Origin of the sequence: Pseudomonas arsenicoxydans (assembly GCF_900103875.1) — a bacterium.
Classification (GTDB): Bacteria; Pseudomonadota; Gammaproteobacteria; order Pseudomonadales; family Pseudomonadaceae; genus Aquipseudomonas; species Aquipseudomonas arsenicoxydans.
Genome location: NZ_LT629705.1, coordinates 2659685 through 2716982, shown reverse-complemented (window position 1 = coordinate 2716982; position 57298 = coordinate 2659685). Strand labels below are relative to the sequence as shown.

General features: G+C 57.6%; 57 protein-coding genes (2 of these 57 cut by a window edge). 18 read left to right on the top strand and 39 right to left on the bottom strand.

The window, feature by feature from the left end:
* Together BLQ41_RS12650 and BLQ41_RS12645 are read left to right on the top strand one after the other, a co-directional pair.
* On the top strand, positions 1–227 hold the end of the coding sequence (locus BLQ41_RS12650; RefSeq protein ID WP_090181314.1) for a S9 family peptidase. Its footprint begins 1828 nt before the window's first position; only the last 227 of its 2055 coding nucleotides appear in the window; its start codon lies beyond the left edge, outside the window; the stop codon is at positions 225–227.
* A 134-nt stretch (positions 228–361) separates the two neighbouring features.
* On the top strand, positions 362–835 hold the full coding sequence (locus BLQ41_RS12645; RefSeq protein WP_090181311.1) for a cyclic nucleotide-binding domain-containing protein: 474 nt from the start codon (positions 362–364) through the stop codon (positions 833–835).
* Here the strand turns inward: BLQ41_RS12645 and BLQ41_RS12640 are convergent.
* On the bottom strand, positions 832–1122 hold the full coding sequence (locus tag BLQ41_RS12640; protein ID WP_090181310.1) for a hypothetical protein: 291 nt from the start codon (positions 1120–1122) through the stop codon (positions 832–834). The two genes, BLQ41_RS12645 and BLQ41_RS12640, sit on opposite strands and share 4 nt — an antisense overlap.
* Positions 1123–1202: 80 nt before the next feature.
* On the opposite strand from BLQ41_RS12640, the gene BLQ41_RS12635 reads away from it, so the two are divergent.
* The 4 genes from BLQ41_RS12635 to BLQ41_RS12620 all read left to right on the top strand — a co-directional run bounded on the left by BLQ41_RS12635 (position 1203) and on the right by BLQ41_RS12620 (position 3459).
* Complete coding sequence (locus BLQ41_RS12635; protein WP_090188515.1) at positions 1203–1889, top strand: spermidine synthase; 687 nt, start codon at positions 1203–1205, stop codon at positions 1887–1889.
* A gap of 47 nt (positions 1890–1936) precedes the next feature.
* The gene (locus BLQ41_RS12630) at positions 1937–2311 is read left to right on the top strand and encodes a YajD family HNH nuclease (RefSeq protein ID WP_090181308.1); all 375 of its coding nucleotides are present in this window, start codon (positions 1937–1939) and stop codon (positions 2309–2311) included.
* 208 nt (positions 2312–2519) lie between these two features.
* Positions 2520–2990, top strand: coding sequence for an RNA methyltransferase (locus tag BLQ41_RS12625; RefSeq protein ID WP_090181306.1), 471 nt, complete (start codon positions 2520–2522; stop codon positions 2988–2990).
* A 91-nt stretch (positions 2991–3081) separates the two neighbouring features.
* Entirely contained in the window at positions 3082–3459 is a 378-nt protein-coding gene (locus BLQ41_RS12620; RefSeq protein WP_090181304.1) for a YgaP family membrane protein, read from the top strand.
* 114 nt (positions 3460–3573) lie between these two features.
* Here the strand turns inward: BLQ41_RS12620 and BLQ41_RS12615 are convergent, their stop codons facing one another.
* Together BLQ41_RS12615 and BLQ41_RS12610 are read right to left on the bottom strand one after the other, a co-directional pair.
* Positions 3574–4803, bottom strand: coding sequence for a hypothetical protein (locus BLQ41_RS12615; protein WP_090181303.1), 1230 nt, complete (start codon positions 4801–4803; stop codon positions 3574–3576).
* A 36-nt stretch (positions 4804–4839) separates the two neighbouring features.
* Entirely contained in the window at positions 4840–5289 is a 450-nt protein-coding gene (locus BLQ41_RS12610; protein WP_007898698.1) for a YcgN family cysteine cluster protein, read from the bottom strand.
* 278 nt (positions 5290–5567) lie between these two features.
* On the opposite strand from BLQ41_RS12610, the gene BLQ41_RS12605 reads away from it, so the two are divergent.
* On the top strand, positions 5568–6161 hold the full coding sequence (locus BLQ41_RS12605) for a nitroreductase family protein (RefSeq protein ID WP_090181301.1): 594 nt from the start codon (positions 5568–5570) through the stop codon (positions 6159–6161).
* Between the two features lie 125 nt (positions 6162–6286).
* Here the strand turns inward: BLQ41_RS12605 and BLQ41_RS12600 are convergent, their stop codons facing one another.
* The 6 genes from BLQ41_RS12600 to BLQ41_RS12575 all read right to left on the bottom strand — a co-directional run bounded on the left by BLQ41_RS12600 (position 6287) and on the right by BLQ41_RS12575 (position 12833).
* Positions 6287–7219, bottom strand: a complete 933-nt coding sequence (locus BLQ41_RS12600) for a D-2-hydroxyacid dehydrogenase (RefSeq protein ID WP_090181299.1) — start codon at positions 7217–7219, stop codon at positions 6287–6289.
* A gap of 121 nt (positions 7220–7340) precedes the next feature.
* Entirely contained in the window at positions 7341–7634 is a 294-nt protein-coding gene (locus BLQ41_RS12595; protein ID WP_090181298.1) for a YcgL domain-containing protein, read from the bottom strand.
* The gene (gene rnd / locus BLQ41_RS12590; protein ID WP_090181296.1) at positions 7631–8764 is read right to left on the bottom strand and encodes a ribonuclease D; all 1134 of its coding nucleotides are present in this window, start codon (positions 8762–8764) and stop codon (positions 7631–7633) included. Before rnd ends, BLQ41_RS12595 begins: the two co-directional genes overlap by 4 nt.
* A gap of 123 nt (positions 8765–8887) precedes the next feature.
* Positions 8888–9550 carry a class I SAM-dependent methyltransferase gene (locus BLQ41_RS12585; RefSeq protein ID WP_090181295.1) on the bottom strand — a complete coding sequence of 221 codons (663 nt, stop codon included), beginning with the start codon at positions 9548–9550 and terminating at the stop codon, positions 8888–8890.
* A gap of 72 nt (positions 9551–9622) precedes the next feature.
* Positions 9623–11272, bottom strand: a complete 1650-nt coding sequence (locus BLQ41_RS12580) for a phosphoethanolamine transferase (RefSeq protein ID WP_090181293.1) — start codon at positions 11270–11272, stop codon at positions 9623–9625.
* 178 nt (positions 11273–11450) lie between these two features.
* Positions 11451–12833, bottom strand: coding sequence for a glutamine synthetase family protein (locus BLQ41_RS12575; protein ID WP_090181292.1), 1383 nt, complete (start codon positions 12831–12833; stop codon positions 11451–11453).
* Between the two features lie 516 nt (positions 12834–13349).
* On the opposite strand from BLQ41_RS12575, the gene BLQ41_RS12570 reads away from it, so the two are divergent.
* The 3 genes from BLQ41_RS12570 to BLQ41_RS12560 all read left to right on the top strand — a co-directional run bounded on the left by BLQ41_RS12570 (position 13350) and on the right by BLQ41_RS12560 (position 16574).
* Entirely contained in the window at positions 13350–14534 is a 1185-nt protein-coding gene (locus tag BLQ41_RS12570; protein ID WP_090181289.1) for a cyanate transporter, read from the top strand.
* Positions 14535–14547: 13 nt separating this feature from the next.
* Positions 14548–15465: a DMT family transporter gene (locus BLQ41_RS12565; RefSeq protein WP_090181288.1), complete on the top strand. Its 918-nt coding sequence runs from the start codon at positions 14548–14550 to the stop codon at positions 15463–15465.
* A gap of 173 nt (positions 15466–15638) precedes the next feature.
* The gene (locus BLQ41_RS12560; RefSeq protein WP_090181287.1) at positions 15639–16574 is read left to right on the top strand and encodes a LysR family transcriptional regulator; all 936 of its coding nucleotides are present in this window, start codon (positions 15639–15641) and stop codon (positions 16572–16574) included.
* Between the two features lie 3 nt (positions 16575–16577).
* On the opposite strand, the gene BLQ41_RS12555 is transcribed toward BLQ41_RS12560, so the two are convergent.
* The 6 genes from BLQ41_RS12555 to BLQ41_RS12530 all read right to left on the bottom strand — a co-directional run bounded on the left by BLQ41_RS12555 (position 16578) and on the right by BLQ41_RS12530 (position 22176).
* Positions 16578–16943 (bottom strand): 5-carboxymethyl-2-hydroxymuconate Delta-isomerase, encoded by a 366-nt coding sequence (locus tag BLQ41_RS12555; protein WP_090181285.1) that lies wholly within the window; start codon positions 16941–16943, stop codon positions 16578–16580.
* A gap of 57 nt (positions 16944–17000) precedes the next feature.
* On the bottom strand, positions 17001–17927 hold the full coding sequence (locus BLQ41_RS12550; protein ID WP_090181283.1) for a LysR family transcriptional regulator: 927 nt from the start codon (positions 17925–17927) through the stop codon (positions 17001–17003).
* 72 nt (positions 17928–17999) lie between these two features.
* Positions 18000–20114 (bottom strand): DUF6311 domain-containing protein, encoded by a 2115-nt coding sequence (locus BLQ41_RS12545; RefSeq protein ID WP_090181282.1) that lies wholly within the window; start codon positions 20112–20114, stop codon positions 18000–18002.
* The gene (locus BLQ41_RS12540) at positions 20111–20497 is read right to left on the bottom strand and encodes a GtrA family protein (protein ID WP_090181280.1); all 387 of its coding nucleotides are present in this window, start codon (positions 20495–20497) and stop codon (positions 20111–20113) included. Before BLQ41_RS12540 ends, BLQ41_RS12545 begins: the two co-directional genes overlap by 4 nt.
* Positions 20494–21204 carry a class I SAM-dependent methyltransferase gene (locus BLQ41_RS12535; protein WP_090181279.1) on the bottom strand — a complete coding sequence of 237 codons (711 nt, stop codon included), beginning with the start codon at positions 21202–21204 and terminating at the stop codon, positions 20494–20496. Before BLQ41_RS12535 ends, BLQ41_RS12540 begins: the two co-directional genes overlap by 4 nt.
* Before the next feature lie 3 nt (positions 21205–21207).
* Complete coding sequence (locus BLQ41_RS12530; protein WP_090181277.1) at positions 21208–22176, bottom strand: glycosyltransferase family 2 protein; 969 nt, start codon at positions 22174–22176, stop codon at positions 21208–21210.
* A 277-nt stretch (positions 22177–22453) separates the two neighbouring features.
* On the opposite strand from BLQ41_RS12530, the gene BLQ41_RS12525 reads away from it, so the two are divergent.
* Complete coding sequence (locus BLQ41_RS12525) at positions 22454–22645, top strand: YegP family protein (RefSeq protein WP_090181275.1); 192 nt, start codon at positions 22454–22456, stop codon at positions 22643–22645.
* 93 nt (positions 22646–22738) lie between these two features.
* Here the strand turns inward: BLQ41_RS12525 and BLQ41_RS12520 are convergent, their stop codons facing one another.
* From BLQ41_RS12520 to BLQ41_RS12440, 16 genes are all read right to left on the bottom strand, one after another.
* Complete coding sequence (locus BLQ41_RS12520) at positions 22739–23443, bottom strand: NAD(P)H-dependent oxidoreductase (RefSeq protein WP_090181273.1); 705 nt, start codon at positions 23441–23443, stop codon at positions 22739–22741.
* A gap of 9 nt (positions 23444–23452) precedes the next feature.
* The gene (locus tag BLQ41_RS12515; protein ID WP_090181272.1) at positions 23453–23683 is read right to left on the bottom strand and encodes a hypothetical protein; all 231 of its coding nucleotides are present in this window, start codon (positions 23681–23683) and stop codon (positions 23453–23455) included.
* The gene (locus BLQ41_RS12510; RefSeq protein WP_090181270.1) at positions 23680–25095 is read right to left on the bottom strand and encodes an aldehyde dehydrogenase family protein; all 1416 of its coding nucleotides are present in this window, start codon (positions 25093–25095) and stop codon (positions 23680–23682) included. The genes BLQ41_RS12515 and BLQ41_RS12510 overlap by 4 nt, the downstream gene beginning before the upstream one ends.
* Positions 25088–26278: a pyridoxal phosphate-dependent aminotransferase gene (locus tag BLQ41_RS12505; RefSeq protein WP_090181268.1), complete on the bottom strand. Its 1191-nt coding sequence runs from the start codon at positions 26276–26278 to the stop codon at positions 25088–25090. Before BLQ41_RS12505 ends, BLQ41_RS12510 begins: the two co-directional genes overlap by 8 nt.
* 27 nt (positions 26279–26305) lie before the next feature.
* Positions 26306–27913: a 5-guanidino-2-oxopentanoate decarboxylase gene (locus tag BLQ41_RS12500; RefSeq protein ID WP_090181266.1), complete on the bottom strand. Its 1608-nt coding sequence runs from the start codon at positions 27911–27913 to the stop codon at positions 26306–26308.
* A 10-nt stretch (positions 27914–27923) separates the two neighbouring features.
* Positions 27924–30014 (bottom strand): acetate--CoA ligase family protein, encoded by a 2091-nt coding sequence (locus tag BLQ41_RS12495; protein ID WP_167360533.1) that lies wholly within the window; start codon positions 30012–30014, stop codon positions 27924–27926.
* A 27-nt stretch (positions 30015–30041) separates the two neighbouring features.
* Positions 30042–31202: an acyl-CoA dehydrogenase family protein gene (locus BLQ41_RS12490; protein WP_090181263.1), complete on the bottom strand. Its 1161-nt coding sequence runs from the start codon at positions 31200–31202 to the stop codon at positions 30042–30044.
* A 42-nt stretch (positions 31203–31244) separates the two neighbouring features.
* Positions 31245–32036, bottom strand: coding sequence for an enoyl-CoA hydratase/isomerase family protein (locus BLQ41_RS12485; RefSeq protein WP_090181261.1), 792 nt, complete (start codon positions 32034–32036; stop codon positions 31245–31247).
* A gap of 776 nt (positions 32037–32812) precedes the next feature.
* Positions 32813–33547: a hypothetical protein gene (locus BLQ41_RS12475; RefSeq protein WP_090181259.1), complete on the bottom strand. Its 735-nt coding sequence runs from the start codon at positions 33545–33547 to the stop codon at positions 32813–32815.
* 174 nt (positions 33548–33721) lie between these two features.
* Positions 33722–35128 carry an amino acid permease gene (locus BLQ41_RS12470; RefSeq protein ID WP_090181257.1) on the bottom strand — a complete coding sequence of 469 codons (1407 nt, stop codon included), beginning with the start codon at positions 35126–35128 and terminating at the stop codon, positions 33722–33724.
* A gap of 186 nt (positions 35129–35314) precedes the next feature.
* Positions 35315–37570, bottom strand: coding sequence for an ATP-binding protein (locus tag BLQ41_RS12465; RefSeq protein WP_090181256.1), 2256 nt, complete (start codon positions 37568–37570; stop codon positions 35315–35317).
* Positions 37567–38292 (bottom strand): substrate-binding periplasmic protein, encoded by a 726-nt coding sequence (locus BLQ41_RS12460; protein ID WP_090188513.1) that lies wholly within the window; start codon positions 38290–38292, stop codon positions 37567–37569. Before BLQ41_RS12460 ends, BLQ41_RS12465 begins: the two co-directional genes overlap by 4 nt.
* A 53-nt stretch (positions 38293–38345) precedes the next feature.
* Positions 38346–39062 (bottom strand): response regulator, encoded by a 717-nt coding sequence (locus BLQ41_RS12455; RefSeq protein WP_090181255.1) that lies wholly within the window; start codon positions 39060–39062, stop codon positions 38346–38348.
* A 92-nt stretch (positions 39063–39154) separates the two neighbouring features.
* On the bottom strand, positions 39155–39802 hold the full coding sequence (locus BLQ41_RS12450; RefSeq protein ID WP_090181253.1) for a TetR family transcriptional regulator C-terminal domain-containing protein: 648 nt from the start codon (positions 39800–39802) through the stop codon (positions 39155–39157).
* Positions 39803–39931: 129 nt separating this feature from the next.
* The gene (locus BLQ41_RS12445) at positions 39932–40711 is read right to left on the bottom strand and encodes a class II aldolase/adducin family protein (RefSeq protein ID WP_090181252.1); all 780 of its coding nucleotides are present in this window, start codon (positions 40709–40711) and stop codon (positions 39932–39934) included.
* Between the two features lie 76 nt (positions 40712–40787).
* Positions 40788–41831, bottom strand: coding sequence for an ABC transporter substrate-binding protein (locus BLQ41_RS12440; RefSeq protein WP_090181251.1), 1044 nt, complete (start codon positions 41829–41831; stop codon positions 40788–40790).
* Between the two features lie 216 nt (positions 41832–42047).
* On the opposite strand from BLQ41_RS12440, the gene BLQ41_RS12435 reads away from it, so the two are divergent.
* Positions 42048–44009, top strand: coding sequence for an oxidoreductase (locus tag BLQ41_RS12435; RefSeq protein ID WP_090181249.1), 1962 nt, complete (start codon positions 42048–42050; stop codon positions 44007–44009).
* A gap of 69 nt (positions 44010–44078) precedes the next feature.
* Positions 44079–44678 carry a cupin domain-containing protein gene (locus BLQ41_RS12430; protein ID WP_090188511.1) on the top strand — a complete coding sequence of 200 codons (600 nt, stop codon included), beginning with the start codon at positions 44079–44081 and terminating at the stop codon, positions 44676–44678.
* A gap of 89 nt (positions 44679–44767) precedes the next feature.
* Here BLQ41_RS12430 and BLQ41_RS12425 read toward each other — a convergent pair whose 3' ends face one another.
* The 3 genes from BLQ41_RS12425 to BLQ41_RS12415 form a co-directional block, all read right to left on the bottom strand.
* The gene (locus BLQ41_RS12425; protein ID WP_197678927.1) at positions 44768–45145 is read right to left on the bottom strand and encodes a hypothetical protein; all 378 of its coding nucleotides are present in this window, start codon (positions 45143–45145) and stop codon (positions 44768–44770) included.
* On the bottom strand, positions 45138–45437 hold the full coding sequence (locus tag BLQ41_RS12420) for a hypothetical protein (RefSeq protein ID WP_090181246.1): 300 nt from the start codon (positions 45435–45437) through the stop codon (positions 45138–45140). The genes BLQ41_RS12425 and BLQ41_RS12420 overlap by 8 nt, the downstream gene beginning before the upstream one ends.
* Positions 45438–45751: 314 nt before the next feature.
* Positions 45752–46123 (bottom strand): hypothetical protein, encoded by a 372-nt coding sequence (locus tag BLQ41_RS12415; protein WP_231997097.1) that lies wholly within the window; start codon positions 46121–46123, stop codon positions 45752–45754.
* A 240-nt stretch (positions 46124–46363) separates the two neighbouring features.
* Here BLQ41_RS12415 and BLQ41_RS12410 point away from each other — a divergent pair, with 240 nt between their 5' ends.
* Together BLQ41_RS12410 and BLQ41_RS12405 are read left to right on the top strand one after the other, a co-directional pair.
* The gene (locus tag BLQ41_RS12410) at positions 46364–47830 is read left to right on the top strand and encodes a site-specific integrase (RefSeq protein ID WP_090188506.1); all 1467 of its coding nucleotides are present in this window, start codon (positions 46364–46366) and stop codon (positions 47828–47830) included.
* Between the two features lie 198 nt (positions 47831–48028).
* Positions 48029–49720, top strand: coding sequence for a hypothetical protein (locus tag BLQ41_RS12405; protein WP_090181244.1), 1692 nt, complete (start codon positions 48029–48031; stop codon positions 49718–49720).
* A 279-nt stretch (positions 49721–49999) separates the two neighbouring features.
* Here the strand turns inward: BLQ41_RS12405 and BLQ41_RS12400 are convergent, their stop codons facing one another.
* Positions 50000–50614, bottom strand: coding sequence for a recombinase family protein (locus BLQ41_RS12400; protein WP_090181242.1), 615 nt, complete (start codon positions 50612–50614; stop codon positions 50000–50002).
* A 673-nt stretch (positions 50615–51287) separates the two neighbouring features.
* On the opposite strand from BLQ41_RS12400, the gene BLQ41_RS30475 reads away from it, so the two are divergent.
* The gene (locus BLQ41_RS30475; RefSeq protein WP_157695014.1) at positions 51288–51746 is read left to right on the top strand and encodes a hypothetical protein; all 459 of its coding nucleotides are present in this window, start codon (positions 51288–51290) and stop codon (positions 51744–51746) included.
* 480 nt (positions 51747–52226) lie between these two features.
* Positions 52227–52460, top strand: a complete 234-nt coding sequence (locus tag BLQ41_RS12390; protein ID WP_090181239.1) for a hypothetical protein — start codon at positions 52227–52229, stop codon at positions 52458–52460.
* 468 nt (positions 52461–52928) lie between these two features.
* Here BLQ41_RS12390 and BLQ41_RS12385 read toward each other — a convergent pair whose 3' ends face one another.
* From BLQ41_RS12385 to BLQ41_RS12370, 4 genes are all read right to left on the bottom strand, one after another.
* Positions 52929–53555 (bottom strand): hypothetical protein, encoded by a 627-nt coding sequence (locus BLQ41_RS12385; protein ID WP_231997096.1) that lies wholly within the window; start codon positions 53553–53555, stop codon positions 52929–52931.
* 595 nt (positions 53556–54150) lie between these two features.
* The gene (locus BLQ41_RS12380) at positions 54151–54399 is read right to left on the bottom strand and encodes a helix-turn-helix domain-containing protein (protein ID WP_090181238.1); all 249 of its coding nucleotides are present in this window, start codon (positions 54397–54399) and stop codon (positions 54151–54153) included.
* A gap of 706 nt (positions 54400–55105) precedes the next feature.
* Positions 55106–55624: a hypothetical protein gene (locus tag BLQ41_RS30470; RefSeq protein ID WP_157695013.1), complete on the bottom strand. Its 519-nt coding sequence runs from the start codon at positions 55622–55624 to the stop codon at positions 55106–55108.
* 9 nt (positions 55625–55633) lie between these two features.
* Entirely contained in the window at positions 55634–56833 is a 1200-nt protein-coding gene (locus BLQ41_RS12370) for an AAA family ATPase (RefSeq protein WP_090181233.1), read from the bottom strand.
* 396 nt (positions 56834–57229) lie between these two features.
* On the opposite strand from BLQ41_RS12370, the gene BLQ41_RS12365 reads away from it, so the two are divergent.
* Positions 57230–57298 (top strand): IS3 family transposase gene (locus tag BLQ41_RS12365; RefSeq protein WP_090175779.1) (it continues 1094 nt past the right edge of the window). Within the gene, positions 57230–57298 belong to an annotated coding region that runs on past the window's edge; the region does not span the whole gene.

Genomic DNA, 57298 nt, shown 5'->3' with positions numbered 1-57298 from the left:
CCTATCCGGCGATGCTGGTGATTGCCGGCTACAACGACAGTCGCGTGCAGTACTGGGAAGCGGCGAAATGGGTGGCGAAATTGCGCGCGACCAAGACCGACAATAATCCGCTGCTGCTCAAGACCGAATTGGGTGCTGGCCACGGCGGGATGAGCGGCCGATATCAGGGATTGCGTGACGTAGCACTCGAATACGCATTTGTTTTCAAGGTTTGGGCAATTGCCTGAGGAACTTGGCCCGGCGTTTCGGTCTTAAGACCAGACGCCGGGAGCCTAGGCCATACAACTCCCACAATGGGTTTGTGGTGATTCCAGATCCTGAACAGAACCAGACAGACACAAGAAAAAAAGACCGTGCCGACATGTCAGAACCGACCTTACTGAATAACGAAATCCGCGACTGGCTGATGGATTGCGGCCTGTTCGATCAATTGCTGCCGGCAGACTTCGCGGCCGCCTCGGGCTACTTCAGCATCAGCACCATCGCCCAGGGTGAAGAGATTTTCCACGAAGGCGATGCCGGCAGTTTCATGTGCATCATCCACACCGGCCAGGTGTCGGTGCAGAAGACTAACGGCGACGGGCAACTGGTGACCATGGCGACCTTGCGCAGCGGTCGCTCGTTCGGCGAAATGGCCGTGCTCGATGGTGAACGGCGCTCGGCCAGTTGCGTGGCCGCCAGTCACTGCCAGCTGCTGAACCTGGGCAAGGATTCTCTGGAAAAGATGATCAACGACGCGCCGAAAATCGCCGCCAAGATCATCCGTGCCCTCGCCGTCGCCCTCTCCAAACGCTTGCGCATGGCCGACGGGCAACTGATCTCGCAACAGATCTAACCGCCGGGCGACTTGTTCTTGGTGCTGCTTGGCTCAATGCCCGGCACTGGTTGATCCTTGGTCGGAGGACTGGGCATTTCGATCGGCACCAGCGGCGGGCCACCACTGCCCGCCCCGGCCCTGGGTACGGTCGTCGGAGTAATTTGCGGGTACGGCGTCGGGGTCGCGGTGCCGGGCGAACCTGGCAGCGGCGCGGGGCTGGTTGGAAGGGTTTGCAACTGCTCGGCCTGCACTGCAGTTATCGAGAGCGCGGCCAAGGCAATGACCGTTAGAATGGTGCGCTTCATCAATGGCTCCGTTGGCCTTGTTGTCATGGGCAGGCTACTCCCAACTGCCTCTGTTTGCCTTCCCCCAATTTGAGATTTCCATGAAACGTTTTGTTCTGCTCGACACCGCCCCTATCCCCGAGAACGGCGGCGCCCTGTGCCTGTTCGAGTATGGCGAGGATTTCGTCATCAAGATCCAGGGCGGCGATGGCGGGCAGTTGATGAACACTCGCATGCACGGTTCCGAGGATGCCTTGGCCGAGATTCCGTGCCGCAAGGTGGCGGGCCGGCCCGACTCGCGCGTGCTGATCGGTGGCCTGGGCATGGGCTTCACCCTCGCCTCGGCCCTCAAGCATTTGGGCAAGACCGCACAAGTGGTGGTCGCCGAACTGGTGCCCGGGGTTGTGGAATGGAACCGTGGGCCGCTGGGCGAGAAAGCCGGGAATCCGCTGCTTGACCCGAGGACGGTGATCCGCATGGAGGATGTGGCCAAGGTCCTGCAAGCCGAGCCACAGGGTTTCGACGCGATCATGCTCGACGTCGACAACGGTCCCGAAGGCCTGACCCAGAAGGCCAACAGCTGGCTCTACTCTGCCGGTGGCCTGAGCGCTTGCGCCAAGGCGCTGCGGCCCAAAGGCGTGCTGGCCGTGTGGTCGGCAAGTGCGGACCGCCAGTTTTCCGACAAGCTGAAAAAGGCCGGTTTCAAAGCCGAAGAAGTCCAGGTCTTCGCCCACGGCAACAAAGGCACACGCCACACCATCTGGATTGCCGAGAAGCTCAAGGGCTGAGCTAAACTGCACCTATACCGTCATTAGTCTTTTACAAAGGTGAACCCATGAGTTCGTCAACGCCTCCGTCCAACACGTCGAAGCTGGACCGCATCCTTGCCGACAACCAGCGCGACAAGGAAATGGGTTACCGCGACAAGGCCCTGAAAATGTACCCGCACGTGTGTGGCCGTTGCGCCCGCGAGTTCTCCGGCAAACGCCTGAGCGAACTGACCGTGCACCACCGCGACCACAATCACGACAACAACCCGCAAGACGGCTCGAACTGGGAATTGTTGTGCCTGTATTGCCATGACAACGAACACTCGCGGTACACCGACCAGCAGTATTTCGACGAAGGCTCGCTCAGCAGCCCGAAAATCGCCAAGGCGACGCACAACCCGTTTGCGGCGTTGGCGGGGTTGATGAAGAAAGACGACTGAAGATCTTCAGTGGCTTGGCTGGCCTCTTCGCGGGCAAGCCCGCTCCCACAGGGTTGTGCGGCGTAAACAACATTTGTGCTCTGCGCCAATCACTGTGGGAGCGGGCTTGCCCGCGATAGCAACCTCCCTGCCACCATCAATCTCAAACTGAACACCCCTCCCCCAATCCCCGTATAATCGCCGTTTTTTCCCCGAAGGCACCCCGCTCGTGGCAGACAAACGGTACAGCTGCATTGGTTTGTATAACCCCAAATCACCGGAAAACGTCGGCTCGGTCATGCGCGCCGCCGGCTGCTATGGCGTGGCGTCCGTGTTCTACACCGGCAAGCGCTATGAGCGCGCCGCTGATTTCGTCACCGACACCAAGCGCGTCCACTACGACATTCCGCTGATCGGCATCGACGACCTGAAGAAAATCCTGCCTTTGGGCTGCGTGCCCGTCGCGGTGGAGCTGGTCGAAGGTGCTCGCTCGCTGCCGGAATACACGCATCCGGATCGCGCGCTGTACATTTTCGGCCCGGAAGACGGCTCGCTGGATAAAGAGATTCGCGACTGGTGCGAAGACGTGGTCTATATCCCGACCACCGGTTGCATGAACCTCGCCGCCACCGTCAACGTTGTGCTGTACGACCGCATGTCCAAGGGACTCAACACCCGCTCCGGATCGAAATTCCGCTGAATCACCCGACATCCGATGGAACAAGCCGACCGCCCTGGCAGTCAGCTTAACTATCTATTCTTGAAGCAGCGATTCCGCCAGGAGACAGATCATGAACGAACTCAAACGCGTAGAGCGCATCGAATCCACCCCGTTCCAGACTCATTCCGATCAGAACGTACAGGGTTGGGAGCGCATCGGCTCCCTGGCCGGTGGCGTGGTGATGATGGGTAAAGGGCTGCGTCGCGGCGGTGTATTCGGCTTGATTCAAGTGGCGATCGGCGGCGTGGCACTGGCCCGTGGCATTACCGGACACAGCTCGGTCAAGAGCCTGCTGGAAAAAAGCCGCCAGGACATGAACAACGTGCGGGCAAAGATTCAGCGGGCCGGGGAAGAGTTGAACCAGTTGAAGGCCAATGCCGAGGCGGCGACCAAAACCGCAACCGTGACCGGGAACGATTCGTTGAAGTCGCCTAAAACCGGGGTTTGATCCTGGATTTGCGGTGAGACTGATGGCCTCATCGTCGGAATGCCGCCCAGGCCAAGCACGCTCCCACATTGGAATGAGGTCCCTGTGGGAGCGGGCTTGCCCGCGATGGCGGCGCTACTGAAGTAACTCGGTATCGAGGACTTTGGAAGACTCGCCGATCACACTGTCCGCGAGCTGAACGAATGCCTTGGTATCCACGCTTTCCAGGTGCATCGCCCCGCGCAACACATCATCCAGCGAGCGCTTGTTGCGAGTTTTCAAGCGAATCTCGCGATCCAGTTCCTGCAGCAACAGCACCGCTTTCGACACCTGCGCCGGGTTGATCTGCTCGCCCCGTAATGTCGTGACTTTCTGGCTGTCCCTGGCCAGTTTCTTCTGCAAACCCTCATACCGCTCATCGCTCATGCCGCCAGCGCGACGCACCAGTTCGATGGCGTAATACTCGGCAAATCCTTCGCTGATCCAGTCGCTGCGCTGCTGATCGTTGATCCGCCCGAACACCTGCGCCAACTCCCGCACCACCGCACTGGTGCCGCTTTCGCTCACCAACGGCAGGCGTGTGTTCAGGTAGATCGATTCGTGTGCTCCCAGACTGCCGCGCCACATCGGGTCGTTGGCGCCGACGATCAGCAGCTTGGTCGGATGGCGGGGATACACCGCCTGCACTTGCGGCCAGACAAACGTCAGCAAGGTCAGCACGTCCATGCGACGCATGCCCTGGCCCCGAGGCGAGGCCACGGTGACTTCGGTTTCGCCAAGCCGGGTGCGACGGCTGCCCAGGTGGCCGGCGAGCATCCAGCCCGTGGGTCGGTCGAACAGTCGAGAGACGTTATCCACGCGGAATTTGTTCTTGCCGACTCGCGGCCACGCGGTCTCGACGCTTTTCCAGCCGTTGGGCAATTCGAATTCAAGGCGTGAAACCAGCTCGATGCCGTCCTGCTGATCAAGTTTGGCGGGCGGCACCAGGTCGTCGCCGCGCATCAGCGCCCAGGTCGGCGTCATGCGGGTGTCGAAACTGCCGTTCTTGCGCCCGTGGCTGATGCGCACGCGGTAGGTCAGGCTGGCCTTGTCCGCGGCCGGACGCCAGACACCGCGCGTCTGTTTGCCCGGGGTGAGTTGCCATTGACCGTCAGCCTTGAAGTCGCTGTAAAGGCTGCCATCGCCCAGATCAAAATCCAGGCTGCGCACCGCAGAGCCCTGAGCCAGGGTGAGTCGCACCTCTGCCTGATCGCTTTGCGGCAACAGGCGCACGTGGTAGTCCAGATCGACCTTCTTCGCCGCCCACACGGACGAACTCAGGAGCAACAGCCCAACGGCCAACGCCCGGCGCAATCCACCAGCCATACACACTCCTTCGTGAAACGTTAAAACCGACAGCGCTTAACCCGCCCGGAAGATCAGGTGATCTTCCCAGTCATCTTCGGCCACGCTGCCTTCGGCAAGCATGCGCCCGGACTGGGAAATACGTTCGTGGTGCACCGCATCGCGATCACCGCACACCAGATGATGCCAAAGCGGCAGGTCCTTGCCTTCGCTGACCAGGCGATAGCCGCAGGTTGGCGGCAGCCATTTGAACTCGTCAGCCTTGCCCGGCGTGAGCTGGATGCAATCGGGCACAAAGTCGCGCCGGTTCGGGTAATCGGTGCACTGACAGGTTTTCAGGTCCAGCAGTTTGCAGGCGATACGTGTGTAATAGACGGAATTATCGTCTTCATCTTCGAGCTTTTGCAGGCAGCACAGGCCACAGCCATCGCACAGCGATTCCCATTCCTCTTGATCGAGTTGATCGAGGGTTTTGCGTATCCAGAACGGTTCGACTTTGGCGGCCATGGCTCAAGCATCAATATCAGGTGGTGAAAAGGCCGCCAGTCTAGTGCCAAGGCCCTTGCGGGCCAAGCATTGGCGACTGCCGGTAGAACGGGCTTGTCAGTTTTTGCGCCGCCACGTAGCTTTGCCAGTCGCAAGGAGTCATGCCCGAATGCCATTAAAGCTCGACCGCGTTGCATTCAGGTGAATTGCCCGGCTCTCGACAAACCTTAACGCCCAGCTCAACTGCGCCCGCAGGTTTCAGACGACCCTCACTTTCAAACGTAGCAAGGAATCTCTTGATGAGTGCAAATCCACGCGTTGCCGATTATGCGATCCACCCTCAGTTCACCGATCGCTGGTCGCCCCGCGCCTTCACCGGCGAAACCATTCCGGAAGAAACCCTGCTGAGCTTTTTCGAAGCGGCACGCTGGGCGCCTTCGGCATACAACTCGCAACCTTGGCGATTCCTGTACGCGCGACGCGACACGCCAAACTGGGAGCGTTATCTGGGTCTGTTGAACGAATTCAACCGTTCCTGGGCACAACACGCCTCGGCGCTGGTGATCGTGATCTCGAAAACCACCTTCGCCGTTCCGGGTGCCACCGAAGAAACCCCGGCCCTGTGGCACACCTTCGACACCGGTTCGGCTTGGGGCCATCTGGCGCTGCAAGCAAGCATCAGCGGCTGGCACACCCACGGCATGGCAGGTTTCGATCAGGAACTGACCCGCAAGGAACTGAACATCCCTGAAGGTTATGCGCTGCACGCAGCGGTAGCGGTGGGCAAACTGGGTGACAAGGCGACGCTCGCCGATTACCTGCAAGCCCGTGAAGAACCAAGCCCGCGCCGCCCGCTGAGCGAGCTGGCCGCAGAAGGCGATTTCACCCTCTAAACACTGACGCAGAACCAATGTGGGAGCGGGCTTGCCCGCGATAGCAACCTCACAGTCAACGATGATGTTGGATGTGATGGCCTCATCGCGGGCAAGCCCGCTCCCACAGTTTGATTGCGGTGATTTCAGTAGCCGCGATTGAAATCCACTTCCCCGCGCAGCGCCTCACCTGCCTGATACGCCCGCAGGTTTTCGACGAACAGGTTCACCATCATCGGCGGCGACGTCGGCGCGGAACTGTGACCCGTGAGCAACAAGCCCCAGGCGGTCCAGAATGGATGGCGCTGTGGCAGCGGCTCCTGACGGCAGACGTCGATTACCGCACCCGCCAGATGCCCTTCTTTCAAGGCCTCCACCAAGTCCGCATCGACCACCGCCACGCCGCGCCCAACGTTGATGAACACCCCGGTCGGCTTGAACTGCTTGAACAGCGCCGCATCGTACAAGTCATGGGTATTGGGGGTGTTCGGCAGCAGGTTGATCACGTAATCCGCTTCACCGACCAGACGCGGCAAGTCCGCCAGCACGCCGACTTCGACAAACGGCGCCTGCTCGCGGGCTTCGCTGGCGATGCCGTACAACTCGACGCCAAACGGCAGCAAGAACTGCGCGACGGTGCAGCCGATGTCGCCGGTGCCGACGATCAACACTTTGCGTCCCGCCAGGCTTTGACCCTGACGGCTGTCCCACTTGCGCTCGACCTGGCTGACCAGACGCGGCAGCACTTCGCGCTCGTGGCCGAGCATGTAGGTCAGCACGTATTCGGCCATGACCTGGCCAAAAATCCCCACGGCACGCGTCAGGCGATAGTGGCGCGGCAAGCCATCGGCCAGTAACGGCGTAATGCCCGCCCAGGTCGATTGCAGCCATTGCGGCTGATGGCCCTGACGCAGCAGGGTGGCCAGCAGGTCTGGCTGGCCGAGCCAGATCGGGCAGTCGGCGGCCTGGCGAGCCAGTTCGGCGGAGTCACCGCTGGTCAGCACTTCCAGCTCAGGCGCGGCCTGACGCAGCAATTGGGCATAAACAGGGTGATCGTGTTCAGCAATCAGAACGCGCATGGTTCAAACCTTTCAAAAGCAGTGCACACGGCCACCGACGGAGAATTCCCCCATCGTCCTGGCCATTGCCAAAAATCATTCCAGTTTTTCACACAGACGCTGAACAGCGCCTGTCCGCGGCTCACATCGGGTCGTTGCGTCGCAGCAACTCTTCCGGCAAGTGTTCGATGTACTCGTCTTCCGCCGGCGGCATTTGCAGGTGGTAACCCTGCTTTTCAAGGTTTTCCAGAACCACGGTGATGTCCTCGCGCGACAGTTTGCGCTCGGGGGTCAAGACCAGGTCGAAAGCGTGATGGGGTTTGCCGAAAGCGGCCAGCAGACTTTCCGGGACGCGCTCCAGTGCATCGCTTTTGAGCACATAGAGGTACATCTCGTTTTTCTTCAGGCTTCGGTAGATGGAGCAAATACGTTTCAAGGCTGTTCTCCGGCGGTGGCCAGGCTGTCGAGCAGCGCTTGGCCCATCAATTCGCGGCGCCAGCCACGCAGCGAATCAGGCAATTGGTATGGACCGTTGGGATAGCCGCTCTTGAGCAGCGCTTCCAGGGTTTTCTTGCGCAACATCAGTTCCGGCGCAATGTTCAGGCGCTCTGCTTCAGCCTGGCCGATCGCTCGCAGCTGTTTGACCAGCGCGGCAGCGTCCACCGGCAAAGGCTCCGGCACCGCAGGCGGCCATTGATCAGGCGACACACTGCCAGAGCGCTTGATCAGATCAAGCAGAAATTCGCCGTCCTGACGCACGGTACGCGGGTGCATGTCTTCGATTTTCGCCAACGCGCCGAGGTTGTCTGGCTGAGTCCGCGCCAACGGCCACAGCGAATGCTCGCGCACGATACGATTGCGCGGCAAATCACGGGCGCGAGCCTCACGCTCACGCCAGGCGCAGAGTTCACGTAATACGGCCAACTGAGCGCGGGACAGCTTCCACGCCAGTTTGGCTTCGCGATAGACCTCGTACGGATCGACCTCGCGACGCAGGTTGGCGACCAGCTCAGCGCCGTCCTCCAGGACCCAGGCGTATTTGTCGTCAGAAAGCTTCGGACGAAGCTGTACGAAAACTTCCGCCAGGTGCAAGGCATCTTCTGCGGCGTAGCTGATTTGGGTCTCGGAAAGCGGACGTTGCAGCCAATCGGAACGGGTCTCGCCCTTGGGCAGGTCGATGCCGAGCACCTCTTGTACCAACCGCGAATACCCCATGGAGAAACCAAGGTTCAAGTAAGCGGCGGCCAATTGGGTATCGAACAGCGGCGTCGGCAGACTGCCGGTCAGGCGCAACAAGACTTCGAGGTCTTCGCTGCACGCATGGACGACTTTGACCACCGCCGGGTTTTCCAGCAACGCGGCCAGAGGCTGCCAGTTGTCGATGGTCAGCGGGTCGATCAGGTAAGCGCGTACGCCATCGCCGATCTGCAGCAGGCCTGCGATCGGGTAAAAGGTGTAGACCCGCATGAATTCGGTGTCGAGGGCAACGAACGGCAGTTGCTGCCACTCGGCGCAAAACTGACCGAGGCTATCGTTGTCGCGAATCCAGTGAATATCGATGGCCACACGGCTCTCCCTTGAAGAATGGCGCGCAGTATATATCGCCCCCGGCGATTTCCGCGCATCCACTGAACAAGAGCTTTAGCGAAAAGGCCTGCCAGACGGCAAGAAATGTCTGACAAGTGGAGGCTAACCTGCCTTACGCAAAACATAGACGCGCATCCGTGCGCAGCCCGGCAGGAAATCCTGATGGCTGAGCAAGCAGAATCCCGCACGCTTGAATTCGGCTTCGACTTCGGCCTTGCTGGCCAGATACGGGGGCTGAGCACCCACCGCGCCTGAACGCTGGAGCTTGAAATGCGCATCGACCCGTACCGCCACAATCACCGTGTCGCGGCTGACCCGATGGAATTCCTTGAGCATGGCCAACCGATGTTCGGAGCTGTCGATGTCTTGAAACAGATGCATGCAAAAAATGCAGTCGACTGCATTCTCCGGCAAGCCAATGTCGAAGGCTGAGCTCTGAAAGGTCTTGATCCGCTTGAGCAGACTCTGCGGATGGTGGGTCTGGGCGTGATTGAGCATGTCCTGCGACGGATCGGAGGCGAGGATCACGCGGTTCGCGTGCTCGGCCAGCACCGGCCAGAAACGCCCGGCACCGCAAGCCACATCCAGAATCAAGCCTGGCTCGCCGGCGGCCTTGAGCGCGCTGCGCACCAACTGCTCATCGCGCCAGAACGCCCAGCGGCCCGCCAAGCCACTAGGTCGCGGCTGAAGACAGACGCGAGTGTGCTCCTGGTCGTAGCGCCGGGCGAACTCAAGCTCGATGGCTGATGGAGGTTGCGCAGACATGTGCGATGACTCTTGTTGGAGGAACTACAGGCCGCTGGTTAGCGGCCGGTGCGTGAAAAAAGGTCCATACACTCACTTTTTGGCCAACACTCCGTCGGCCACCCCACGGCAACCAGCGAACATATCCAGTCCCTTGTCGTAGACCTTGCTGTTGACTTCCAACAGGCCCAGCATCGAATGGAACAGGTTGTCCTGGCTCAAGGGTTTGTCACGACCCTGTTGCAGGCACTGGGTGTCGACCGAGAACGACTTTTGATAGTTGTCGGAGAACCACGCCAGCATGGCCACGTGTTTCTGTTGTTCCGGCGCCAGCATGTACGGCGTGCCATGCAGGTACAGGTTGTATTCGCCCAGCGACTCGCCATGATCCGACAGGTAAAGCATTGCGGTGTCCACTTTGCCTTGGTTTTTGCGCAGTAGATCAATCAGGGTCGACAGTACGTGGTCGGTGTAGACCAGCGTGTTGTCATAGCCGTTGACGATACTGTCGCGACTGCAATTGTTCAGCGCATTACTTTCACAGACCGGAGTAAAGCGTTCGAACGCCTTCGGATAGCGCTTGAAGTATTCCGGACCGTGGCTGCCCATCTGGTGCAAGACCAGGACCGTGTCTTTATTCAGGTTATCGATGAAGTGCTGCAGACCTTGCAGGAGTATTTCGTCGCGGCATTCGCTGTCGGCGCACAACACCGGGTCCTTCAGATTGCTGACGTCATCAAGGGTGACCCTGTCGCACGTGCCTTTGCAGCCTGACTGATTGTCACGCCAGATCACGTCCAGACCGGCACGTTTGAGCACGTCCAGCAGGCCCTCTTCATTTTTCGCTTTGCTGGCGTCGTAGTCCTTGCGGTTCATGTCCGAGAACATGCACGGCACCGAGACGGCTGTTTCCGTGCCGCAGGAGTGCACGTCGGTATAGGCAATCAGGCCGGCTTCTTTATTCAGTTTGGGTGTGGTGTCGCGGGAATAACCGAGGATGCCGAAGTTCTCGGCCCGGGCACTTTCGCCAACAACCAATACCGTCAGGGATTTACGGCCATCATGGGCCTGCCATGAAGCATTGAGTTGGGCATCTTCACCGATTTTCATGAAGGGCTGCCGCGCGGAGACGACTTGCTCACGCAAATAGCCGAACGAGGCGCCGATGTAGTTGCTGGGCACCACCATCAGCCGCAGTTCGTGGTGATTGCGAAACAGCGAGGACAAGCCTTGATAGTTGACCAGCGCGACACCGCCGATCACAGCAACCGAGGCGACAGTCACCAGCGCTTTACTCAACAGGTCACGGTGCCAGCGCCGATAATTGACCGGGATTTTCCACAATAACCACGAAGGTAAAACACCGAGCAACACAATATAGGCCAGCAACTTCAACGACAGTAAGTCACGCACTTCGGTCGCGTTGGTTTGTGCAAAGTTACGTAGCATGCCGGTATCAATCAGCACGCCATATTGGCTCATGAAATACGCAACCCCGGCGCTGATCATGAACATCAAGATCAACACTGGCTTCATCACGCGCCGGAACGCCAGGAACGTCAGCACAATATTGAAGGCCGCCAGAACCATCGCGCCGAACGCGACGCGCATGACAAGGCCCTTGCCATCGGATGCGGTGATTTCAAACAGGTGCTGCCAGAGCACTAAATTGAAGCCGGCTAGCAGGAAGGCACTGGCAATCAGTGTCACCCACTCGGGGCGCACGGGTTTGATTTTCAACATAATGATCGGCGGGTCCTGAAGAGAAGCGCCTTCGGTCAATGTGAAAAATTCAGTGACCGAGGCGTCACCAACTGTAATCAGTCAACCATCAATTTTTTGTGAAAATTAAGCCAACGAATAGTTGGCTCAAAAATTCAACTCATTATTTCTTTTTATTTGAGAAGGGTTCAGCCCTCGTTCAGGCCTGGTGCAGATACCAGCGCCAGTCCTGCTCCCCCACCTCGCCCATGAACTGCCGGTACTCGGCGCGTTTCACCGCCAGGTACACGCCGAGGAATTCGTCGCCGAACGCCTCTCGCGCCCAGGTCGACCCTTCCAGCGCGCGCAATGTGGTCAGCCAATCGGTCGGCAACAAGTGTGTAGCCTGGGCGTATCCATTGCCTTGCACCGGTGCGCCAGGGTCGAGTTGCTCGCGAATACCGCGATGAATGCCGGCCAGGATCGCCGCGGCCGCCAGATACGGGTTGGCGTCGGCGCCACAGATGCGGTGTTCAATGTGCCGAGAGAATGCCGGCCCGCCAGGCACGCGCAGACTCACGGTGCGGTTGTCCACGCCCCACGTGGCCGCCAGCGGTGCGTAGCTGTTGGTCTGGAATCGACGGTAGGAGTTGGCGTTCGGGCAGAACAGCAACAATGAATCGAGCAATGTGCCAAGCATGCCGCCCACCGCGTGTCTGAGCAGCGGGGTGCCGTCCGGGGAATCGCTGGCGAACAGGTTGTTGCCCTCCTTGTCCGCAAGACTGACGTGCATGTGCATGCCGGTGCCCGCCAGGTCATCGAACGGTTTGGCCATAAAGCAGGCTGTCATGCCGTGTTTGTGCGCCACGCCCTTGACCAGGCGTTTGTAGCGCACCGCTTCGTCCATCGCCTGCAGGGCGTCGGTGCGGTGTTCGAGGGTTATTTCCACCTGCCCTGGCGCGTATTCGGAAATCGCCGTGCGCGCCGGAATGCCTTGCAGTTTGCAGGCACTGTAGAGGTCCGCCAGGAACGGCTCGATCTGCTCCAGTTCACGCAAACCGTAGACTTGCGTGCCACGCGGCCGCCCTCCGTCGACATCCCGTGCCGGCTGCGGCCGACCGTTGCTGTCGCGCTGCTGATCCAGCAAATAAAACTCCAGCTCCGCCGCCATGACCGGGTAATAGCCATCAGCCTGCAAGCCTTCGATCACTTTCGCCAGCAAGTGTCGGGGGTCGGCAATCGTTGCCGGCAGGCCTTCCTTCGGATGCATGCTGACCTGCACCGCCGCCGTGGGCATCAGCCGCCAGGGCATGCGTGTCAGGCTGCCGCTGATCGGGTACGCCCGGCAATCAATATCGCCGACGTCCCAGACCAGGCCGGAGTTTTCCACGTCATCGCCATTGATGGTCAGGCCCAGGATGGTGCTCGGCAACGGCCGTCCGCTCTCGTAGACCGCCAGCAGCTCATCTCGGTGCAACAATTTGCCCCGTGGCACACCATTGTTGTCGAGGATGAATAACTCGAACATCTCGATATCCGGGTTCTGTTCGAGAAAGGTCAGGGCTTCTTGCTGGGGAGCGAAGGAGTTCGTGGCACGACTCATGGGGATTCTCTTTTTCCGCGTCAAGCGAACGCGCAGGCGTCGCCGGTTCGATCCCGGCGCACAGCGCGGGGACCCGTAGGAACAATCAACGGGAAAGGCAGGAATCCGGTGGACGCGCGTGACGACAGTGCCACAGCGCCCAGAAGGCTAATTCGGAGGGAAGTGCGACGGGACAACCGTCCATAGAAAAAACCGAAGAAAACAGATGAATCGCAGCGTCACACGGCAGGTCAGGTCGTTAAATCGGGATTTGAAGAACTTTGGGTGCGAACAGACTAAACAATCTTCTACAAATCACTTAAAACCCTGTGGGAGCGGGCTTGCCCGCGATGACGGACTAACATTCAGCAGATTTTCTGACTGAACAACCGCTATCGCGGGCAAGCCCGCTCCCACAGGGGGAATTCGTGGTGCGGCGCAGGTATTTAATTTTTAAATACCTCTGCGGATTATCTGATTTGCCGCCTTCAGTCCTCGCGCGCTTAATCGGCACCCTGATTATCCAAGGTCCGATTGATGGAAAACGTTCGCGCCACCGCCCGCCCTGCCCTCTGGCTGATGGTCAGCATCATTCTCGTCGCCCTGAACCTGCGCCCCTCGATGGCCGCTGTCGGGCCGTTGCTGTCGGCCATTCGCGCAGACATCCCGTTGAGTTTCAGCCTCGCCTCGCTGCTGACGATGCTGCCGGTCATGGCGATGGGGCTGGCGATGTTCTTCGGCCTGAGCGTCAGTCAACGGTTCGGGGAACAGCGCACCGTGGTGATCTCGCTGGTGATCATTGGCCTGGCCACGGTGTCGCGATTGTTCGTCGACTCAGCCGTCGACCTGATCCTCAGCGCCATGCTCGCCGGTATTGGCATTGCGCTGATCCAGGCGCTGATGCCCGCGCTGATCAAATCCCGTTTCAGCGATAACGTCGCCATGTGCATGGGGCTCTACGTGACGTCGATCATGGGCGGCGCGGCGATGGCGGCATCGTTTGCCCCGCTGGCGATGACCCGCACCGACAGTTGGCGCGTGGGGCTGGCAATCTGGGCGGCTTTGGCGGTGGTCGCATTGCTGTTCTGGACGGCCGGACGCTCGGGAACGCCAACACTCAATGCGCCAACACCCCGCAAGGAATCCTTCTTCACCAATTCCCGCGCCTGGCTGCTCGCGATTTTCTTCGGCCTGGGCACCGCGTCCTACACCTGCGTGTTGGCCTGGCTGGCGCCGTACTACGTGGAAAAGGGCTGGAGCGAACAAGACGCAGGTTTGTTGCTGGGCTTTTTGACGGCCATGGAAGTGTTGTCCGGGCTGATCACACCGGCCATCGCCAACCGCAGCCGTGACCGGCGTTGGGTGCTGATGGTGTTGCTGGCGCTGATCATGGCCGGTTTCTGTGGGTTGGTTCTCGGCCCGCAGCACTTAAGCTTGCTGTGGCCGTGCCTGTTGGGACTGGGCATTGGCGGCCTGTTCCCGATGAGCCTGATCGTGTCGCTGGACCATCTGGACAACCCGCAACGCGCCGGCGCACTCACGGCCTTCGTGCAAGGCATCGGCTACCTGATCGCCGGCCTCTCGCCGCTGATGGCCGGTATGGTCCGCGATCGACTGGGCAGCTTCGAATGGGCCTGGTGGTGCCTGACCGGCGTTATGGCGCTGATGATCTTGATGGTGTTGCGCTTCAACCCGCGGCATTACACCCGACACATCCACTGACCCGGAACCCACCATGAAAAACTCAGGCTTCGCCGCCGCTCACCTCGGCATGCTGCTTTGGGCGCTGTTGATCGCCGCTTCATTTTCCGCAGCGGCGCAGATCAGCCAGGCCATTGATCCAGTCCTGCTGACCGGGTTGCGCTTGCTGGTGTGCGCCCTGATGTTTCTGCCGCTGCTGCTGGTCAAGGGCGACACCGCCATGACCGCACGCGGACTGCTCGGCCATGCCTCGCTCGGCTTGTTGTTGGCGCTGTATTTCGGTTCGCTGTTTGAAGCGCTGCGCTACACATCGGCCGTCAACACCGGGACCCTGTTCACGCTGGTGCCGTTGCTGACGCTGCTGTTCGAAGCGCTGCTGATTCCCGATAGCAGCCTGAAACAACGCGTGCTACCGATGCTGATCGCCGCGGCAGGCGCGGTGTTGCTGATCCTGAAAGGGGCAGGCCCTGGCGAGCGGCCCTCACTCTATGCGGTGTCGGTGTACGGGGTCGGTTGCCTGGCGATGGCGCTCTATTCGCCCCTGAGTCAACGGTTCAAGACCAACAGTTTCAAGGGCCGTGGCCCGGTGGGTATGACCTTCTGGAACATGCTGTTTGGCGCCGTTTTTTTACTGGTGTTGTGTGGGTTCACTGGCGGCTGGCGTTCAGCGTCGTTGCTGACGCTGAGCGACGTTTGCTGGCTGATTTACCTGGCGCTGTTCGCCACGCTGGCGACCTTCTGGCTGTTGCATCGAGCCATTGGCGTGATCGCTCCGTCCTCGGTGATTTCCTACATCTACCTGAGCACGCTGTTCATCACGCTGTTTCATTGGTTCTGGCTGCGCCGAACGCCGCTGCCACAGGAAATCATCGGCGCACTGTTGGTCGGCATAGGCATGTTGGCGCTGCTGTTGTCGAGCCGCCGGGCAGCGCCCGCCACCGTTCAGGGGTAAAGGCCTCTGGCCATGTTTCACCGGATAAAATGCATAAGTCGTGTTCGGAACATTTTCTGTCCCACAACTGACTGCGAAACTTCCTACGGGGCATTCTCCTGGCACCATCGTTCCGTTAGGATCTTTCGCACAAGTTTGCGCACTGTCAGCGCAAGGAGCACAGCGAGACACGGATGCTGAACAGTAACTTGCTACGAAAGCTCGACATGCAGGACCTCATGGTGTTTGTCGCTGTGTATGAGCAAAGCAGCGTCACCGGTGTGTCAGAGGCGCTTTGCGTCAGTCAGTCCACCGTCAGTTACTGCCTGAAAAAACTGCGGACCAGTTTTGAAGACGAGTTGTTCATCAACACCCGCACGGGCATGCGCCCCACCTACAAAGCCGGCACCATGTACACGCATGTGCTGAAGATCCTCGAAAGCATCAACTTGTGCCATGCCGGCGCCCAAGCGTTTGACCCGACCTTGCAACCGGTGACGTTCAACATCTGCGCGCCGGAATACTTCGAGCAGTTGATCCTGCCGCGACTGTTGAAAAGCTTTGATTTCGCCGACCTGCCGGTGATGGTCAACGTGCACAAGTTCGAAACCGACATTCCAGCCGAAGACTTGCGCGATGGCAGCCTTGACCTGGTGATTTGTTTCGGCCCGCACTTTCATCGCAGCCACAGCGACTTCAAATCCCGGCAGCTACTGGAGGATGACCTGGTCTGCGTCTTCGACAAACGCGCCACGCCATTGCAGCCGCGTTTGAGCTTGCAAGCTTTCGTCGAGCGCCGGCATGTGTTCCCCACCCCGTGGACATCCACCACCAACATGGTCGACGGCTGGCTCGCGCAACAGGCGCACAAACGGCAGATTGTCGCGCGCGCCAACAGCTACAGCGCGGCATTGAAATTGATCACCGGCACCGACTTCATCCTGACCCTGCCCCGCCGCATCCAGCAATTGCTGGCCAACGAGGCAATTTTCAATCACTGCGAAGCGCCCAACGGCTTGCCAGGATTCACCCTGGACATGCAGTGGAGCCAAAGTGCCGATCAGGACAGCGCCAACACCTGGCTGCGCGAGCAAGTGATCAAGGCCTGTGCCGAGCAGGAGATGGCCTGAAACTCAGTGGCCGATGGCCGTCTTGGTGTAGGACTCTCGATCGATGTCGAGGATCTCCACACACACCTGAACTTCAACACCGGCCGGCCATTCACACAGGTCCTGCACGACGGCCAGCAGACTCTCGGACAACTGCTTTTTGATCTGCGGCGAGCGACCGCTCAACAACGCCAGCTTCACATGCACGAACGCCCGCTCGGCCAATGCGGTGCCGACCTTGAACGTCTCGACCTTTACGGCGCGACTCTTGATGTCGAACTCCGCAGCAAACTGACCGGACCCCACCAACGTATTGTTGAGCCGGATCAACGCCAGGTCGGCATTCAGTCCGGGCAGGTTGGCGGTGTATTCCATGTGCAGGTGGGGCATGGCAGAGCTCCTGAAATGTGTTGGAAAGGTCCTACATATAACACAGCGTTGTCTTAGTCACGGGGACTGCGGCAACACGTTACGCTCACTCATGAACGCCTCAAGCCTCGACCGCAACCAGCGTTCGGCCGGGTCGGTATCGACGTGGCTGAGCCAGACCATCGACAGGTCCAGCGTCGGGGTTTTGAACGGAAAGGGTTCTTTGAACAACTGACCGGATGCGGCCATTGCCTCGGCGGCGTAATCCGGCAGGCTGGCGATCAAGTCGGTGCCGGCAAGCAAGGCCGGCAACGAGCTGTATTGCGGCACCGAAAGCACGACCTGACGCGTGCGGCCGATCTCCGCCAGCCATTCATCCGCGTAGCCACTGACATTGGCCGTGTGTGACACCAATACGTGTGGCCGTGCGCAATATTCATCAAGGGTCAGCGGCGTGTCGGATGCATCGGCGCGCAAAATGCTCGGCTGGATGTGCCGTAACAGCTTGCGCTTGGCATTGGCCGGCAAGCCGCGGGTCTGGCTGATACCGACGGTGATATCGCCGGACGCCAACAAGTCGGGAATACGCCAGTAATCGACATGTTGAACCACGAACACCACCTTGGGCGCTTCCTGGCGTAAGGCCCGTAGCAGCGGTGGCAGCAGGCCGAACTCGACATCGTCCGATAAGCCGATGCGAAAGGTCATGGTGCTGCTGGCCGGGTCGAAGTCGTGGGTCAGGCTCAACGCCACCGACAATGAATCCAGCGCCGGCGACAAGTGCAGGATGATTTCCTCGGCCCGCGCCGTCGGCTCCATACGATGACCGACCCGAATGAACAGCGGATCGTTGAACATCGTGCGCAAGCGGTTGAGTGCCGCACTGATGGTCGGCTGCCCAAGAAACAGCTTCTCTGCCACCCGCGTCACATTGCGCTCGAGCATCAACGTTTCGAACACCACCATCAGGTTGATGTCAGCCTTGCGCAGTTCATTGCGATTCATTCGTTGTCCCCGGTCCCCGATACTTGCGGCAGTGTAGAAAGGCCCGAGGAAGGCGTCTACGTGCAGCCCTCCTCAATTGACCGTCAACGTCTTCAATCCGAGCGCGAGTTGTCGGGCGTCTTGGCCGATTCCGAACTGTTTCGGGCTGACGGCGTCGGCGAACTGCAATTGCAAACTCAGCACACCCTGGCGCGATACCCGCTCTTGCATCTCGGCAGTGAGGGGAACCTCGATGATGTTGCCATCGGCCTGCTCGAGTTGGGCATTCAATGCCGGCAGGCCGTTGATACTGATGACAACACCCTGTCGCACATGCCCTGGAGGTAAAAACGCTGTGGTCTCCAGACGTAAGGAGTGCACGGGCGCCGGAGCCCGGAACATGACTTGCGCGCTGGACCCTTCGGACCAGGTCCCCCAGAGTTCGGAATCGGACCACCCCTTGGCCAGCAGCGCCCTGCCCTTGCTACCGTAGCTGAATGGCGTTTTTTGTCCGGGCTCAACGGATGGAATCAACTCCAATGGGCTGATTTGGAGGGCCGCCTGCAGGCACTCGCTGCATTGTTTCCAGCCCGGAGCCAACACAGTGAAGCCGTTAATTCGGGTAAACAGATCTTTTGAAGTATCGACGTTCATCACGGCCTGGAGCAGCGCACGCTCATCAAGCAGGTACAAAGTGTCGGCATCATACTTTCCAGAAGCCATTACACCAGCAGTCTCCCGGTCGGCGCGTTTCCAATTGGCAGTGTCCATTCGCCCAAGGTAAACCGCATTCGTTGCCATGCCATGGGCGCCGGCAAAATCAGCCACCGACATCCAGTGCGGGGAGAGATTCTGCGGAACAATCCAGCGAATGTTCCGGTAATGGGCCGCGGCACTTTCCCAAAATGGATCGACCATGGGCGATGCCCACTTCGAAGCAGGTTCAACCATCAATTGCTTGCGAACCGCCACCCAGCCGGCGTGAGTGTCCAACACCTGAATAAGTAGCGCCAATAACAGCAAACTCACTGCGGTGCGTGGTGTATTGGCGCGAATAACCAGAAAAATGATGGCGAATATAATCGCGTAGTACACCGGCCAAAACATTCGACCCGAGGCGCGGAAGATGTTGGCGATGGAAATCACCACCGGCGGCAGCGGATAGGTGAAATCCAGCGAGCCGATAGCCACATGGTTAGATATCGCGAAAACAGTCAGCCCCACCAGTGCCACTAGCAAAAAGGGTCGATGCCGCAATTGTTGCCCGAAACCGGTATTGCCTTGCAGTAAACCCACCACTGCACAGATGCCCAGCGTGATCAGCCCCAACCCAAGAAAGGCAAACCCTTCGCCGTCACCGAACCCTTGAACACCAGGCAGATCCTTCAGTAAATAGGACCAGTTCCCCGGATCGATCAGTGACAGCAGGTTCATGGCGTACATGCCAAAACCATCGGATACCGCGCCTTCGGCCCCCACCGAAAAATACCCGGCCTGCCAACAGCAAAAGCTGACCAGCGAAAACAGCGCAATCAACTCGATCACCGCAGATCGCAGCGTCAGTTTCTTCTTGAAATACCCGGCTGCCAGATCGGCGATCCAGATCAATGCGACCATCGCCAGAAAATACGCATGGACCAACGCGGCCGCCGCCAGCAACACGCCCCACGCCAGGCGTCGATGGCGCAGGTGCGGATGCAGGCCCAGGTAAAACGAGGCCAGCACCAGAAAATGCCCGCCCAGGGACAAATGGAAAGGCATGCGCATGAGCATCGGCGGCACAAAGAGTAACAACGCCGTACTCACGGCACGCACCCCCACATGCGAGGACATCAGCCCCACCACTTTCCAGGCGAACCAAGCCTGCAGGACGAAGCAGGTCAGGAACCAGATACCGAAATACTGAAATGGCGTCGGCAACAGCGCAGCGAAGGGTTTAAACAGGAAAGCCAGCAGCGGATTGGAATCAGAAAAGATGATGCCGTTGCCCAATTCCAATCCATAGGAAGGGTTGAGCCCTATCGGAAAAGTCCATGGCGCCTGCCGGAAAAACACCCATCCCAGGTAATGCGTCGCCGGGTCACCGTTGCCCAGCCACGCAATATTTTGCGGATTGAGCGCCCGTGGTCCGATGACGATGAAAAAGGCCATGACACCGATCAACAACGGCAACAGGTTGATCGCCAGGCGTTTGACTGAGTCGGTCATCGGTACGTCCAGAAGTTATGCAATACAAAGGTGAAGGCTGGAATGGTCAGCGCCACCGCGCAAATACCCAGCAAATAATGCAGCCCGGCCATTTGCGCGGCCCAGGCCACCAGCATCGCCAGGAGAAAACCGGCGCCCGACACCATCATGAAACGCAGCAACGTTCGGCCATGCAGCCGCGCGGAAAAGCTCCAGGTGGTATTGATCAGGTAGGACACCACGGTCGCCACGGCAAATGCGACGCCGTTGGCAATGGGCGGCAACGGCGCTACGTAGTTGATGAACAACACAGCCACCAGCGCATGCAAAGCCGTGACGAACAACCCGGTCACGGCAAAACGCAGGCCGCGCTGGATCAAGGCGGATTTTTCGGCTGACGTCACGGCTTTTGCGCCAGGACAAACACCGTCAACCCGGCCAGACGATTCGCGCCCATGAACGGCAGCTCGACGCTGCACAGCGTCTTCAAAATCGTATTCACCAGTGGATGGTGCTGCTTGAGTTGCGAGCGCGGTGGCGACGGTTGCGCACCGTTGGGCAACAAGCGCAGCGCGGCGGCAATCGGAAAGACCAGGCCGAAATAGTAGGCGCCCTGCTTCACGGTCAAACCGGTATTGCGGACTACCGCTTCCAGTTGCGCAAGGGTGTAGCGCCGCTTGTGTTCGAGAAAGTCATCGTGTCCGCTCCAGAGAAACTGAAACGCCGGCACCGTTATCAGGAAACGGCTGCCGGACGGGACCTTCTCGACGTAGGCCTTGAGCAATCCGATGTCGTCATCGACATGCTCCAGCACGTCCATCAACAGCACCAGATCGGCGTCCACCGCGTTGATATTGCGACGGTAATGCACCGGTTTACCGCCGGTTGTGGCGTCCGAATCGGCGTCGTAACTGATGTCCACGCACCACGCTTCGCTAGCCGATGAATGAGTCAGCAGATGGTGGGAAAAGAATCCCGAACCGGCGCCCACGTCGAGAATTCGCTTGTACGGCGTATTGCCCAGCAACCGCGTGGTGGCCGCTGCCTTGGAGGCGTAATACCAATGCTGATCGATGCTTGAACCGAGGATGTCGGTTTCCTTGAGATCCATGGTTCAGTCCTTGGGATCATAAACACGCCGCACCAGATACACCGGGCGACGTTTTGACTCGATGTACGTTCGCCCCAGGTATTCACCCAGCACCCCGATGCCGATCAATTGCAGGCCGCCCAGAAAAGTGACGGCAACCATCAGCGAGGCATAACCCGGCAGATCGACCCCGGAGATCAGGGTGCGCAGCACAATAAAGATGGCGAACGAAAAAGAGATCAGTGAAACGAACAGCCCCAGATACGTCCAGATGCGCAGCGGTTCCGTGCTGAAACTGGTGATGCCTTCCAGAGCGAAATTCCACAAGCGCCAACCGTTGAATTTGGTCGTCCCGGCCACACGTTCCGGGCGCTCATAGTCCACGTAAGTGGTGCGAAACCCTACCCAGGCGAACAAGCCTTTCATGAATCGCCGCGATTCCGGCAACGTTTGCAAGGCATCGACCACACAACGGTCCATCAGCCGGAAATCACCTACGTTTTCCGGAAGGTGTTGTTCGGCAATTTTGTTGTGCAGACGGTAAAACCAGTTGGCCGAGGTTTGCTTGGCCCAGGAGTCGGTCTTGCGACTCACACGGTGGCCTAGCACCACTTCATAGCCTTCGCGCCAACGGGCGATCATTTCAAGGATGACTTCGGGCGGGTCCTGCAAATCGGCATCGATCGGCACCACGGCCTGGCCGGTCGCTGTCTGCAAACCGGCGGTCAACGCCGCTTCCTTGCCGAAATTGCGGCTCAGGTCGACGATACGAATACGCGAGTCGCTCTTCTGCCGCTCCAGCAGCACCTCCAGCGTTGCGTCAGTGCTGCCGTCATTGACGAACACGATCTCCAGTGCGATCAGCGCCTGATCATTGAAGACGTCAGTGATCCGCCCGATGAACGCGTCGAGGGTCGCGGCTTCATTGAACACCGGGATGACGAGCGAAAGCGCCAAAGGCCCGGTCAGTTGCGGTCCGTGCTGATGAGTCAATTGATTGCTCTTTTTTTATAGTGATTTTTCTACAATCCGGGGTCGACGGCAGATGTTCGACACCGAGAGCCGAGTCGTATTAAGCAGGACCGGGAGTGGTGATGCAAGGGCGAAACTGCGGGGGTTCTGGCCATTCACTCGCGGCCAGCTGCGCCGTAGGAAAAGCCTTCAAACTATTGGAAACACATACCTGATGGCCAAAAAATCCTGCTCCGCTAGGCTTGCTTCGATGCGCCACACAGGTTGTCGCAATTACCCAACGCATGGAGCGAGCAGTATGTATTTCGAGATTTACAGACAATCCAAAGGCACCCCGAGCACCGGAAAAGGACAATGGCGCTGGCGCCTGAGAGCCGGGAATCACGAGACGATCGCCAGCGGCGAATCGTATGTGAACAAGGCGGATTGCCTGCACGTCATCGGGTTGATCAAGGGGGTTGAGTGTGAAACGCCGGTGAAGGAAATCTAAGTCGATTTGCGCGCCCGATTCTTGGGTTGAACTCAAGGCCTATCGCGGGCAAGCCCGCGATAGGGTCCGAAAGCGCAACGCCGGCTTATCAATTCAAACAGGCAACGGATACAACGCCTCATCGAACTGCGACAAACGCGGGAACACCATTGGCTGCTCATCACTCAGGTGTTGCAAACGCTGCTGATAACCCAGCAGGAATTCCTTGCGCGCTTCGTCGCTGATGTACGGCACATGCCACGCCACGAACGGCTCCAGCACATCAAAACCAACATATGCCAGCGTGCCGCGCAGAATCGGACGCAGCATGTCCTCCAACGGACCATGAATCGCGCCGTCCCCAAACATATGCTCGCGTCCACCCAGAGTCACCGACACCAGCGCCTTCTTGCCACTCAATCCGCCCTGATCGTAAAAGCGTTTGCCGCCATAGCAGACACCGGATACCAGTACCCGATCAATCCAGCCCTTGAGCATGGCCGGGGCCGAGAACCAGAAAATCGGAAAATTGAGGATCAACAGGTCCGCCCACAGCAGTTTGTCGAGCTCCTGCTGGATGTCCGGCGCCAGCGACTGGCTTTTCACTCCCAGACGTTGCTCCAGCGCATACACCAGATACTCCGGGTTTTCCCGCGAAGAAAAATCATCGGCGCTGGCCACCGGGTTCCAGTTCATCGCATACAGGTCGCTGACCTGAACCTCGTGCCCCTGATCTTCCAAGGTGGTGACAGCCTGGTCACGCAAGGCTGCAGTAAAGGATTTCGGCTCCGGGTGGGCGTGGACAATCAGTACTTTCATGACAATTCCTTAAACGTTTACAAGCGTGGAGTTTGAAGAAGGTAACGTCCGCGAGGCCAGTAACCGGTCGAGCCAGTCCGGGTCCATTTGCGGTTCGGATGAAAACAGCAGCCCGGTGTAGTCCTGATGCGGCGGCGTGAAAATGGCGCTGCGCGGTGAGTAATGAATTACCGCTTTGAAACCACGTAAAACACCGGGCCAAGGCCCGGTGCGCAGATCGTTTGAATCGTTTACGGTCACACCTGGATCGCCTTCACTTCAACAAACTCGTTGAGCCCTTCTTCGCCCCATTCACGGCCATTGCCCGATTGCTTGTAGCCACCGAACGGCGCCTGATAATTGAACGCCGCACCATTGAGGAAACACTGTCCGGCGCGCAGCTGACGCCCCAGTTGCAAGGCACGCTCAGGGCTGCCGGCCCACACGCCGCTGGACAATCCGAACGGTGAGTCGTTGGCGATCTGAATCGCCTGTGCTTCATCGGTGTAGGGAATCAGGCACAGCACCGGGCCGAAGATTTCTTCCTGAGCGATGCGCATACGGTTGTCGACGGCGGCGAACAGCGTCGGGCTGACGTAATAACCCCGCTCGAATTCGTCGGCGGTGTCGCCGCCACACACCAGGCGCGCGCCTTCCTGCTGGCCGACCTGAATGAAGTCACGCACGGTGCGCCGTTGCGCTGCCGAACACATCGGCCCGAGGAAGCTTTGCGGGTCCAGTGGATCGCCCATGCGCAGGCTTCGGGTTTCGGCGATGGCCAGCTCCACGGCCTCGGCGTAACGACTGGCGGGCAGGAGCATGCGGGTCAGCGCGGTGCAGGTTTGACCTGAGTTGATCATCACGTCCTGAACGCCGTAGCGCACGGCTGCGGCCAGGTCGGCGTCCTCGGCAATCAGCAACGGCGACTTGCCGCCCAGCTCCAGGCACACGCGCTTGACCGAAGGCGCCGCCGCTTGCGCCACGCGAACCCCGGCGCCGGTGGAGCCGGTAAACGACACCATGTCCACGTCCGGGTGTTTGGCCAGCGCTTCGCCGACCTTCGAACCAGGCCCACTGACCAGATTGAAAACGCCGGCCGGCAAGCCGATGGCCTCGATCATCTGTGCCAGCAAAAAGGCGTGCAGCGGGGTTTCCTGGCTAGGCTTGACCACCACGGTGCAACCGGCGGCCAGCGCCGGGGCGAGCTTGCCGATCAGTTGATGAAGCGGGTAGTTCCACGGATTGATGAACGCGCAAACGCCGACCGCTTCGCGAATGATCAGCGAGTTGCCGACCTCGCGCACTTCATCCATCAAGCCTGCGAGCTCGACGTATTGCTCAAGCCCGAGGATCGGCCCATCGACCTGCACTGACCGGCACCATTGCACCGGCATTCCCAGTTCAGCGGTGATCACCGCAGCCATCTCGTCAGCCCGCATGTGCAATTGCTCGGCGAGCGCGCGGATGTAGCCGGCGCGCACGCTTGATGGCGTGCGCGACCAAGGACCGAAAGCACGGCGGGCGGCGGCCACCGCGTTGTCGACATCGCGCTCATCGCCCAGGGGCACCGAGCCGGTCACTTCTTCAGTGGCCGGATTGATCACCTCGGCGATGCCCTGCCCCGACGGGGTTTGCCAGCGGCCATCGATAAACAGCGTCTTGTGGTTATGCATAGACCTGGGCCTCCAGCAATTCAGTGGCGCAACGGGTGATGCGCTGGCAAGCGTCACGCAACGGTTCCTCACCCAACACCAGGCCCAAACGGATGTGCCCGGCGGCGCTCGGACCGAACGCTTCACCGGCCAGCACGGACACGCCATGACGGTCGAGCAAGCGGTCGGCAAACGCTTGGGCGCTGAGCCCGGTGTCGCGGATATCGACCATCACGAACATCCCGCCATCGGGTTTCAAGGCGCGCACGCCGGGGCAATCGGCCAGGCATTCACAGACCAGATCACGGCGCTGGCGATAGGCTTCGCGCATCGCTTCAAGCTCCGGCAGATTGCTTTCGAGCGCGACCACAGCGGCGTCCTGAACAAAGTCCGGCAAACCGTAAAGCATGCACAGCGCGAGGTTTTCCAGGTGCGCGGCCAAGGATGGCGGCGCAATCGACCAACCGATTCGCCACCCGGTCATGGCGTGGGATTTCGACAGGCTGTTGAGCGTCGCGGTGCGCTCGGCCATGCCTGGCAAACTCGCCGGGCTGACGTGTTCGCCGTCAAACAGCAATTCGCTGTAGACCTCATCGGAAATCAGCCACAGGTCGTGGGCGATGCACAACTTCGACAGCGCGAGCCAGGTATCGCGCGACAAACTGGCGCCCGAAGGATTATGTGGACTGTTCAGCGCCAACGCGCGAGTGCGCGGCGTGATGCGGGCGGCGACGTCTTCGGGCAGCACCCGAAAGCCGTTCTCGGAGCGCACCGGCACCGGAACGACCACCGCGCCACAGGCACCGAACACCGCTTCATAGGTCACGTACATTGGCTCGGCGACGAGCACTTCATCGCCCGGATTGAGCACGCACTGGGCGACGCAGAACAACGCACATTGCGCGCCGGCCAGAACGGTGACCTGATCCGCCGAGACCTGCTGGCCGCTGCGTTGGCCGTAATGCCGGGCGATGCTTTCACGCAGCGCGCGCTTGCCACGCACGTCGGCGTAATGGGTGTTGCCCGCCAACAAGCTGTCGATGGCGGCCTGCACAATCGGCACCGGCGTGTCGAAATCCGGGTCGCCAACCGACAACAGCAAAATGTCTTCGCCCTGTTCCTGCAACGCCAGGGCGCGGTAATGGATGTCCCACGCGGCGGCACCGTCACCGGCGATACGTTGTGTCAAATCGGAAAAGCGCATGGCGATACCTCAGCCAGAAATGGAAAGTCAGTGCGCGCACGCATGCTTGAGTTCGATCAGGGTCACGCCGTTGCGCTTGAAGCCGTGGCGCAAGTCGGTTTGCAACTCCGCCAGGCTCTGCGGCTGGCTCACGGTGCAACCGAAGGCGCGACCGAGTGCAGCGAAATCCGGGTTGCGCGGCAGCACGCCAATCGGCTCGATGTCGAGCCCGAGCATGTCGTCGCGGATCTGCCCGAGCGCGTCGTTGTTCCACAGCAACACCACCAGTGGGCTGTCCAGTTCCTCGACGGCGGTGGCCAGCTCCTGCGCGGTGTATAGGAAACCGCCATCGCCCACCAGCACCAGACCTGGCCGCTGCGGCGCGCCGAACTTGGCGCCGATACCGGCCGGCAAGCCATAACCCAACGTGCCGTAGCCGGTCGGGTGCAACCAGCTGCGCGGCGCCAGGCTGTTGAAGGCGTAGTTGCCGGTGTAGGCCAGTTGAGTCATGTCGGTGCTGATGAACGCGTTGTCCGGCAGTTCGGCGGCAATTCGTTCGAGAATCGCCTGGTGGATCGACTGCAACGGGCCGTGACTGTTTCTTACGGCCTGACGCAGGGTTGCGACGGCGGCGATGGCAGCGCTGGCATCTCGATGGGCGGGCGGCAGGCGCTCCAGCAATGCGGCGAGGGTTTGCTGAGCATCGCCGTGCAACGCCACTGCGCAGGGATAGAAATCGTTGAACTTGCGCGGATCGATGTCGACGCGCAGCAGCTGTGCATTCAGTGGCAGGCGCTCGCGCCAGAAATCGGTGTCGGCCATTTCGGTGCCCACTGCCAGCACCACATCGGCCTCGGCGATCATTTGCCAGCCGGGTTCCACGCACAGGGTCGAACCGGCATTCAGTGGTGCGTCCGGCGGCAACAAGCCTTTGCCGGCGACGCTGGTGAACAGCGGCGCGGCGAGTCGGGTGCTGATTTCTTGCAAGGCGTGTTGCGCATTCAGCGCACCACCACCCGCGATAATCATCGGTCGTTTGGCGTTTTGCAGTTTGCCTGCGGCTTCATCCAGCGCGGCGTTTGAGGCGGCGCCACGGCTTGGGCGACGCACCACGTCGTTGCTCCAGTCGCGACTGACTTTCGCCGACAGCACGTCGAGCGGCACCGAGATGTGCACCGGGCGCGGACGCTCGCTGTCGAACACCGCGTAGGCGCGGGCGATCAATTCAGGCAAGTCGTCTGTGCTCAACGCGACCGCCGAGAACGCGGTGATCGGCGCGGTCATGGCGCGCTGATCCTGGGTTTCGTGCAGGCAACCCCAGCCCTTGCCGAGGCTGGCCGTGTGATTGACGCTGGAAATCACCAGCATCGGAATCGAGTCGGCGTACGCCTGGCCGATACCGGTCGCGGCATTGGTCACGCCGGGGCCGGTGATGATGAAGCACACGCCCGGTTTGCCACTGACGCGCGCATAGCCGTCCGCCATGAAACTCGCGCCTTGCTCGTGACGGGTCAGCACATGGCGAATGCCGCTGCCGGGCAGGCCGCGATACAGTTCCAGCGTGTGCACGCCGGGAATACCGAACACGGTGTCGACGCCGTAGTTGGCCAACAGACGCACCAGGGCCTGGCCGCCGGTCAATGTTGTAGTTTGCATGTTCACATCCTCACTCGTGGCCGAGGCGAATCAACGCATCGACCGCAGTCGTGCCGTGGGCACCGACCAACAATGGGTTCACATCGAGTTCCAGTAATTGCGCGGCGTTCTCGCAAGCGTAATCGGCCACCGCGCGGATCGCCGCGACCAACGCCTCCAGATCCGCCCTTTCGCGCCCGCGAAAACCTTGCAGCAACGCCGCGCTACGCAAGTTCAACACGGCATTTCGAATGGCACCGTCGGTGGTCGGCAACAACAGGCTGCGACTGTCCTTGAGCAACTCCACCAGAATCCCGCCCGTTCCGATCACCAGCGCCAGGCCGAAGTCGTTTTCGCGTTTGATGCCGACGATCAATTCAGCCAAGGGCGCAGTGGCCATCGGTTCCAGCAGGACCTGATCGAACGGCACCTGTGGTGCATACGCGGCAATGCTGGCGCGCATTTTTTTCAGCGCCGCGCTCAGGGCCGCTTCATCTTTGAGATTCAACGCAACGGCGCCGGCTTCGGTTTTGTGCGGCAGTTGCGCACTCACCGCTTTGAGCACCAACGGATAACCCAGGGTGTTGGCGTCGGCCAGCGCCTTGTCCGGCGTGCTCAATACGCCGTTGGGCGTCGGCAGGCCAAAGGCGCGCAATGCTGTTTTCGAATCCCACTCGTTGAGCAAACGACCTTCGCCGACCAACGCTTGTGGACAATGCGGCGCCAGCGCCGATTCACCGAGCGCCAGCAATGCCTGGCGATTGCGTTGATAGCCGGCAATCCGGCCCCACGCAGCCAAGCCGTCTTCGACACCTTGCAGCGCCGCCACGCCTTGGGCATGCAGGCGTTCGCGAGCGTGGGCCGGCAGCAGTTCCGGGAACGCCGAGGTGACAAAACCGGTCTTGCCGTGGCGGACCAGGGCGGCGCAGTAAAGCTCCAGCAGCAGGTCGCATTCCTTGCGTTCGCCGGTGTATTCCGATGGGTAATCGAGCACCAGCATCGCCGCATCCGCTTCGGTGCGCAGGGCGCTGTCGAGCATGCGGTTCAGGGCCTCGCCGTCGCCCCAGATCGCGGTGGTGAAATCCAGCGGATTGACCAGGTTGGCGTAGCTTGGCAGCACCTGCGCGAGTTCTTCTCGCTGGCCTTCGTCGAGTTTGGGCAAGCTCAGTTCGTTGCGTTCGGCATAGTCGGCGATCAGCCCGGCGTCACCGCCGGAACAGGCCAGCGCGATCAGGCTGTTGCCCGACGGCAGCTTGCCGCACGCGGCCGCTTTCAGGGTTTCGACAAAGCTCACCGGGCCGCTGACGCGGATCACGCCGAGACGCGCAAACAGACTGTCGTACAGCGCGTCCGAACCCGACAGCGAACTGGTGTGACTGAGCGCCAGCTCGGCACCGATCTGAGATACGCCGGTTTTCAGCGCGATGATCGGGATGCCCTTTTCCAGTGCCTTGTGTGCGGCGCGGGCGAAACCCGGGACGTTTTTCAGGCCTTCAAGGTGCAAGCCGATGGCGGTGACGCGCGGTTCATCGAGCAACACGTCCATCAATTCGGCGATACCCAGTTGCGCCTGATTGCCGACCGACGCCATGTAGGCCACCGGCAAGGAGCGGTCGCTCATCGACAGGTTGTAGGCAAAGTTGCCGCTCTGGGTCAGCACCGCGACGCCCTTCTCCACCGCTTTGCCGCCATGGGCCACCGGCCACAATGCGGCGCTGTGCAAGTAGTCGAGCAAGCCGTAGCAATTGGGACCGAGCAGCGCCATGTGACCGGCGGCGTTGAGCAACTGCTGCTGCAAGGCCTGGCCTTCGGCGCCGGTTTCGGCAAACCCTGAGGCGTAGCAAATCGCCCCGCCCGCGCCTTTCGCGGCCAGTTCGGCGACGCAGGTCAGGGTCAGCTCGCGGTTGGTCGCGATGAACACCGCGTCCGGGCCGCACGGCAGTTCGGCGATGCTGCGTACACACGGCACGCCTTCAAGGTTGTCGTGCTGCGGATTGACCAGCCACATCTGCCCGAGGTAGCCACCGTCGGCGCAGCGCTTGAGCGCACGGGCCATGCTGCGGCCACCGACAAACGCCAGGTGACGTGGCGCGAGCAGGCGTTTGAGGTTGTCACGAATCATCTGCGACATGGGTAATCTCCAGACCGGTCAGCGCAACAGCGGCCGCAGCAGTTCGCGGGAAATGATGTGACGCTGGATCTCCGACGTGCCTTCCCAGACCCGCTCGATCCGCGCGTTACGCCAGATGCGTTCCACCGGGCATTCATCCATCAGGCCCATGCCGCCAAAGATCTGCACCGCCTCATCGGCGACCTTGCCGAGCACTTCACTGGCGAACAGCTTGGCCATGCCAGCCTCGCCATCGGTCATGCTGCCCTGGTCCATTTTCCAGGCGGTGTGCAGGGTCAGCAGTTCCGCGGCGCGGATCTGCGTGACCATGTCGGCGAGCTTGAACGAGATGCCCTGATAGGTGCCGATCGGCTGGCCGAACTGCTTGCGATCCGCCGCCCATTGCAGCGACACATCGAGCGCACGTTGCGCCTGGCCCACACAGTTGGCGGCGACCATTACACGCCCGGCGGTGAGCCAGGCGTTGGCCACGTCCCAGCCCTTGCCGACTTCGCCCAGCACTTTATTGGCCGGTACGCGGCAGTCATCGAAGAACATCTCAAAGGTGTGGTAGCCACGGTTGCTCACGCACTTGGGACCACGGCGAATGGTCATGCCTGGCGTGTCGCGATCGACCAGGAATGAGGTCACGGCGTTGCGCTGCTTGCCGTTGTGTTCGTAGGTGTCGGTGACGGCGAAAACAATGGCGAAATCGGCGTGCCCGGCGTGGCTGATGAAGTGTTTGCTGCCATTGAGCACGAAATCATCACCGTCGCGCACGGCGCGGGTCTTGATCGCGTTGGCATCGGAACCGGCGCCCGGCTCGGTCAGCGCGAAGCAATCGATTTTCTCGCCCTGGATGCACGGCAACAGGTAGTCCTTGATCTGATCGCCGGTGCAGGCCATGAGGATTTTCGATGGCCGCGCGACGAACACATGCAGCGCCCATGACACCTTCGACAGCTCACGCTCGATCAGCGCCTGGGACACATAATCCAGACCTCCACCGCCCACTTCTTCCGGCATGTTGAACGCATAGAAACCGGCGGCGATGGCCTTGCCGCGAATCTGCGCAGCCAGCTCCGGGGAGACTTCGTCGGCGCGGTCGACCGCTTCCTCATGCGGCAGCAGTTCCTTGGCGACAAAGCTGCGTACCGCGTCCACCAACATTTCTTGTTCTTGGGTCAGTTGGAAATTCATGGGGCTACCTGTTGTTCGTTCACGGGTTGGGGAGCGGCGGGCTTATTTGCCGGCAAATTTCGCCGGGCGTTTTTCGATGGAGGCGCGCAAGGCTTCCGCACCGTCTTCGCTGCGACCGCAGAGCAGACCGGCTGCGAGCTCGGCTTGCAGTTGCTCCGGCAGGCTGCGCTGGGCGCCTTCGCGCATGAGTTTTTTGGTCTGGGCGAAGGCGAATGTCGGGCCGCTGGCCAGGCGCGTGGCCAGTTCAGTCGTCACTTCGAGCAGTTGCTCATCGGCACAAACTTCGCCGACAAGGCCGGCCGCCAAGGCGCGTTCGGCGCCCCACAACTCGTCGAGAAACAGCAGGCGTTTGGCTTGTTCGGTGCCGATCAGGCGTGGCAGGTGCCAACTGGCTCCGGCGTCCGGCGAGTAGGCCATGCTGGTGTAGCCGGCCTTGAACCGGGCTGACTGCGCGGCGATGCGCAGGTCGCAGCAGAGTGTCAGGTCCATGCCGGCGCCGACGGCGGTGCCGTTGATGGCGGCGATGGTGGGTTTTTCCAGGCTGTACAAACGGCTCATCAGGGCGTGGGCGGTTTCGGTCCAGCCGTAGGTTTCGAGGGCGCCTCGGGCTTCGGCTTCGGCCCATTCGGCGAGGTCGGCACCGGCGCAGAAGCTGCGGCCGCTGCCGGTCAGTACGACGACTCGAACGGCGGGATCGGTGTTGAATTGGTCGAGCAAGGCGTGCAGGTTTTTCAGGGTCGGGATGTCCAGCGCGTTGCGCTGGGCGGTGCGATTGAGGGTGATCCAGGCCACGCCGGCTTCGACTTGGCTGAGCAGAGAGGAGTGAGTAGTCATGCGAATCCTCGAATTATTGTGTTTGGCATGAGGTGATGCGACTTGAGGCCATACTAAACGAGTGTTCAGCAAGGCGGCAATCTGTGGTCGATTTGGCTGTAACAGCTTGAAATTCACTTTAAGTTGTTGGTTTTAAAGTGTTTATTTTTTATGAGGGGCGTTATAGGAGTGGGACTGTTACAACTTTGAACAACTGGGGACAAGGGATTGGGATTGGATTGGATTGGATTGGATTGGATTGGATTGGATTGGGGGCATATCCATTTCTGCGGTAACGGCGGCTGGCGGTTTCGCTTTTACAGCGAGTCACTTTTGACAAACGCCTCAAAAGTAACCAAAAAGTCTTGCCCCTCCATTCGGTGCCTCGCCTAGGCTCGGCATGCCCTCTCTCCGGCATTGCTCCGGGGGGCACGCCGCCATCGGCCATCCATGGCCGGGGGCGGCTACCGCGGCATCCATGCCGCGGTGCCCCCTACGCAACGCCTGCGTTCGGCCTCTGGGAAAGGGGCAGATAGATCAAGATCAAGATCAAAATCAAGATCAAAAGCCGAAGCAAGGGCAAGGGCAAGGGCAAGGGCAAGGGCAAGGGCAAGGGCAAGGGCAAGGGCAAGGGCAAGATCTACAGTCTCGCGAGCAAAACCGTTCCCAAAAAAGCAGGGCGACACAATGCTTTGGATCGTTCCCACGCTCTGCGTGGGAATGCCGCCAGGGACGCTCTGCGTCCCGCTGTCGATCCAAAACTTGTGTTTTGCGCAGAGGTTTTCAGGACATGTCTTTCAGAGATTGCGTGACAGCGCCCGGCGCACGCTGTCGCTGTTCAGCGTAGGGCTTTCAGGTTCGGCAGCGCTTTGCGCGGGTGCGGGGCTGTCGAGTTCGAAGGAGAGTTCGGCCTCGACCGGGCTTTCAGCTTGAACAGGGCTTGGCGCCCGGCCGCGACTGGCGACCAGGGTGTCCAACTTCTCGAGGTAAGCGTTCAGGTCACTGATCAGCAGTTTCTTGCGCTGGGAACCTTGATACAACGCGTAGCAAAGGTAACCGCCCGCCGCCAGAAGACCGAGCCCGGCGGTGGCCAGACCGGCAACACACAAGCCAGACACGATCAGCACGGTCTTCCAGTTGAAGGGCGTCAACTCCAACTCGGTGTTCAACGCGCTCGCGTCACGCAGTATCCAGCGCTTGGACGCCGAGTGGTTCAGCAGGAGGGTGTGCAGGGGCGAACCGTCCTTTTTCAAGGCACTGATCAACGAGATGTCCTGACCGGTGCGCAATGGAATATCCACGCCACGCAACTTCACATCGTGCTCGACACCGTCCGCGGTTTTGACCCAGAACTCATGATTGATGATCGACACCGAACTCACGCGAACCGGCGTCAGATCCCCGTCCTTACCGTTTACAGGAACGCCGCCCGTGGTCGTCACACGGGTCTCACTGAGCTTCTCGCTGCCCACCACTTCACCGCTCAGGACAGTGAAAACAACGCGCTTATCGCCATGAGTGAAGTTGTGCATTTCGATTCCTTGATAGGCCCACGTCCATCGACGCGCAGTAGAAAATCCGTATGCCGCGGATGCTACTAACTAGCCACTACCGTGTCCAGAATCACCACTGAGTGTGACGCGGAGCGTCATGGGATGCATTCCCACGCGGAGCGTGGGAACGATCAAACGGATCTACACAATCAATCAAACAGCACTCGGCGCCAAAACCACCGAGCGCTTACGATGAATCAGAAAATACGCGCCATAACACAACGCAATAAACCCAAACCCCCAATACAACGAAGGCCGCTGCGTCTCATCCAGCGCTAAAAACACAAACAACGAACAGCACAACACAATGCATGTCAGGGGCAACAGCGGAAACCACGGCGCGCGGTATTTCAGATCGCTGAGCTTGCCGCCATCACGCAGATAAGCCTTGCGGAATTTGTACTGCGCCAGCGCAATCACAATCCAGGTCACCGTGCCCGACATCCCGCTCACCGCCATCAGCACCATGAACAGCGTGTCCGCTGCGACAAAACTGGTCATCAACGACATCAAGGCAAAACACAACGTGATGCTCAGCGCACGCAGCGGCACCCCACGCTTGCTCAGCGGAGACAGACTTTTCGGCGCCATGCCAGTCTTCGACATCGCCCACAAAATCCGCGTAGAGGCATACAGGCCCGAGTTACCGACGGAAAGAATCGCCGTGAGAATCACAAAGTTCATCAGATCCGCGGCATAAGGAATGCCGACCATGTCGAACACCTGCACAAACGGACTTTCCATCAACCCGGCCTGCTGCCACGGCACAATCGCCGACAGCACCACGATCGCCAGCACATAGAAAATCAATACGCGAAACACCACATTGCGCACCGCGCGCGGGATGCTTTTTTCCGGCTGATCGGTTTCGCCGGCGGCCACGCCCATGATCTCGCAACCCTGAAAGGCATAGACCACGGTCATCATCACCGCGAACACCGCAGACAGGCCGTTGGGGAACAATGAGTCGCCGATCAGGTTGGTCATCATTGGCGCCGGTGCGCCGCTGTTCAGGGGAATCGCGCCAAAAATCACCAGCACACCGACCACGATGAAGCCGAGAATCGCCGCGACCTTGATCCCGGAGAACCAGTATTCCGCCTCACCGAAAGCGCGCGTCGCCAACGCATTCAGGCCGAAAAGCACCACCACGAACAGCGCCGACCAATACCAGATCGGCACCGCCGGAAACCAGCGCACCATCAGCATGCCCGCCGCCGTGAACTCCAGTCCTACGGTGGTCGCCCAACTCATCCAGTACACCCAGCCGATCATGAAACCGGTGGCCGGTCCGATGAATTTGGTGGCGTGGGTTTGAAACGAACCAGAGACCGGCATCTGCACGGACAATTCGCCCAGGCACACCATCACCAGGTACATCAGGAAACCGGCGACCAGGTAGGCCAGAATCGCCCCGACCGGTCCGCCCTGGTTGATCGTCACGCCAGAGCCCATGAACAGCCCGGTGCCGATCACGCCACCCAGCGACAACATGAAAATGTGCCGGCTCTTGAGGGCGCGTGTCAGTTGGATGCCTTTACGTTCAGTGGATTCGCTCATGCCCGCACCCCATCAGCAAGGTGCGCGTGGCGCGAGAAAGGATCAGCTTTACGGCAGTTCATTATTATTATCTCCAATAAGCTTCGAAGACCGCGCGGTGGCGGTTGCCTCGATTATTGGAAGACCATGTAAGGTCCGGTTGACCGTAAAGATCGAAGTTGTAAAAAGTCGTAACGAACTTGTACGTCAGGTGTGCAGCAGCTCGGCCAGCGTCTGTTGCGAACGCTGCAAATGCGCCTGAACTTGCGTCGCCAATGCCCGCACTGCCGACTCATCGTTGATCCGCGCAGCCTCTTCCAGCGCACGCAGTGCAGCGGCCAATGCCCGGAACCCCAAAGAGTCGCTGCTGCCGGCCAGACGATGGGCAAGGTGGGCGACTTCGGTGCAATCGTCGGCCTCGATCGCCTCCTTGAGTGCCTCGCGATGCTGCGTGATCGCATCGCGCAACACCGCCAGCAAGCCCTGAAGTTTCTGTTCACCGAGCAAGGTGCGATGCGTGTCCAGCAATGGCCAGTCCATCGCCTCATCCGCCCTTTGTGGCGCAGGCAAAAGCGCTTTCCCGGCCAAAGCCTGGCGCAGATTGTCGAGTTTCAGGGGTTTGGCGAGGATGCCATCCATCCCGGCATCCAGATATCCGCGCACCAATGCCGGCTGCACGCTGGCGGTCAGGGCGAATATGCGGCAGTGACGGTTCGGCCCCTCGGTGTGGCGGATCAGTTTGCACAACTCGACACCGCTGATGCCCGGCAGATGCACATCGAGCAAAATCAAATCAAAAGTCTGCGCAGCGCATTGGATCAGCGCCTGTTCGCCCTCCTCTGCAAGCCAGACCCGATGCCCGTCCCCTTGCAACAAACCGCTGACCACTTCACGGTTCAGAGGCACGTCCTCGACCACCAGAACATTCAGCGCGCGACCGGGTTCGCTGTGGATCGCCACGTCGGCCAAGCCGGCAATACCCGGTTGCAGCGTCACCTCGAACCAGAAACAACTGCCCTGCCCGACTTCGCTTTCAACACCGATCTGCCCACCCAGTTGTTCAACCAGATGCTTGCTGATGGCCAACCCGAGACCGGTTCCGCCAAAGCGTTGCGCAACCTCTTCGCTGGCTTGGGTGAAACGCTCGAAAATCTTTTCCTGCACCGCCTGGGCAATGCCGATGCCGTTGTCCGTCACGCTCAATCGCAGCCGCTGCCCGGGGACTGGCGCCAGCAACGCCACATCGACGCGAACCTCGCCGCCCTCGGTGAACTTGATCGCGTTAGCCAGCAAATTACTCAGCACCTGACGCAGGAACTGCTCGGCACCGTGATGCCTGTCAGCGACCTTCGGATCTACTCGGCAGTGCAGCGTCGTATCGTTGCTCATAGCGCGCGGCTCAAGCAGCGTCAGCACTTCGTCGAGCAAATGCCTGAGCGAGAAATCCACCGGTTCCGGGTGACTGACGCCCTCCTCCAGTCGAGCGAAGAACAGCACTTCATTGAGAATCGACAACAACCCTTCGCCGGCCTTGTACAGCGCATCCAGACGTTTGCCGTCGCGCTCATCCAGATTCGCGCCGCGCAGCAATTGGGCCATGCCAAGAATGCCGTTGAGCGGTGTGCGCAATTCGTGGCTCATGGTCGCCAGGAACCGCGACTTGGCGAGATTGGCGGCCTCGGCTTCGTCCTTGGCGCGCATCAGGCTGGCGGTGCGACGTTCGACCATTCGTAGCAACTCATCGCGGTTGTTCTGCAAGGCCAGTCGATCGGTTTCCCGTCGTTCAATATCACTGAGGATCGCCCGGCGCATGTCGTCCAGAGCATGGGCCACGGTGTCGATTTCGTCTTCGTTCGCGCTGCGGCGCTTGTCCAGATGCAAGGGCTCGTGCCAGTCACCGGCAGCGATGCGCCGGGCGAATTCAGCCATCACTTGCAGGTGCCGGGTGACCAAGCGGTAAAACAACCCCGACAGCGCCACCGCCAAACCGCACAGAAACACGCTCATCCACAGCAGGCTGGTCAATCCGGTGGCGTACAAACGCTGATGCACGGCGCCCAGATCGGTGCTGACCTCCAATTGCCCCAGATGCCGCAAAGGCCCGGACGGCGGTTGATAGTCCAGCTCGAAACGCTCGATGCGCAGCGGCCCGACCGGGTCGGCGTTGCCTTGCAGCAGATCAAAATCGGGGCTGTTCAGGTGCACCCGCGCCACGTCGGAGAAGTCCACCAGACCGCGCAACTGCACGTTCAATTGTTCCTGGTTCAAGTCCCAGAGACTGCGCTCCAGGCTGGCCAGATAACCGGCGCGGATCAGCTCCATGCGTGAGTCAATGTCGCGCATCTCGCGGCGGTATTCGAAGTACAACTGCACGGTGCTCGCCAGCACGGTGAAGCACAGGCTGAACAACAGAATGAACAGCAGCAGACGCCGCAACAGTCCACCGGGCCGGGCGCGAATCATTTGGAATTGACCGGCAGGTTGATCATGTCGCGGTAGGTGACTTCGCTTTCGTTGAGCAAGCGCTCGACCTCCCCGCTGCTGACCATGCGCTGCAACTGCGCGTCGATCTCCGGCATGCGCCTGGCGAGCGGGGATTTGCGCGAAACCGCAACCCGCAGGTAATCGACGCTCAAGGCGTTGGGCAACGCGACAATGTCTTGCGCGCCCGGCAGGTTTTCGACGTACAACTGCCCGGTGCGTCGTTCCGAGGTGATGAAATCAATGCGCCCGCGAATCAGTTTGCCGAAGTTCTGGCGGCTGTCCGAAACCCATTCGATGTTCTGTTGCTGGGCGACGAGGCGGTCGAATTCGACGCCGTAACTTTCGCCGAACAACAGCCCGCCCCGGTAATTGGCCAGGTCTTGCAGACGATCAAATTTCACCGGGTGCTGACGGTTGATGAACAGCGCGACTTCTTCGCGCAACACAGGCACCGTCGAAAAAATCATGCTCTGTTCCCGTTGCGCGGTGCTGTAGGCCAGGGCCACATCGACCCGGCCTTCGGCGACGTCGAGCAGGCAACGTTTCCAGTTGCCCAGCACGACGATTTCGACGTCATAGCCCAGGCGCCCGAAGAGGTTTTTCACCACGCTGGGGGCCAGGCCACGCACTTGTTTGCCGTCGCTCCAGGAGATCGGCGGGTACACCGGATAGTCGCAGTAGCGAATGTTCTCAGCGGCCATCGCGCTGTTGGCGACCAGCGCCAGCAGCAGCGCAAACACCCGCCCCACGAAACTCAGGCCGCCACGCTGGCGGTGAACAGATACCCGGCGCCGTGGATGGTGATGATCAGTTGCGGCTCGGCCGGGTCGTCGTGCAATTTACGCCGCAAGCGTCCGACCAGCACGTCGATGGAGCGATCATTGGGCACCCACTCGCGATTACGGATCTGGTCCATCAACTGATCACGGCTCAAGGTGTGCCCGCTGTTGCGCAAGAACACGCTGAGCAACTGATATTCGCCGTGGGTCAACAGGGTTTCGCTGCCGGTGGGGTCGATGAGCCGCCGGCGGTCGGTGTCCAGCGCCCAGTCGGCAAATTGTTTGACGGGCTTGGCAATGGCCGCGACCGGTTGCGGTGTCTGCGCGTGGCGAACCCGGCGGATCAGGTTTTTCGCCCGGGACACCAATTCGCGAGGGTTGAGCGGTTTGATCACGTAGTCATCGGCGCCGCATTCCAGGCCCACGATGCGATCAATTTCATCGTTGCGACCGGTGATCAGAATGATCCCGACTTCGGAACGCACCCGCAGCTCCCGGGTGAGGGTCAGGCCGTCCTTGCCGGGCAGGCGGATATCGAGCATCACCAGATCGACGGTCTGGCTCGCCAGGAAGGTGTCGGCCAGTTCGGCCGTGGCGGCGCAATGCACTTCGTAACCTTCCTGGGACAGGTAGGCGTGCAGCAGTTCGCGAATCAGCGGATCGTCATCGACGATCAGTACCCGAGGAGTCATCGCTAGGTGTCCCGCAAATGCCCGAAGGCGTGTTTCTTATTAGAGTGTTTTGTTGCCGTGGGGCCAGAGAGTATCGACAGCTGAACGAGTGATCAACAGCCCGTCGTCTGGACGCAAAACCGTTGGCGACCGCCGGCCTGCAATCCGTCGACCCAGGCTTCGCAAATCTGAATGCCTTGTTCCGGAGTAAAGGTGCCAGGGTTGAGGCCCGACTCCAGCCACAAGCCGTCGAGCAATGCACTGAGGCTGATGGCGGCCAGGTCGGCATCAAAATTTTCCCAGCCTTCTTCCTGTGCCAGCTCGGTCAGCACCTTGCGCAAGATCCCACGGTACTCGCCGTAGGAATGTTCGTGCGCGAGGTTGATCGACTCGGCCGTGCGCACCGCGCCCCAGAATGCCAGCCAGGCGTCGATCAGCTGCGGATCGAGCAACTCGGCCGAAAACGAACCGCGAAAGAACGCTGACAATCGTTCGCGGGCCGTCGGCGCTGCCTTCTCCATCGCGTCGCGCAACAGGCTCATGACCCGCCCCGTAATCGCTCGGTAGGCCTCGGCGACCAGTTCATCTTTGCCGGAATAATGGTGGCTGATCAGCCCGACCGAAACCCCGGCCTCGGCGGAAATCTTGCGGATTGAAGCGCCCTGAAAACCATGACGCTTGAGGCACACCAGCGTCGCTTCGATCAGGTTGGCCTTGCGCAACTCCGGCTCCATGCGGGAAAAACGGGCTTCCTGACTCATGCGCGATACTCTCCGTGGATCAATCGTTAGGGACGCGGCGGTAAGCGCGCGGGCTGAACGACTGTACAGCAAGAGTGTGGCAAGTCTCCAGCAGTTGAACGCAGGAGAAACCGGGGTGAGCCCATCCCGTCAGTCGCGATAACCCGGCGCTACCCGATCCAGCAATCGCAACAGCGCCGCCCAGGCCAATTGCATGGCGTCCGGGTCACTCAACTCGCCTTCGTCCAACGGACGGCCGGGTTCGTTGAACTGACGCTCGGTGTGTTCGCACACCTCGGCTGGCGGCAATACCAACTCACCGGCGGCTTGCGCGGCCAGCTGGATTTCGCAGGCTTTCTCCAGGTAATACATGCGCAAAAACGCCTGGCTGACGGTCTCCCCGACTGTCAGCAAACCGTGGTTGCGCAGCATCAGCACCGGTTTGTCGCCGAGGTCTTGCACCAGACGTTGCTGCTCGCTCATGTCCAGCGCCACACCTTCATAGTCGTGGTAAGCGACCCGCCCATAGAATTCCATGGAAATCTGGTTCACTGGCAGCAATCCGCATTTCAACGCAGCGACGGCACAACCGGATTTGGTGTGGGTGTGCAGCACGCACTGCGCGTCTTCACGGGCACCGTGAATGGCGCTGTGAATCACAAACCCTGCCGGATTCACCGGGTACGGCGACGACTCGACGGCCCGGCCATCAAGACCGATCTTCACCAGATTGGAGGCGGTGATTTCATCGAACATCAGCCCGTATGGATTGATCAGGAAGTGATGCTCAGGCCCCGGAATTCGCACCGAGATATGGGTGAAGATCAGATCAGTCATGCGAAAGTGCGCGATCAATCGGTAACAAGCGGCCAGCTCTACTCGCAGCTTTTGTTCCGTGGCGCTGCGCAGTGGGGTAGCGATCTCATTCATTGTTTTGGTTCTCCAGGCTGATCGGACTGCGCAAGACAGTAAGGCTCGACGCTTTGACACGTCCAGCCGTTTGCGACTACTTGCTGGCCCAGGCGTTGAAGCGTTCTTCAAGTTCTTCGCCGTGATCGACCCAGAACGCCACGTCCATCGACAGCGCGCCCTTGAGGTTTTGCGGCGCAGTCGGCACCCATTGCGCGAGCTTGGCGTCCAGTCTGGCGGCGGCTTCGGTATTGGTCGGGCCATAAGGGATCTGCTCGACATACTTGACCTGGGCATCCGGCTGATTGGCGAAGGCAATAAAGCGCTTGGCCTGATCGACGTGTTTGGAGCCCTTGATGATTGCCCAATAATCCATGCCATACAGGCTGCCCGGCCAGACCAGCCCGAGGTGGCTGCCATTTTGTGCGGCATCCGCCACGCGCCCGCTGTAAGTGGAGGTCATCACCACATCCCCGGCTGTCAGCCATTGCGCCGGTTGCGCGCCAGCTTCCCACCACTGGATGTAGGGTTTGAGTTCGGTGAGTTTGGCGAAGGCGCGGTCGACACCTTGCGGCGTGTTCAACACTGAATACACGTCCTCAACCTTCACGCCGTCGGCCAGCAAGGCGAATTCCAGGTTGTACACCGCGCGTTTGCGCAGCCCACGTTTGCCGGGGATTTTCTGCACGTCCCAGAAGTCGGCCCACGAGGTCGGGGCCTGCGCCAGCTTTTGCGTGTCGTAGGCAATTGCCACGCTCCACACCAGCGCCGCGGAACCGCACGCCTGCGCCGCGTCGGGAATCAACTGCTCGGCGCGCCCCAGGGTTTTCCAGTCGAGTTTTTCGTACATGCCTTCGTCGCAACCGCGCATCAGGTCCGGGCCTTCGATCTGCACTACGTCCCAATCGGCGTTGCCGGTGTCGACCATCACTTTGATCCGGGCCATCTCACCGTTGTATTCGCTCTGGATCAGCTTGCTGTGATCCGCCGCGCTGAACGGCTGGAAAAACGCCACATCCTGGGCTTTCTGGCCGGCGCCGCCGTAACCCACCACCACCATATCCGGTGCTGCCTGAGCGCTGCCCAGGCTCATGGCCAGGGACAGCAACAAGAAACCGTGCTTGAGCGTGTTCGATTTCATCAGTGGTTCCTCTTGCAGGTGCCACCCGACTGAACGCCGACGTGGCCCTTTTTATTGTTGTGAGGTTCGCCCCAGGTGCGGGCGCCAAATGAATCTACTGCGAGCACAAGTAAAAAAACAAGTTGATTTTTTACTACAGGTAAATTTCTATAGGCAAATAATAACAACGCCGAAAACCCGGCCTTTCGGCTTCAGCCTGCCTGGAGTACCCGCAACATGCCGACCTCGTCCCCTGCTTTTGCGCACCTGTTCGAACCCTTGCAGCTGCGTGGCAAACGGCTGAAAAACCGCATCATGTCCAGCGGTCACGACACTTCTATGCCCACCGACAACCTGGTCAATGAGCAACTGATCGCCTACCACACTGCAAGGGCCGAAGGCGGCGTCGGGCTGATCGTGCTGCAAGTGGCCGGTGTGCATGACAGCGCGCGGTACACCTCGCATGTGCTGATGGCCACTGACGATGCCTGCATCGAGGGCTATCGCAAGATCGCCGAGAGTTGCCACGCGCATGGCACAGTGGTGCTGTCGCAAATCTTCCATCCGGGGCGAGAGATCATGGAGTCCAGCGATGGCCTGCTGGCCGTCGCTTACTCGCCTTCGGCGGTGCCCAACGAACGCTTTCGAGTGATGCCGCGAGCGCTCGATCAAGCGATGATCGATGAGATCGTCGCCGGCTACGGCGCAGCGGCCCGACGCTTGTATCAAGCCGGAATCGACGGGGTGGAAGTGGTCGCAAGCCACGGTTACCTGCCGGCGCAATTCATCAACCCACGGGTCAACCGTCGCACCGATGGCTACAACGGTGAGTTGGACCAACGCCTGCGTTTCCTGCGTGAAGTGATCGCGGCTGTGCGTGCCAACACCGATGACCAGTTCATCATCGGCCTGCGTATTTCCGCCGATGAACGCGACCCTGAAGGCCTGACCGAGGACGAATCCCTGGCTGCCGTGCAATCGTTGCAAACGATGCTTGATTACGTGCATATCGTCGCCGGGACCTCGGCTTCATTGGGCGGCGCCGTACACATCGTGCCGCCGATGGCGATCGAAGCGGCTTATCTGGCCAAGGAAGCCGGCACTTTCAAGGCCAGTCTGTCGATTCCGCTGTTCGTCACCGGGCGCATCAACCAACCACAGGAAGCCGAACTGATTCTGGCGCGCGGTCAGGCCGATGTTTGCGGCATGACCCGCGCCCTGATCTGCGACCCGCAAATGCCCAACAAAACCGACACCGGCCACGTCGAAGATGTGCGCGCCTGTATCGCCTGCAATCAGGCGTGCATCGGCCACTTTCACAAAGGCCTGCCGATCTCTTGCATCCAGCATCCGGAAACCGGGCGCGAGCTGATCTTTGGCCAACGACAACTGACGAAGCAACGCAAACGCATCATGGTCGCTGGCGGTGGCCCGGCCGGAATGAAAGCTGCCGCCGTCGCGGCTCAGCGCGGACATGACGTGACGCTCTACGAAGCCAGCTCGCAACTCGGTGGCCAGGTATTGCTCGCGCAATTGTTACCGCGACGTGCTGAATTCGGTGGTGCCAGCACCAACCTGCAACGGGAAATGGAATTGGCCGGCGTGCGCGTCGTGCGCAACGCTCGCGTCGACCGGGCACTGGTCGAACTCGAACGGCCGGACATGGTGATCCTCGCCACCGGTGCCGAACCGTATTGGCCAGCGTTCGAGCGCGGCGGTGAATTGCAGGTGGTAGACGCCTGGCAAGTACTGCGCGATGAAGTGCAGATCGGCCGTTCCGTGGTGGTGGTCGACTGGCGCTGCGACTGGATCGGACCCGGTATCGCTGAACGTCTGGTCCGCGCCGGGCACCAGGTACAACTGGCCGTCAACGGCACCCATTGCGGAGAAAACCTGCCGCTGTATGTGCGCGATCACCTGGCTGGAGAACTACACAAACTCGGCATCCCGATCACGCCTTACGCGCGCCTGTATGGCTGCGACGACAACACTGTCTACCTGCAACACACCGCCAGCGGCGAGCCGATGCTGTTCGAAAACATCGACACGCTCGTGCTCTGCCAAGGCCATCAACCGGTCGATACGCTGGGCGCCGAGCTTCAAGGCCTGGTGGAGTTCCGGCGCATCGGCGACTGCCTCGCCCCGCGCACCGCCGAAGAAGCCATCTACGAAGGTTTGAAAGTCGCCTGGGAGCTTTGAGGCTGTTTTATACTCCGGGGCTTTTACACAATCCCCGGTTTGGAGCACGCCATGAGCAACAGCAGCAAGATGCCGCCTGCCAGCAGCGCGCCCACACAGGTCAGCGCGGCGGCAGAACCGCATTTTCTCGGCACACGGATTCGTGGGTTGCGTAAACGTCGGGGCATGACCCTCGCGGAACTGGCGCAGATGAGTGAGCTGACGGCGGGCTATATCAGTCAGCTGGAACGAAACCTGGCTTATCCCTCTATTCCGGCGCTGTTCAACATCGCTCGTAGCTTGGGCGTGACCATTCAATGGTTTTTCGCCAGTGAGGGCAATACCGCGCCCGAGGACAACGGGGTGGTGGTGCGCAAAAACGCGCGAATGAGCGTTCATTACGAAGACGGGATTGTGGATCAGCTGCTGACGCCACAGCCGAATCGGCAACTGGAGATGCTGCACTCGAGGTTTCCACCGGGTACTTACAGTCAGCAGAGCTATAGCCATGAAGGTGAAGAGGCTGGGTATTTGCTGTCGGGGAGTTTTGAGTTGTGGGTAGGAGATCGGCATTTTCAGCTGAGTGAAGGCGACAGTTTTAGCTTTTCCAGCCAGGAGCCGCATCGGTATGGGAATCCTGGAGAGGTGGACGCAGTGGTGATTTGGGTGATCACGCCGCCTTCATTCTGAGGGTCTGTCGACCTTCAGAGCTAAAGAATTCAGGTGCCTGCAAATTGCACAAAAAACCGGCGTTTCGCCGGTTTTCTTTGCACGTTCGTCTACAACCACCCGAACCCTTTTCCCATCATCGCTGCCAAGCCCAGTGCCGTGGTGATCAACGCGCTGAACAGTAAACGGAAATCCGTACGGGCCTCTTTGCGATGCTCACGAAAATCAGTACGAGCTTCTTTGCGGTGCTCACAAAAATCCGTTCGAGATTCTTTACGGTGCTCACGAAACTCCACGCGAAGGTCGCCGAGGTCCCGCCGCACGTATTCGATATGTGTCTCAAGTTGGGATACACGCGGTTCCATCGGGGTTTCTCCTGGAGGACCTGGTGGTTTTCTTCCATTATCGTCACTGCCGTTCTTTTTGCTGCCAGGGAAACGGTCAGGGTAATGCTCGTCAAGATTTACCAGCACAAAAGGCTCACTCATCGCTTACCTCCAGCACACTGGTTTTGCACTCGTCCTGAACGATTATATTTGCCAGTGCATTGAGCGAATGCAGACGTATAAACCCACAATGCTTGCAGTTAAGCATCACCGCAGGCGTGCCGAAACGTAAATACTCCTGGCCTCGCGCCCAAGGCAATCCGACGCCAGTTGCACCGGCCTGGAGTGGCAATTCCCACTCATCGTGCTCACAGAATGGGCATCCGGTATTTTTTATCCGCGCCTTGAAAATATTGGCTAACCGCCCCGTATCCAGATGAATATCCCTAGGCATTAGCTAACCTCGCGACATCCCCGGGCTGATCGCCATTCTGAAACTGTTCTTCACCGCCGTTGTACATCGCCACCTCTTCCTTGAGGGAATAAATCTTCGATTAAACGAACAACCATCAGATGGTGTGCCACGTTCGGTTATTGCGTGACCGCGATGTCTATATCCGGGCCTTCGCTACAAATCGAATATACCCTCGATCAATCTCGGACGTATCTGCGTGCGAAGTAAGAAGATTCGCACCGTTGCGTAAGCCCGGAATTCTCTTTGTAGGATCCGTCCACAACGCTTTTTTCTGAGGCTGAAAATCGTCGGCTTCACAGATTTTTCTGATGAGCCGAGTCGTCGGATTGCAGAGCCAACGGGCCTTGCGGCGAAAGCCCTTCGTCGCTCTCAGGTGTTGCTTGAGGTGGAGGAGTTCCGGGGAGGAAAAAGCCTACAAGCCCCAAGATTCCGATTTCAATCAGTGAAAGAATTCCAAAGGTGATGAAGCCAAAGATCAGCCCGGCAACCACAATGCTCAAAGGATGAATTTGCGCTGCGTCGGGGCTATCCAGCATGTAGAGAAAAGCCTGAACAGCAACGGCGACACAGGCCGCAACGGCTGCCATCAGCTTGATAATCAACCAAAGCCGTCGCCATCTGTTCATGGTCTGCCCTGCCATCCGGTGAATTAGCTCTTTATGCATGATAGCTAATGACCGGGATCCGCCTGCTTTCCCTTGGCCGCTCGTCGAGATGAATGACCAAAAACCGCCAGAAACGAAAAAGCCCCGTAGCTTTTCAGCTACGGGGCTTTTTCTATGTAATGGCGGAGAGATAGGGACCCTAAATATACACCACCGAAGGCCAGTCAACACCGTACTTACTGGCTTTACTCAACGTTTTACGTACAATGTTTACGTACTATGGATCGATTGGAGCAGCACGTGGCCAAAGCTAACAACCTTGAACTTCAGGGCGGGACCTACCACGTGCGGCTAGCCATTCCCAAGGATGTGCAGAACGCGTTCGGAGGTCGCCGGATACTTTCACTGTCGCTCAAGACGGGCGTGCACAAAGAGGCCCTTGATCGCCGCCTACCGATCCTCGCAACTTGGAAGAGCCAGATAAAGGCGGCGCGAGAAGGTAAGCAACTCGGAGAAGGCTGGCAGGAAGAGGTAGTGCAAACCCTTGAGGATTTAGACGCACTCACACAAGGGCAAAAGCGAGCGCTTGTTGGTGAGCCAGCCCCACCGCTGCCTGATGTCGATCCAGCTTTCAAAGCGAAGCTGATGAACAGCCCTCGTTTCAAGGAAGCAATGCTGATGCTCGTGGGCGATCACCTAAAAGATGGGATTGGCGGTCGCGTCCACATTCAGGATGAACTGAATAAAGGGCTCAAGGACATTCTGCAAAAGCGTCTCGGCACTGACTACACACTCACTGGCGAGCAGGGCCAGGAACTGGAAGTGCTGGTAAAAGATCCCGCCAGCTACAAGGCACGCTCCCCTATTACGAAAGCCCGGCTTGCCTCATTTCGCACCTACAGGCTTGAGCATCACGTTGCACTCAAGACGGTGAATCAGCAGGAATCGAAGCTGTTGAATCTGTCGGAGCATTTGCAAACGACTGACACCAAACTCGACTTTGATTCTGTGAGTGCTTGGCTACAGGGCATGAAACTCAGTTCAAAAACCAAGCAGCAATACCTGCTCGCTGGAAGCCAGCTTTGGCAATGGGCGCAGCAGCATGAACCACAGTGGCGACAGACCTTCAAAGGGCACGTGAACCCATTTGAGAAACATACCCTGCCCACACTTAAGGGCAGGGCCAAGCTTGACGCAAAACGGAAGGCATTCACCATCGAGGAAATCGGCACTCTGTATTCAGCAGCGAAGGAACAGAACATAGGCGCACTGCCAGACTTGATCTTGTTGGGTGCGTATACCGGGGCTCGAATCGAGGAACTGTGCCAGCTTCGCAAGGAGCATCTGATTACCGTGGATGGGGTGAAGATGTTCGATATCGTGGATTCGAAGACCGTTGCAGGCATTCGACAGGTGCCAGTGCATCCCAAGCTAACGGCGCTCGTAGATCGACTCACCAAAGCTTCCAAGGACGGCTATCTGGTGACTACCGACAGCAACAACAAATACGGGATTCGTTCGGATGCACTGAGTAAAGCATTCGGCAGGTTGAAGACAGCCATGGGCTTTGATCGAACCCGCGTATTCCATTGGATTAGGGCGACGGTAATCACTCAGTTGGTGCGAGCAGACATCGCAGACAGGCTAATCAAGGAGCTTGTAGGTCATGAAACCGGCACGGTGACATTCGATGTTTACTCGGACGGGTCATCACCAAAGCAGAAGCTCAAAGCTATATCGAAACTCCCCACCCTACCGACTGTTTAAACGTCAGCTCCGCTGACAGGGGATGCACCTTTGACCGAAGGTCACGACTAACCCAGCAGCCGGAACACTTCAACGGTACGCTCACCTCGTTGCATCAGCATTGATCAACCGTGGATTCGTAGCTGACAGCTACGTTCCATGCGATCATCATTGGAAAACGGCTCCGGCTGATTCGTTAGCTACAAGGAAGACTAGTTGATGAGCTTACTCAATACAGAATCCAGTATTGAAAACACCTCGAACGAAGAAAACACATACTCAGGCACAGCAACTTTTTTGTATTCATCCAAGATTACAGGAAACGTAAATCTTGAAGGGATGTGCGAAATACTTGCCGAATCCGACGCCTTTAGTTTCGCGTTAACCAGCAGTGGAAAAATCTACTTCACAGACGACAAAAGACTCAGATCACAACAACTCAACATCGAAACAACAATCACCGAACAAGGAATGACAGTTACCGGGCACAATGACTTCCTCAAAGCCAACCCCGGAGACTCCAACACTTACGCCTTATCGTTAGCTCTAGATTTAATATTGTCTGACAAACGCCTATTTAACACTGCATATGGTTTCCCTACAGAAAGCGCTAGAATATTCATGCGTCCGATTGCCATTAAATGCGAAGGGGATGAAGACCATGAGCTAGTCATTCCCTACATCAAAGTTTACAAGGGTGGCATAATCAGCATTTCTTTGCCGAGCATATCTGGCTTTGAAGAGTCCACGATTCAAACCCTAGTGCACAGCGAAGTAAATAAATCGCGACAAAACCTGACATCAGTACTTTGTGTAAAAGAATTACACGTTGCTTGCACCGAATGTCAGATGGCCCAGATGTCTCGAAGGGAAAGGCTTCTCCAGCGAGAAGCATTTGAAACCATCATGGGGGCCGCGCTGAATACCCCGGAAGAAATTGAATTCGTAGACGAGCGTCTAACTGTCTACGAGCTAGTACATACAGATCAACTTACCCTCACGGATATAGCACGAAATCTGCTATCGGTAGTCGCTCGCACCATTTCCGTAGGAGCCGTTCAGACGCAGATTAGGTGGTATGGCGGCCAGTACAATGACGACTCCATAGGACAACATTGGAGAGGGAAGCCGATAATTTACATCAGCTCCCACACCAATCAAAAATCGAGCTCATCCGAAAACTGGTCAACCCACAAGCAATTGGTCAACAGCGTATTGGCTCGCGCCTTCCTGTCGGACAAGATAATATACGCCGACTTGAACAGTAAAGACATGAGAAACTTCGACGACTTCAATAACTTCTACTCTGAGCCGGTATCTTTGATGCTAGCGTCTTTGCAGGTAGAAGAATTTGTCGAGCAGCACGACTCTTACACCTTTAATAATTTAACCTCCGACATCCAAGTACTCAACGAAGCGTCACACTTCATACAAACATACTACTCCTACGCCTCACTGGGGCTAGACAAATGCAAAACAGCCATAGACGTCGCTCGACTTGAATTTGAAATCCTAGAATTCGAAGAAACGCTTTTATCGGCACACAAGTATGGAGAAATAGCCAAGTACATTGAGGAAATACAAAGGGGCGAACAATTAAGCTCCATCTACAAATTACTTCACAAAAAGATTGAAACCGTTCGCAAAGCTTTAGAGCTAGACGACAAAATCAAATCAGAATCCTATACTCGCCGAATTACAATAATATTTGGAGTAATCGCATCTGCAACGCTTTCGCCTGAACTGATGCAGCCACTGGCAAAATACTTCGAAGTGGCGCCTGAAAATGGCGATCTCGCAAAGGTATACGGGATAGCCAGTTCAGTGATCGTTGTGGCGGGTGTATTAACTCTCATCCACTACACATTCAAACTCAAAGACTGGATTGTCAAAACGTTAAACGGGCGCTAGTTCTCCAAAACCTGGCCCGCGCTGAAAACCACTGAGCACTCTTGCTCAGCTTTTGCGTTTCTGGCTGAAAAATAAGGTGAGACGCGTTTTTGTCAGTCTTGCCCGATGCGTTTAACGCTCACCTCTGGGGGCTTGTCTAGTCGCCAGCTTTTCCAAAATAACCCTGCACCCTAGGCCGCTCTGTGAGCCTGATTCAGACCAGCAAACGACTCAGCGTCACACTGGCTCCAGACATGACAAAGCCCGCTCAAGGCGGGCATTGGGTGTAGTCATTGAGGCTCAGTCCTTTGAGGCAACACGCTGCACCGTAGACAGAGCACAACCCACAGTCGTTGCTGTCTTGCGGAGGCTCATGCCAGCGGCGAGACAATCCTTGATGCGCTTGTGCAGTTTCTCGTCAACTGGACGGCCTGTGTACATCCCGGCTTCCTTCGCCTTAGCAATCCCTTGGTCAGCACGGCGGCGTCTGTCGTCGTAGTCCTTCCTTGCAACAGCAGCCAGCATGTCCATCAACATCGAGTTGATTGCAGCCAGCATACGGCCTGTGAAGTCGTCACCATTGCGAGGTGGTTGCATGGCGGCGTGAGAGGTAGGCAAGTCCAGCGCTACAACCAGTACACCCTTAGTGTCGAGGATCGCACGGAGCTTCTTCCAATCAGCATCATTCAACCGGGACAACCGGTCTACCTGTTCAATCAACAGGATGTCGCCAGCTTCGCAATCATCCAGCAGGCGGAACAACTCAGGACGTTGCAGGGTCGAGCCTGATTCGTTCTCGATATACCAGCTAGCGATACGCTGGCCGTTGGCAGCAGCGAACTCCTTCAACTGCTCTTTTGCACGTGTAGCGTCTTGTATATCTGTCGAAGCTCTCAGATAGGCACGTATGAACATTTGAAACCCCTCCTATACCGTTTTGGATGTACCGATTATAGGTGTGCCGATTAGGGTTTCGAAAGGGGTATTTTCGGTACAGGCAGACAGGCCGATTAACGGTATCGCTTGGTCTATACCCGAATCGGTACACCTGAGGCGAGCTACAGTTAACACTACCATCCTCAACAGGAGCGCATACCCATGGGCCAAGAAAAGCACCAACGAGACGTAGCGGAATCGAATTGGGACCGTAAGGCAGAAGCCGAAGACATTCGGTGCAGTGATTGCAAGATGCACATCACTCTCGGGGAGGTAGATGTATACCGAAGGACGAAAATGCGTGGTGCCTGTGCCAAACGAGCTGAGAAGGACGATTAACCACACCATCTGCACCTGAGTTGCTGTCAACTGGCTATTGGTGAGGCTGGCTTGCTGCATTCTGGTGAAAAGTGGCTGCTTTTGATGGATTGGGTGATTTCTGAACAAAACTACTGAAACAGATGTTTCCGCCAAGGTCGAGCTTAGCCAGACACTACGGAAACACTGACTTATAGATCATACCTATCTTAATACCAATCCTAATAGAGCTAGTTAGTAGCATAGTTTACATGGGGTTTCCAGGTAGTTATCTAGGGTTTCGCCTGAGGTTTATACCTCTGCTACCCTTCGTACATCCCCAGAGGATTAAAACGTGAGCCAGATTCAGCTATTCATGATCTACCGCATGCTTATAGTTTTGGGCGGTTGCCTGTGCATATTTCTTGGTTACAGACTCTTCTATGTCGTACAAGAAAGACAAGGCGACTTCAAAGTTAAATATGGCGAAGACCTAAATATCCAAATCAGAGATATGGCTCCGGGAACATACTTTGCCTTTTGTGGTACCGCTATATTGGTTGCCAGCCTTGTCTATAAGACAGATATATTAACTGAGCCCCAACCAACCATGGATACCACAAACAGCACCTACCCCTCTGGCATGCGACCTAATAGCAAAGGGCGTGACAGATATGATTTCGGACCCTATTCATGGCCCGGCAATCCGAGCATTCCCAATGGCGAACCAACAATTCATACCATCGGCATAATGCCATGCAAGTCGACAGCTGGAACAGGATGTGGAAATCCCGATGGTTTACAGGTGAAATAGACACCACCAAACTAAGCAAACAAGGGCAGTAAACATGAATGGATGGCAACGGTTGTGGGTGGTGGTTTGTTTGGTTCTGGCGATCCTTATCGGGTGGTACACACAACTCATACTACCCACCGAGGAAAGAACCACCTACAACCACAAATCAAGGATCAGTCAACTGACTAGCTATCTCAAGGATGCGACTGCCTCTAACTATTCTAGTGACTACATCGCCAGCCTTCGGGAAGACATTCGAAAAGAGAATGAGGACTTCCAGAAAGAAATTTCGAACATGTCCAAAGAACGAACGTCGTACATCACTTACGCCATAAACATTTGGTTAGGGCTGAGTGTGGCTCTGTATATTACGGGCTGGCTAATCGGTTGGATATACCGAGGGTTTCGCCCTAAGCGTGTGTAACCTGTTGGCTTCGCCAGATGAGAGTATGGTGGAGATACCACCGCCAAGCTGGCGGTGAGCGTGGTGGGTGAATCATGATCGACGCAATAGGCGACACGTACCTCATGAAACTAAAGGCGGTGGATCTGCTGAACCACATTGCTGAGGCGGATACCCAGTTTGAGGCAATCTGCGTTGGTCATGCTACACGGACCCTCGTGTGGGTGCTTGAGTCGCACAGGAGGATTTCCAGCCTCGATGCGGACAACCTGCTGGTAGTTTTCCAGAGCGCGCTTGAGAAGCGCCTGCATGAGCTGACACCGCATTAGTGTCATGGTGCTTTCGTGGCTCGTTGGCTTCGCCACAAGGTGGTCGCACCGAAAGCGTGAGCTTTTCATGTTGAATCAACCATGGCGTGACCGCCGATGTTCCTTCGGGTGTACCTCGACACAAATACAATTAAACAAAAATCCAGCTCTTGCCTTTGACCTTGCCTTTTGCTTCGGTGCATAAACGAATGCGGACGCATTCAGTAGTAACCCCGTCAGCGGACGCTGACAGTCATTGCACGTCACCTTCGGTGTAGCAGATCAAAAGCGAAGAGCTTTGATGTGTGTTGATATTATTGTATTCACTGGTGGCTGATCCTGAATCGAGACGATGCGACTATTGCCCATCAACATGTTTAAACTGTAGTGCTTCGCACTAGGCAAATTCTTTATATATAAGAGGAGTTTCAACTACCCCTTGAATACAAAGGCTTGCAGCCCGATTCATGCGTAACTTTTTTTAAAATCTTACGCAGCAGCTGCAAGTGTGTCTCGGCCATGGAGTGAGCACCTTTCTCTAGTCTCATCCAAGTACCATCTCTCTATATACGCCTCGCGGACATTGTCGAAGCCACGGAAGATCAGGCGAGGGTTTACGAGCAATTTGATCTCACCCTTGCGAATGTCATCGCAGGATGTATACGCCCTTAACAGCTTCGCATTGACCAGTGGTGCAAGTTTCTTCTTCAAGTTGGATTCGGCGACGCCCAGTGCCTTCGCCAAATCCGCCTTCGCCATAACGATGATGTTAGCGTACCTCACAAGTCCGTGAAGAGTGTAAAGCGTGTTCATCATCGGAAGGGTGATACGACAATCTACCCCGGTTCTTTTCCATTGGCCATGAGCGTGATCTTGTGCATCAACAAGTGAAAACCTGGAAAAGGGAGGGAGTGTGCGAAGGTCTACGTGCTTAAGAAAGGTGTGTATATCATCAACGCTTCGGCATTTACTGAGCTCTGGTTTCAGCGCGTCCGTTGGTGCTGTGTACTGGGTAATGATGTACTCACCGTAAACTTCGCCAGTCGCTTGATCGACTCTGAAGCCATTGATGTTGGTGGTCCGGCATTGATGCGAAAGCAGTGATTGATTATTCAACTTTGTATCTCCTGTATTCGGTTCATGTCATAGGCAAACGCCTCGTTGTGTTGGATAGGGTCAAATCCCAGACGAACGAAAACCGCCGTCTGACGTTACCCTATAGGTAGGTCGAGAACGTTCGGTGCGGACTGCTGGAAAGAGTGGGCTTTATACGCCTATTGACCCTGTTTTGTCAAGGGGTATTTCATCCGGATAGTTATACTCAGTCAACTACCCACACAAGCTCCTGTAGCGCGTTTTGGGAGTCTTTATCTAACGAGACGACCCAAACTGTAACCCCACGCTTATCTAGTCCATATGCTTCCACACGGCCCGAGATGTGCAGCTGTCGATCAGGTTTGTTGTAACTGACTAAATGCGTAGGTGAGAGCTTGAGCGTTCAATCCAGTGCCTGTGGAGCTGCCAAGGCGTTTTCAGGTGTGATGACACCACCTTGGCTGGGTACAAGATCCTCTAGCCCAGCAGCTATGCCCTGCTAGCTGTAAAGCATCAGCGTTAATACATCAGCAATGGCGAGTGCTTGATTCTGGCTGACCATGGCATGATCGATGACAGAACAAAATAGAATCTATGGCTTAGTCAACAATCCTGCTCATCCTTTCGACAAGATTTTTTCGAACTCTGCAATCAGTTCTTGCAGGCCAACACCCAGGACCTTGCACAGATCGCGAAGCTGCACGATGTCCAAACGGCGTGTACCACTTTCAACGTCACTCATGAATGACTGTGGCCGCTCCAGCGCCTGTGAGCACTGAACTTGAGTCAGACCCGCCGCTTTTCTGTACTTCTTCAGCAGCGACAAAAGCACGGCGTGTTCCGGTCTATAGATCGTCTTGGGCATGGCTGACTGGTTAGGGTGGGCAGCTGTCCAACCTATATCTGGTTTTCAGATATCTGAATTTGGGATATTCTGAGTCTTACCGAAACTCAGACCCCAGCCCAATGCAGGCGAGACAATGAACGAGAAAATTTTCGTACTGAATAGTCAGAAGAAAGCTACCAACCACATTTTTCATCTGATACTGAGCGTCCTCACTGGAGGTCTGTGGTTGATCGTTTGGCTTATCGCCGCATCGAACAACAGCAGTCACAACAAGAAACTCGACGACCAAATCAATCAGATCATGAAATACAAGACACGAGGTCTGAGCGATAGCGAAACTTACCTTAAGATCAACGTGGATAAGGCGAACTCAGATGTTTACCAGGGGCGGGTTATATTCGTAGTCATGGTGGCAGTCTTTGCGTACTTCTATTTTCGGTAATCGCACCAATAAAAGACTAGCACTATCATCAGCGCCGCTAGAACTGTCTAAGCGAAAGCGCTAGGTTTCAGGCGGGCTCAACCATGGTGTAACCACCGATTGCCGCCAAAAGTGAATAACTTTTATTTTATTGATTCGATTAAAGTGGATGGTGAACTGACTCAAAATCGGGACGATGCAGTTATTACTAACCCATGAAGAATGCCTGCAACCCCCACCATAGTCGTAAAATTATATATTTTTAACCTTCTTAAGAATTTAGAACATCCGACCACTTCCAAATTATTTTGGTGCTGTCAGGTAATCAATTAATTCATCAACAAGCAAAACCCTACCCCGATTAGCATCGATAAACTCCTTATTAAAATGGCGCTCATAAAATCGTACATCCATGGAATCGCCAGGATAAAGCTTTGCCAACATACGTTTACAATCACCAGTCGCAGCATTTTCCAAAAGCCTATTGTTGCCTAACTTTAATATTGTCCCCTCAATAGCTGGATTAGATTGAAACAACGTAACACCATACCTTTTAAAATAACGCTTACTTTCATCACAGAGCGGGATATCAGAATCTAACATCGCAGCTAAAAAATCATAACTTTTGCCTCTTACCCCACTGATAAGTGCATCCACAATACCAAGCGGACCATGGCCTCGTGCATTTCTTATTCTGACACTTACATTACAATCGCGCCCACCATAACATCCTTTAACATGTGTCAAAAAAGCTAGCTCCGTATCTCCCTCAACAGCAAATAAAATGGTTTGGTTTGTTTTTCTAACTGTTCTTGGCGGCATGGACGGCACTCACACTCTAGGAATCGCGCCGTAGGCGCCTGACATGTATTTAGCATAAAAATTATCATCACTTCTTACGCCCTCCATATCCGACAGTTTCCACGCTTCGCTAGAACTGTCATTTTTCTCAACCAAAAGCACTTGACTTTTTTGCAACTGATTCACAACCTCGATTGAGTGAGTTGTGAAGATTAATTGAGCGTTGTGAGGATTAGTTCGCTTATTAAAAAACAAATCGAGAATAGGCTCAATCATAAGCGGGTGTAGATCACCTTCTAATTCGTCATATATCATGACACCACCAGTTTCAAGAAGAGGCAGAATTTTACTCAACAGAAAAAACGCCGCCTGCGTACCATTCGACTCCCATAGTAAAGGCAGTTTTGTTTCTTCATCGCCCCTCTTGTGAACCGCCCACGGCAACAGATGTTGACTCACCGTGCCGTCTTCTTCCGCACGATCATAGGAGTCGATGGTTATATCCACCAAGCCAAAGTCCTGCTCACGAAGAAAACGCGCCATCGTCTCTCTAGAGGCATCATTTTCACTATAGTAAGTGGATGCATCATAGACGTCGGTTGTACCATAATATGTATTACGACCATACATAGATATATTCGTCGTATTTAAACGGAGCGCGTTGCAAATACTGACTGCCACTTTACTTTTATATTGCGCAGCCAAAGATATCAAGGAGACCTCTTCACCCACTTCATCCAGCGGCATTTGTGCAGTACCAAAACCCTTTCGAGTTACAGTATATTTTTTTTCCTCCTCATCCCATTTACGCATAAATATTTTCGTCCACAGCCTGCTTGTTTTCTTGTCAAGCGTCTCACCATAGACTCTTTCATCACTTCTAAGTAACGAGTATCTATATCGAACTCCGTCAGCATCAAACTCAAGCTTAACCGTAATAAGTTGACTTTTAGAGAAAGCATGAGAACGCACACGAGTTTTGGTATTTTCTGGATTAGCAAAGAATGAATCAGTGATAAACCAGAGAACATAGGCCAGTGGCTTTATAAGATTTGTTTTCCCGGAGCCATTTGCACCGATAACAGCGAGAACTTTACTAACCCTTTCATCCGACACGGAAGAATCGAAACTCTTATCATTTAAGCTCGTTCGCTTATCCATTACGAATGAAATATCGGTTTTTTCTTCGAATGAGAAAAAATTTTCAAAGCCGAAGCTGTAAATCGTCATAGCTTACTCGCCTGATTGATACAATATTTTGTCGAGTATGCTCTAGCAAGCGTGTTTGTCAATGACGGCCATTGGGAGTCCTAGGCTTAACCTCCATGCAACCTTCCGCATCCTGCTGATCCGCAGCCCACCTGAAACGGGTCATGAGTCCCTTGCCGAGGTAATCGCCTGCAATCGCGCTAAGCGAGGCACTGGCAGTCGCGGCGATCCAACCGGTCACCAACTGAGCTCCGTTAAGCAGTGCGCCGCAGCGCGCCCTTCTAGCAAGCTCGTTGTTCCGCTTCAGCTGTACCCCTGACGGACAGCGACTCAAAATAGCGCAGCGAACACAGTGTAGTGGTCTAATGAAACCGGACACCCATTTAGGCGAGAATGCTCGCCAGATCGAGGTGTCAGATGACCAAACAACGCCGCTCCTTTACTCCTGAATTCAAGCGCGAGGCTGCCGACCTTGTGCTCAAACAA

Coding starts and splice junctions, on each gene's coding strand:
- BLQ41_RS12645 (WP_090181311.1), top strand. CDS start 362: ATGTCAGAACCGACCTTACTGAATAACGAAATCCGCGACTGGCTGATG.
- BLQ41_RS12640 (WP_090181310.1), bottom strand. CDS start 1,122: ATGAAGCGCACCATTCTAACGGTCATTGCCTTGGCCGCGCTCTCGATA.
- BLQ41_RS12635 (WP_090188515.1), top strand. CDS start 1,203: ATGAAACGTTTTGTTCTGCTCGACACCGCCCCTATCCCCGAGAACGGC.
- BLQ41_RS12630 (WP_090181308.1), top strand. CDS start 1,937: ATGAGTTCGTCAACGCCTCCGTCCAACACGTCGAAGCTGGACCGCATC.
- BLQ41_RS12620 (WP_090181304.1), top strand. CDS start 3,082: ATGAACGAACTCAAACGCGTAGAGCGCATCGAATCCACCCCGTTCCAG.
- BLQ41_RS12615 (WP_090181303.1), bottom strand. CDS start 4,803: ATGGCTGGTGGATTGCGCCGGGCGTTGGCCGTTGGGCTGTTGCTCCTG.
- BLQ41_RS12610 (WP_007898698.1), bottom strand. CDS start 5,289: ATGGCCGCCAAAGTCGAACCGTTCTGGATACGCAAAACCCTCGATCAA.
- BLQ41_RS12605 (WP_090181301.1), top strand. CDS start 5,568: ATGAGTGCAAATCCACGCGTTGCCGATTATGCGATCCACCCTCAGTTC.
- BLQ41_RS12600 (WP_090181299.1), bottom strand. CDS start 7,219: ATGCGCGTTCTGATTGCTGAACACGATCACCCTGTTTATGCCCAATTG.
- BLQ41_RS12585 (WP_090181295.1), bottom strand. CDS start 9,550: ATGTCTGCGCAACCTCCATCAGCCATCGAGCTTGAGTTCGCCCGGCGC.
- BLQ41_RS12580 (WP_090181293.1), bottom strand. CDS start 11,272: ATGTTGAAAATCAAACCCGTGCGCCCCGAGTGGGTGACACTGATTGCC.
- BLQ41_RS12575 (WP_090181292.1), bottom strand. CDS start 12,833: ATGAGTCGTGCCACGAACTCCTTCGCTCCCCAGCAAGAAGCCCTGACC.
- BLQ41_RS12570 (WP_090181289.1), top strand. CDS start 13,350: ATGGAAAACGTTCGCGCCACCGCCCGCCCTGCCCTCTGGCTGATGGTC.
- BLQ41_RS12565 (WP_090181288.1), top strand. CDS start 14,548: ATGAAAAACTCAGGCTTCGCCGCCGCTCACCTCGGCATGCTGCTTTGG.
- BLQ41_RS12560 (WP_090181287.1), top strand. CDS start 15,639: ATGCTGAACAGTAACTTGCTACGAAAGCTCGACATGCAGGACCTCATG.
- BLQ41_RS12555 (WP_090181285.1), bottom strand. CDS start 16,943: ATGCCCCACCTGCACATGGAATACACCGCCAACCTGCCCGGACTGAAT.
- BLQ41_RS12550 (WP_090181283.1), bottom strand. CDS start 17,927: ATGAATCGCAATGAACTGCGCAAGGCTGACATCAACCTGATGGTGGTG.
- BLQ41_RS12545 (WP_090181282.1), bottom strand. CDS start 20,114: ATGACCGACTCAGTCAAACGCCTGGCGATCAACCTGTTGCCGTTGTTG.
- BLQ41_RS12535 (WP_090181279.1), bottom strand. CDS start 21,204: ATGGATCTCAAGGAAACCGACATCCTCGGTTCAAGCATCGATCAGCAT.
- BLQ41_RS12525 (WP_090181275.1), top strand. CDS start 22,454: ATGTATTTCGAGATTTACAGACAATCCAAAGGCACCCCGAGCACCGGA.
- BLQ41_RS12520 (WP_090181273.1), bottom strand. CDS start 23,443: ATGAAAGTACTGATTGTCCACGCCCACCCGGAGCCGAAATCCTTTACT.
- BLQ41_RS12510 (WP_090181270.1), bottom strand. CDS start 25,095: ATGCATAACCACAAGACGCTGTTTATCGATGGCCGCTGGCAAACCCCG.
- BLQ41_RS12505 (WP_090181268.1), bottom strand. CDS start 26,278: ATGCGCTTTTCCGATTTGACACAACGTATCGCCGGTGACGGTGCCGCC.
- BLQ41_RS12500 (WP_090181266.1), bottom strand. CDS start 27,913: ATGCAAACTACAACATTGACCGGCGGCCAGGCCCTGGTGCGTCTGTTG.
- BLQ41_RS12495 (WP_167360533.1), bottom strand. CDS start 30,014: ATGATTCGTGACAACCTCAAACGCCTGCTCGCGCCACGTCACCTGGCG.
- BLQ41_RS12490 (WP_090181263.1), bottom strand. CDS start 31,202: ATGAATTTCCAACTGACCCAAGAACAAGAAATGTTGGTGGACGCGGTA.
- BLQ41_RS12485 (WP_090181261.1), bottom strand. CDS start 32,036: ATGACTACTCACTCCTCTCTGCTCAGCCAAGTCGAAGCCGGCGTGGCC.
- BLQ41_RS12475 (WP_090181259.1), bottom strand. CDS start 33,547: ATGCACAACTTCACTCATGGCGATAAGCGCGTTGTTTTCACTGTCCTG.
- BLQ41_RS12470 (WP_090181257.1), bottom strand. CDS start 35,128: ATGAGCGAATCCACTGAACGTAAAGGCATCCAACTGACACGCGCCCTC.
- BLQ41_RS12465 (WP_090181256.1), bottom strand. CDS start 37,570: ATGATTCGCGCCCGGCCCGGTGGACTGTTGCGGCGTCTGCTGCTGTTC.
- BLQ41_RS12460 (WP_090188513.1), bottom strand. CDS start 38,292: ATGGCCGCTGAGAACATTCGCTACTGCGACTATCCGGTGTACCCGCCG.
- BLQ41_RS12455 (WP_090181255.1), bottom strand. CDS start 39,062: ATGACTCCTCGGGTACTGATCGTCGATGACGATCCGCTGATTCGCGAA.
- BLQ41_RS12450 (WP_090181253.1), bottom strand. CDS start 39,802: ATGAGTCAGGAAGCCCGTTTTTCCCGCATGGAGCCGGAGTTGCGCAAG.
- BLQ41_RS12445 (WP_090181252.1), bottom strand. CDS start 40,711: ATGAATGAGATCGCTACCCCACTGCGCAGCGCCACGGAACAAAAGCTG.
- BLQ41_RS12440 (WP_090181251.1), bottom strand. CDS start 41,831: ATGAAATCGAACACGCTCAAGCACGGTTTCTTGTTGCTGTCCCTGGCC.
- BLQ41_RS12435 (WP_090181249.1), top strand. CDS start 42,048: ATGCCGACCTCGTCCCCTGCTTTTGCGCACCTGTTCGAACCCTTGCAG.
- BLQ41_RS12430 (WP_090188511.1), top strand. CDS start 44,079: ATGCCGCCTGCCAGCAGCGCGCCCACACAGGTCAGCGCGGCGGCAGAA.
- BLQ41_RS12425 (WP_197678927.1), bottom strand. CDS start 45,145: ATGAGTGAGCCTTTTGTGCTGGTAAATCTTGACGAGCATTACCCTGAC.
- BLQ41_RS12420 (WP_090181246.1), bottom strand. CDS start 45,437: ATGCCTAGGGATATTCATCTGGATACGGGGCGGTTAGCCAATATTTTC.
- BLQ41_RS12415 (WP_231997097.1), bottom strand. CDS start 46,123: ATGCATAAAGAGCTAATTCACCGGATGGCAGGGCAGACCATGAACAGA.
- BLQ41_RS12405 (WP_090181244.1), top strand. CDS start 48,029: ATGAGCTTACTCAATACAGAATCCAGTATTGAAAACACCTCGAACGAA.
- BLQ41_RS12400 (WP_090181242.1), bottom strand. CDS start 50,614: ATGTTCATACGTGCCTATCTGAGAGCTTCGACAGATATACAAGACGCT.
- BLQ41_RS12390 (WP_090181239.1), top strand. CDS start 52,227: ATGATCGACGCAATAGGCGACACGTACCTCATGAAACTAAAGGCGGTG.
- BLQ41_RS12380 (WP_090181238.1), bottom strand. CDS start 54,399: ATGCCCAAGACGATCTATAGACCGGAACACGCCGTGCTTTTGTCGCTG.
- BLQ41_RS30470 (WP_157695013.1), bottom strand. CDS start 55,624: ATGCCGCCAAGAACAGTTAGAAAAACAAACCAAACCATTTTATTTGCT.
- BLQ41_RS12370 (WP_090181233.1), bottom strand. CDS start 56,833: ATGACGATTTACAGCTTCGGCTTTGAAAATTTTTTCTCATTCGAAGAA.